Below are 57,671 nucleotides of genomic sequence, written 5' to 3' on the forward strand. Positions count from 1 at the left end.
AATTGGTGAAGACATTGTAAATCACCTTATAAGTCAGGCTTTGGTTTTACAAAGTGAAGTAGCAGCAACAGAAAATGGCACTTCTGTTTCCGAAAAAGGAAAATTAACATGAAAGACATTTCTTTTATTTATGATAAAAAACAACGCTGCTTCGATTTAAATATGCTGGGTTCCGAAATTCAATTTGAAGAGACCTTGCAAACAGGAGTTTCCCTTTCTCTCTTTACCGATGCAAAGGTTGACGAATTTGAAATTCCTGACGGAAAAGAAAACAGAGGATTTTGGGCCGATGTCTTAGATGGAGAAAATACAGGATCAAAGCTTTGGCTCATATTAAGAAGTAAAAATAAAATAGATGTTCCAAAAAGTGCGGAAGAGTACTGTAAAAAAGCATTATTTTGGCTTATTGAAGATAAATTAGTTGACAATATTGATTGCACTGCAAAAATTGAAAAAAATAATTTAATTATTAATATTATTATTCATCATAATAACATCACATCACATTTTAAATATGAGGTAAAACCATAATGGCCTATCAACGTCCTGCCCTTCTTGAAATCATTAAAAATATTGAAGCGGATATCTATGCACGATTTAATAATGATGCCAGCACCGCTCGCTTTTCCGTGAATAAAGTATTATCCCGCGTTATAGGTGGTGCTTGTCACCTTTTATACGGTAAAATTGACTATGCTATGAAACAACTTTTGCCTGACACCTGCGATGAGTATTTTTTAAAACGCTGGGCTTTAATGTACCGGGTAGAGCAAAAACCCGCAACAAAATCTTATGGAAAAGCTATATTTGAAGGGATAAATGGGGCACAAATTCCCGCTTATTCACAATGGGAAACGGCTGACAATTTTATTTTTCAAACGACAGAAAAAGGAAAAATTGAAAACGGTAAGGCTGTGGTTGCCATTTGTGCCATGAATGATGGTGCTATTGGAAATTTACCTAAGGGAATAGAATTAAAACCAGTTACTCCTATTTCTTCCATTAAAAAAGCAATTATTGATGAAAGCGGAACACACAGTGGTTCTGATGTAGAAAGCCTAGATGAGTTTAGGGAACGAGTTTTATTTCGCATTTGCAATCCTGTTTCCGCAGGAACCAAAGAAGATTATGAAAATTGGTTATTAGAAATTCCGGGCGTTACAAGAGCTTGGTGCTATCGAAATTATCCAGAAAAAGGCAGCGTTGGCTTAGCCTTTTTACGCGACAATGATGCGGAACAAATTCCTAACGCCGAACAAAACGAAGAAGTCAAAGAAAATATATTGCAAAAATGCCCTATTATCACTGAAATTGAAATGATCACTTTAAAAAAAGTTCCTATGAATTTTCATTTGTATGTCCCAAATAGTAATGTTATTTCTAAAGAATACCTTGAAAAAATATTTATTAAAGTGATTAAAGAAAATGGCTCGCCACAAACTTTATTAGAAGTATTTAAATTTGAAGAAGCTCTTAGGGCTGAAAATATTAAATTTAAATTAAAAATGGACAATGTCGACTTAAAGAAAATTAACTGCGATGTGAAAACCAACGATAAACAAATACATACCTTTGGATCACTCACCTTAACATCAAATGCTTCTTTATTTGAGGATATGAATTCGTGAAATATAATGAAATATTATTATCTTTAATTCCCAAAGGATTATTATGGGAAGGAGAAAATTTTTTAAAATTAATGAATGGTATTTCTTGTATTTTCGATCGCATTTCAAATGATATTAATGCCATTTATGACGAATGCCTTCCTATCAGTTCAAAATTATTAATTGATGAATGGGAGAAGCTTTTTAATATCAAAAATAAAAATAAAAGCATCTCAGAACGGCAGAAGTATGCTGCCGCCATTATGTGTGCCTCTGGTGGAAATACCGATGAGTTTTTTATTTCAATAGCAAAAATATTTGATAAAAATGTTCATTTGGTAAAAAACTCGGACAATATCGATTTTATTGCAAGTAAGTCAAAAGCAGGGCATTCTTTAGGAGTTGAAAAAATTCCTAAATTCACAGCCATTTTTGTATTTAATATAGAAGAAAATCAAGATTGCATTAACATTTTAGAAAAATTTAAACCCGCTCACTTGCATTTTATATATCGCTTTCGTAAAAATTAATTTCATGATATAAAAGGAGGGCGTTCACAGATTATGAACGCCCTCCTTTTTTTTTAAATTAGAAATAATTTTTCAAATCAATTTTAAAAATATGCAATATGAAATTCTATGACAGACTGGAACGCACCAACTTATTCAAAAGTTTATTTGCATTCCCCTCAGAGTTTTGAAATAATTTTTTAGAGAATTCAACCATTCCTGAACGAAACAAAAAAGCTTTTTTTAAATCTTCGTTTAAAAAATGAGAAATCCACACAATATTGCCATATTCAGGATTTATTTCGAGTGACGTCACATAAAAATCTTTTTTAATTTTTGCTTTATAAATAAGATGATTTGCTGCTACAAAACAACTGACAACCTGAGAAAATCCCATATGATGTGCATAATGAAGTATTTTATTTAAATAATCCATATAAATTCCTTGACGTCTATAATCTTTATGCACAACGGCATGCCTCATATAGTAAATATCGGCGCTTTCTTGCTCACTGCGAAAAAGCGCAATAATCTGGCCATTATCCTTCACAACTAAATTATTTTCAATCTTTAAAGAAGAATTCATTATGTTTAAATTCTTTCTTTTTTGCAGTTGTGAATTATTTAATAGTCCTTCTCGATCAAAATTAATTTCTTCAGGATATTGATTAAAAAAATCGTTATAATAAATATTCCAATATTCTTCAATATCGACTTTTTCAACAGAATATTTATTTAACAAGCCATTTTTAAAAACCTCATTAAATATACTTTCGTTCTCTTTATCCATTTCACTTTTAAAATTCATGATTTTCCTTTCCCTTAAAAAGACAGCCTGTAAAAAGCGCCTATTTCTGCTAAATTATTTCTTGATGCCAAATGATGTTCATATGATGTAAAAATCCAAAACGAATTTGTCATTTTAAAGCTCACTTTACCACCAATGCTGATATTAGTTTGAAAATTTTGTTGTGTTGAAAAATTTGCAAAAGAATAAATATATTTTAAATACAAATCCATATTCAAAAACTCATTATTTTTTTGCATCCTCATGTTTTCAATAAAATGAATATTATCAATATTTTTAAAATTTTTTTCTTTCGCATTTTTAATGGAAAGTAGGTTTTGCATATAAACACTTTCTTCAATTTTTACTGTACCATCTGGTTTTTTTAAAGTTTTTTTAATGACAATCTGATTCTTTTTAGCATTTAAATTATTTAATTCTTTTTGAATTTCATTTTTTATATGATTATGATTTAACTCTTTTTGAAATTGTATATCATGATAAGATTTTTTTGACTCGTAAAAAACACCACAAAAAAAAGAGCATATAATACCAATTATAAATAAGATATAAATATTCATAAGTCATTTATCTGAAAGAATTTTTTTCGATTTTTTACTCCATTCCAACTCACATGCACCCAACCTGCATGTAAATTATTTTTATTATAATATTCTAAAATAAGTTGGTCAAAATCAAATTTGTCTTTTATATATTCATACAATTGAAAATTATTCATCCCTGCAACTTTGATATCTGCTGCTTTCCCTTCTAAGTGCTGACTATTTGAAACACCGCCTACTTTTTTATTTAATTCGAAACTACGAAAACCTGAAAGAATTATTATTTTTTCTTGAAGCATCTCTCGCAAGGGCTCTAATAAATTTTTACAAATGAGTTTTAAATTTTCAATTTGCTCTTCATTAGGACTATTTTCAATATTAAATTTTTTTGCCATTTCGGACTTCGTAAATTCTAACAATGTAAAATGAGGACTCAAGTGCATTATCGTACTTTACTTTCTATTTTATTTAATCGTCTTTCATGATCCTTAACATCTTTTTTTACTTCTGATAAAGATTGTTTTATATCAATATTTTGTTCCTTTAATTGCAAAATAGAACCATTGCTAATTGATAATTCTTTTGTAAATTCTCCCATTTGTTTTAACATTCCTTCCCAGCGTGCCGTCATAGAATCTATGTAGATTTTTTGGCTATCATCTTCATTAAATTTAAACATTAAAAATATATTTAATGATGATAAACCTGCAATTAAAAAAATACTTAACCCCATTAATACAAAAGGAGCCGTATCTTTTTTTCCCAATCCCCTTACAATAGAACTTGTCACTCCTGCTGCCTCATTTTTAAATTCATCCATAAAAATCCTTCTCAAAAAAAATCCCAATTTAATTCATAATGGATTTTGTGGCACATCGTTTTAAAATTTGCTGAATTTAATATTTATTATTTTTTTAAACTATTTTTTTTGTTTTCCTTGTTTTCTTGAGATTTCTCTCATTTTCCCATGAAATAGGAAAACAAAATAATAAAAATTTGAATAAATTCATGGAATAAAAAATTTTTATTTTCTTCCTGTTGCGAAAATTTATCAAATTAAATTCTTACATTAAATAAATTTTGTGATTTGAATTATTTATTATATTGGATTTATTTATGAAAAAATTAACGAAGGCAAGACAAATTAGAATATCTACAGTAAATAGCGCAGTACAACGTATGGGAAAACTACCAGGATTCACCCGCATTGAAATAGATAGACTGCTTTTTTTCCCAGAATATTTTACTGAAATTGTCCGTCAAAGTGCTTATACACTTGCTCGCTATAAACATGTCAGTATAGATTACTTACAAAAAAACAAGAGCCAATATGTCTCACTTAAAGAAATATTAAATGAAGTTCTTTTTACCGTCGATAAATGCGCAGAACCTTTCCATGTCTTAATTGCTTTAAGAATGCTTTCTGCAAAAATTTATGCAAAAGTAGTTATAAATAAGACAAATCCTGAAGAAACAATTTTACCACTTATTCTTGTCAAAAAAGAACTTCCTCCGCGTCATCATCATATCCCTTCAAATAGATATTTTGCAGAATTGGATGACACTTTTAAAGAAGAAAAGGGATTTTATTTAAAACTTGAAGTTCAGGAATAAATACCATTTTATTTTGTACGATACACCATAATATCCTGATCTTCTTATTTTCAATGAAAATATTATTCATATGTCACTTCTTGAATATTTATGGGGAGAAGAAGTTCCCACTGTTTTGCTTTTTTTATTAAAGTTCCTTGGCAAACAATAGGAGCTTTTTTGTCATGAGCCGCCACAAATTTAGAATAATCATCATTTTCAGCACGAATAATGAGTGACGATAGTTTTCCATCAATTTGTGTTTTTACAGTGACTTTCCCTTCAGTTTGATTTGGTTCTCTATGGAGTTTCACGATAAGCCCAAATATTTTTTCATCTGGCCTTGGCTCTTGAATAGAAAATCGTTTTGCTGCTTCTTCAAGAATGCCACTCCAACGACCATAAAAATATTGTCTATAAATTGGTTTATTGATTGGCCTTGAATTTGCCCAAGTAACGCTTAATTCAATTTTTTCAGACATCTTTGTGAGGTTTGAGAGAGCTTGACAGATATTTGCATTAATTCCATTTGCTATCCCTGATGAAAAGACTTCAAAATCTTGAGATGTTTCACAAATTGTAAGTGCTTTGTGGGTTGCTTCTAGAGCTTCGCAAAGTTTTAATGTCACGTTTCTTTCAAAAGGCTCATCTTCTGGAAAATTTTCAAGTGCACTATTTTTTAATAACGAAGGGCTTACCGGAGAAAGTAAAGTAAATATAAAACTTCCTCTTTCAGTATGACCAAGACGTAGCTTAGAAACATAATGAGTAACCTGCTCAGGTTTTTTCCCAAGATAAGCGGATCTTGGATCTAATACAGAACATGCTGCTGCATTTGTAAGTTCAAAGATACTTTTAATTGCATCTACACCATATATCGCAGGAATTCCTTCTGTCGCATTATTTCCTATAATACGCAAACGTACGACATCTGCCTCAGATTTTTTTAAAGCAGAAATAATTTCAAGTTCTAAATTTAATAAAATATAAACCTTTTTCACTAGACAAATTATTTACTCACAAAAACCCAAACCACAATTGACTATAATATAAATGACATTTGCAAAAACAATAGAAAGAGCAATGCCAAATGTCACTTTATTAAAAATATTTAAATGAATTTTTTCAGTTTTTTGATATTTTTTAGGATCATAAAGAAACAATAAAAATGCAACACCTATGATAATGACTGTAAAAGTAATTAGCGCCCATGTGTATAAACTTAATCCCATGATAGGACTTCCAAAAGGTGTTGAACCTGGAGCAATATGAAGTAATATTTGCCGAATAGAAACTGCGGCTCCACTTAATGAACCCAATAAAGCAATGCCATAAAATTTGGGTTTTATACCAAATTTAACATTCATCATACCAGCACAAATTACGGAAAGCATGCCTAAGCGTTGTAAAAAGCACAGAGGGCAAGGAGCTTCTTTATATACTATTTGAAAAGCAAAAGCGCCTAATAAAATGCCGCAAATTGCTAAAATAAAAATACAGTTTAAATTTTTTTCAAGTTCTTTCATTTTACATAGCCTTTCAAATTTTCAAAATACGAGTGTTAAAGAATCTGATGCTAAATGTTTTAATAAAATAAAAATCAATATTATACATAAAAAAGTCAGATAAATTGATAATTTTTCTTTGTTATATAAAATTAAAATCATGGCGATAAAAATAACCATAAAACTTAAGGCAAGCATTATAAATTCTCCTTCGACATTAAAATATAAATAATTGAGTTGAGAAAATAATAAAATTTAAATTTCAAATAAGCAATTAAAAAAATTTTATTTTATTTTGTTTTTTTTACTAATAATTTATATTTTTATAAATGAGGATGGAATTTTAATTTTTATAAGCAATACTTCTGATTAAAATTTTCATCTGTCATTGTTAAATAAATAATACCTTCAATAAAACTTATTATTGCTGGTATTAAAGTCCAGAAAAAAATAAAATAGAGAATTCCCATACCTGTTTTGCCTAGATAAAACTTATGTCCCCCAAAACCTCCCAAAAGCAATGCAAACACTCCTGCAACAACTTTATTTTTATTGCAAGAAACATTGACAGATTTTCTGCAACCACAGTGAGGGCAAATTTCTGCCTTTAATTTTATAATTTGCCCACAATCAGAGCAAAAATTCTCATCAGCATTTTTATATTTTAGACTCATTTAGTATTACTCCTTCTAAAAAATTTAATAAAGAATATATAATTTTCCCGAAATATCAATAGAAAAATTTAATTATGTAATAAATTTTTTGAGGAATTAACTAACCAAAAAAATGGGATTCATTTTCAACTTTAAAAAGAGATTAAACGATTTGAATTATTTTAAAGATTGAATATCTATAACAAATCGAAATTTCACATCCCCTTTTACAACGCGCTCGTAAGCTTCATTAATTTTTTCGGCGGGGATAAGTTCTATGTCAGATGAGATGTGATGTTTTCCACAAAAATCGAGCATTTCCTGTGTTTCTTGAATACCACCAATTAAAGAACCACCGAGCCTTCTTCTACGACCAATTAAAGAAATCATGCTTACGGTATTGGGGCGATCGGGAACCCCTACTTGCACCATAGTGGCATCGAGTTTTAATAAATTAAGGAAGGGGCTTAAATCGAGTTCGGCGGAGACGGTATTCAAAATAAAATCAAATTGATTCGCATTTTTAGTAAATGCTTCAGGCTCGGAGGTATTAATATAGTGCCTTGCTCCCAAGCGTATGGAATCGGCTTTTTTCTTTTCAGAACGACTGATGACAGTGACTTCAGCACCCATGGCGACTGCAATTTTCACTGCCATATGACCCAGACCACCTAACCCAACGACAGCAACTCTGTCACCATGTTTGACGTTCCATTGGCGTAATGGGGAATAAGTTGTTATTCCCGCACATAGCAAAGGTGCTGCTTTATCGAGGGGTAAATTAGCAGGAATTTTTAAGACAAAATCTTCATCAGCTACAATTTGAGTGGAATATCCACCATAGGTAGGTTCATCGGTACCGCGTCTTTTGCTACCATATGTAAACGTGGCGCCATTATCACAATATTGTTCAATTCCTTTTTTACATGAATTGCAATTGCGACAAGAGTCAACCATGCACCCCACGCCAACATGATCACCCACTTTAAAGCGCGTGACTCCCGCTCCTACTTTTGTTACTTTACCAGCAATTTCATGACCAGGTACCAAAGGAAACATTCCGGGGCCCCATTCTTCTCGTGCCATGTGAATGTCGGAATGACAAATTCCACTGTACATAATTTCAATTTGAACATCCTTATTCCCCGTTTCACGATTTTTAAATTGAAAACGACGTAAAGGTTCTTTGGGTTTCATGGCAGCATAAGCTTCTACAAGACTCATAAAGTTCTCTCCTTTATTAATGACATAAGTTCACACCAAATTAAAAAGTAAAGACATAAGTTACAGTTTCATATAAAAATTCAACAGTTCCTTTTTTTTCTTCTTTTTTAAAAAGATTTTCAATTTCACTTCTAAATTTTTTGTATTTTGGGTGGTTTTCCGGGGGAGCGTAAGATGCCGACTGCATGCGACCAAAGAGACCTTCTAAATTCAAAATTTGCTTTGATGCAATCGAAAAAGATTGATATTTTTCAGTAAATAAACTGGATAAAATTTCGTCGTCAGGTATATTTTCTAACTTAACAGACAAAAAATCGATGCAGTCTTCAATAAATATTTTGTGAATTCCTTTCATAAAGGAAGATTTTTCATAATCCTTTTTATTCCAAACAATAACAACTTTGCCATGAGGCTTTAATATTCTGCTCATTTCCTTTGCCGTTTTTTCATTGGCAAACCAATGTAAAGACTGTGCACAAAAAATAAAATCGACAGACTGACTTTTTAATGTTGTGTTTTCTGAATTTCCATTTACACTTATAAAACTTTTAAATTTTCCCAAACTTTTTTCTGCCGCAAGACGCATTTCAGCATTTGGTTCTACAGCAAAAACAGTATTGTTATTTTGAATTAATAATTCACAAAATTTTCCGGTGCCAGAGCCAATTTCAGCACAAATTTTACTTTCCAGTAAGTTATGTTCTTGTTTTAAATATTGGAATATTTCTAAAGGATAACTCGGCCTAAATTTTTTATAATCTTCTGTTTTTCCCAAAAAACGATCGGAAGTTTCACCTGACATGAAGACTCTCCTTAATTAAGGATAACAAGAGCAGTCCCATTTTAAGTAGAAATTGAAAAAAATCAATGTGATCTTATAAAAAGAAGATTATTTCCCAATACAAAATGTGGAAAATATTTTTTCGAGGACATTATCCAAATGAATTTCACCCACAATTTCTTGAAGAGATTGTCTTGATTGATTTATTATGGAAGAAATTTTTTCGGGGTAATCTTTTTGTTCTACAAGTTCAATTGCTTCATTTAAACATTTGATAGCAATTTCAACTTTATCTTTTTGTCTCGTGGAGATAAGCGCAGGATTTTCCTTTTTTGCCAATTGACCTGTCATTTCATTATGTAAATTGACCAACTCTTGAGATAAGCTTTCATTATCATCAATTGAAGTAAAAATAAATTTTTGAATGAGGCAATTCATATTAAATTTTTTATCGATATTTAATATTGAGTTTTCGTCCAACCATTGCAAAGAATGAATATCTTTTTTAAGCAATAAGTCTTTTTTGCTAATAACAACAAGAATTTTTTGATTTGAATGAATATTCACTTCATGAATAAACTGATTTAATTCCGATAAAATATAATTATTTATATTTTCTTGTTGAATATTTTCAATATTAATAACTAAACAAATAATATCGGCAATGGCTACTGTTTTTAGACTGCGTTCCACTCCCATTTTTTCAACGGTATCTGAAGTATGCCGAATTCCTGCCGTGTCAATTAAGACAAAATCTTTATTTTGAATAACAAGGCGATCTTCTAGCACATCTCGGGTTGTCCCCGGAATATTTGTTACGATAGCTCTATCGTATCGTAACAAGGAATTATATAAGCTTGATTTTCCCGCATTGGGTTTTCCAACCAACGCCACTTTAATTCCTTCACGAAGCTTTAATCCACTAGAATAAGTACCCAATAATATTTCTAATCTTTTAATTGCATTTTTCATTTGTGGTAGCAGTGATACGGGATCGTAATCCCCTACTTCATCGGGAGCAAAATCGATGTGTGCTTCCAAATAAGATAAAATACCAATCAATTGTTCGCGAATATCCTCTGTTTCCTTAGAGAGAACACCATCAACTGTATTTCTTGCAAGATGAATTCCTCCCAAGGTTTCGGTATGAATCAATTGATTAATACCTTCTGCCTGAGCTAAATCCAATTTTCCATTTAACACAGCGCGTTGGGTAAATTCACCTGGCTCGGCATCTCGCATTCCTATGTTACGTAATAAACTGTGTAACTTTGCAGAAATTAATGGATTTCCATGTACCGAAATTTCAATGACATCTTCGCCCGTATAACTTTTTGGTGCGGGAAAATAGGTTAAAATAACATCGTCAATCATTTCTCCATTTTGATCTTTAATCAAAACATAACGTGACAAAGGTTTGTCCTGCGGCATATCAGAAAAATAATTTAATTTATAAATATTTTTTCCATTTGGTGAAAAAATATAAGGCGAAATTATTTTTATTAAATTTCGCCCTGAAATACGATGAAGATGAATAGCACTTCTCACAGAAGGGGAAGCTAATGCAAAAATAGAATCAAAACTTGAACTCAATCCCGTATTCCTTGTTTTAAATGACAAAGTTTGTAACCTTGCCTTTAAAAACTTTTGAGGCAAGGGGTATCATTAATCTTCTTTAGCGAGTGACGACGACCTTTTTTTTGTCCCTGTTGCTTTCAAATCTTCTTCATCAACGTTGTGGGAACTTGAAACCGCCCCTTTTCTTTCTGAATTTTGTTTTGCAGCTGCATTATGGGGCATTCTTTTTTTATGTACTTTCTTTTTAAATTTAGAAGAAGCACCTAAATTCTTTCCATTCAAATTGCCTTTTTCTTTTGGCGATTGAGCAGGATGGGAAGAGTTTTGATTTTGCCTGGAACTGTTTCTTTTTTCAGTAGAATAAATAACTAAGCGACGTTTGTCTCCCGTACCCACACTGCGCGTTGCCACACCCACAAAGCCATCAAGAGCTAAGTGAATAACACGCCTTTCTTGGCTACTTTTAGATGAAAGAATAACACTTTTTCCTGTCTTTTTCACTTTTTCTGCCAAAGATCGCGCCATTCCAATTAATCGTTCCTCACGTTTTTCCGCAGATTCTCCGGCATCGATACTAATGCGTGTGGAAATATCACCCAATTTTTTTTGTGCAATACGTTTAAAAACATGCTCATAGGCAAGTGAAAGTTTATCGCTTTTACTTAAATAATTCTCAATTCCTTCATCAGCAATTCGAACAACAACTTCATTTTCTTGCTTAACAATATTGACATTTTCAAGAGTAACATCAAAGGCAGAGAAAAATAATTTATTATAATTTTCAAATAATTCTTGAACACCTTCACTTTGCATTGTCAACACTGTTCTGGAGACATGGCCTTCCGATGGAAGCACATGTTTACGTGGATATAGTGTAGAGTGTTGATCATCTTTTTTATTATGAATTAAATTTTCTTTGCGCGGTGTACTTTCCTTATAATCTTTTTTTAAGGTTTGTGATAATGGGGACAGATTTGATTTAGAAACCGTTTTCTTACCAAGGGTTTGTCTCACAACTTCTCTTGCTGCTGCTTGTAGATCTTCTTTTACCGTTTCAACCCATGCTTCAATTTTGACAGATCGTGAAAATAACCTTGAAAATAAGCCCCCTTGTGATTGTTGAATGACATTGTAGCAAAGCAAATCTTTATCCGTTGCGAAAGCCCGAGCGGCTTCTGAAACAGCCTCCTCCAGGGTTTTTCCCGTAAATTGCCTTTTGTCCATGAAAACTCCATATTTTGGATTATGTTACAACTTCAAAAACACAAATTGGTTTTGAAGTTGCGATGAGCCCCAAATACAAGGCTCCTTGTTAAGTTTACTTTATTTTTATGTGGCTTTCTTGTACCGACGTGTCAGGAACACCTGTCTGATCATAGAAATGACTGTATTTGTGATCACGTAGAGAGCCAAGCCTGAGGGATAGAAAACCATAAATACAGAAAAAAGAATAGGAAGAAATTTCATCATCTTAGCTTGCGTTGGATCCATTGAAGGCATAGGAATCATTTTTTGGTAACCAATCATTAAGAACGCCATTAAAATTGGCAAAACAAAATAAGGGTCATGTTGCGTGAGATCTTTAATCCAAAAGAAAAAGGGAGATTGGCGCAAATCAAAAGTATGTCTTAAACAAGAATCGAGAGCAAAGAAGACAGGAATTTGAGGTAACAAAGGCAAGCAACCACTTAAAGGATTGACACCGCTTTTTGCCATAAGTGCCATGGTTTCTCTTTGTAGAGCTTGTTTATCATCCTTGAATTTTTCTTGTAGAGCTTTAATTTGTGGTTGAATAACCTGCATTTTTTGCGCTGATGCATAGCCTTTAATTTGTAAAGGTAACAATATAATATTAATTAAAATTGTTAATAAAATAATGGCAATGCCCCAGTTGTTTACTAAACCATGAACAAAATACAACACATGGTACATAGGACGCGCAATAATTTTAAAGAAACCATAATCAATCGTTTCATTTAAATAGTACTGATCAAAGTTTTTCAAAATAGTTTCATCTTTAGGACCAATATAAACCTTATAATTAAATACGATGGATTGACCTTGTGATAAATTAACAGGTTGTTTGACCCATGCTTCGTACATTGTTTGATCGACATCGGAAGTGACTGATTTACGCAAATTAAATCCGGTGCGCACCAATTGAAAAAGAAGAGGAGTTTGTGTTTGTGGCATAACCGCATTCATCCAGTACAAGGAATCCGCGGTGATCCAAGTGAAAAAACTTCCTGATTGATCGATTAAAACTTTTTGGCCCCCATCAGATTCAAAAGGAGTAGATTCCCTTTTAATGGAGCCATCGGGCAAGCGTACCGCTGCCGCATGATATTGAGGCGCATAAGAAGAAAAGAGACCACCATGATTTTTATTGTCTGAAGTGGCTCCCAATTCGAAGTCCACAGTGGTATTTTGTGGACTTTGTGAAATATTTTTTACCAGAATTTGCAGGTCAGCAGTGAAGTTTTTATCTGTAAAGTTAAAAATTCTTGTGATTTCTAAACCATCCGCACGTTGCACAATTTGCAAAGCACCTTCAGGAGTTTTTGAAATACCTGCGGGTTGATTCCGTAAATCGAGATTGCCAATACGAAAACCATAGGCTTTACACTCATTATGGCTTTGAAAAGCAGCCACGGGAGTGGGATCGTCATAAGCCATTTTTTCGCCATTGAGCGTATTCGCACCAATACATCCACCAAGGGGCGTAAATTCAAAAGTAGCATAGGAACGTTGCACTACGAGATCGGCAGGATTGGCAACCGTTAACGGAACAAGCGCTGTTTCAGAAGGGGGAGCCGCTTGCACTGTAGCAACGACAGCAGAAGGTGTTGTTGGCACAGGTACTTGAGAAGCAGGTGCTTCATGACTTTTAGGAATATTAGCAGCCTGTTGATTTTTTTGCTGCTCCTCCCATTCAAGTTGTTGTTTTTGAACATAATGATGATTAACTGCAAAATAACCACCAAATAATATTAATAACCCTAACATAAAACCAATTGTTTCTTTTTTCACTTCAAAATCCCGTTCATTACTTTGTTAAAACGTTAAGGGAGATCAACTCCACCCCTGTGAAAAGGATGGCATTTACAAATTCTGACAGCCATTTTGCCAAAACCTTTTGCAGCACCATACTTTTGGAAAACTTCCAAACTATATTGTGAACAGCTCGGATAAAAGCGACAACGAGGGCCGAGAGCTGGAGAAATACACTGCTTATAAACCTTGATCAAGAAAACGGCCAAAAGGACGACGTATTTGTTAAGTTTTTTTAAGATCATAATTTCACTTCCAAAGTTGTCGTGCACTGAGCCCGCACCGTTTGCATGGCAATGTGGACTGTACCCAAAAGCTTTTCCCACGGCGCATCTAGTACAGACCTATTTGCCATAAATAGCACCTGAATTTCAACTCCAGGAGGAAAAGTCGCTGTTTTTAGATAATTGAGAAAAGCGTTTTTAAGCCTGCGTCGTGCCCGATTTCGTTTTACAGCTCTCTTATGTACCCCTTTTTTTGAGGTCACAACAGCAAATTTTAATGTCGATTCACAGCCTGAATTTTTTTTACATACAATATATGTCAAAAAATGATGAGTTTTAAACCTTGTTGCACTTGAATAAAATTCAGAAAAATTTGTAATTTTAGAGAGAGTTTGGAGTGGTTGATTTATCATCTTTAAGTGTTGTCCTTTTTGGCACTCATTTCACATTCTAAGCAAGAATCTCGGTATGCTTCAAATAGAGACAGGGAAGAGATTCCGAGGAAAAAAATGGTTGTAACTGTATGTGAAACCAGCCACAAATACACGTTCTACAAACGACTAAGACTTATCTTAGCGTCCCTTTGTTTGGCAACATTTGTTTTACACCTTTCCGCTTTTGCACAAAGCTCAGAAGGCATCGCCACTCTTTCCAACATCATTGGCAAAGTGGATGTGGTACGCTCGGGCAAAACCATAACAGCAGAAAAGGGATTTGTCCTACTCGAAACAGATGAACTGATCACCTATGACAAAACGGCTGCTAAAATTGTTTTTAATGACGGAAGCAACCTCATGGCATTTCAAAACGCGCGGGTTAAAGTCGTAGAGTATAAAATTAAAGCAAAAAGTGAAAATACCAATGATGTCAAATCGGCAATTGATGTCATCAAAGGAAAAGTTAGATTTTTTGTTAAGCCTCAGGATGACAGCGATGCTGAAGCAGGAAAAACCGATGCAAAATTTAAAACATCAAACTCCGTCATGGGCATTCGCGGAACCAGCGGGTTTATTGATGCCTCCGTCCCAAATAACACTCAAATAATCGTAACATCAGGATTGGTGCAAGTAACAAGCATTGATGACCCGAGCAAGTCGGTTCTTGTCCCTGCAAATAAATTTACAGAAGTGGTGGGGCGCAGACCTCCTACTTTGCCTAAAGCGGTGCCGCCTATTATTTTAAATAAATTAAATTCAGATGCATCGACGGTTGATCCCAACTTTAAAAATAACGAAAAATCGGGAAAAAACGAGAATACTCCGAATAAAAACAATCAAAATAACCAGAGCCCATCCAAACAAGGTAACGAATCGGGTTCCACAACTCCAAGCGGTGCGCCAGGAGGATTAGCAGGAACAACAAATAATTCTCAAGATGAAATCACCTCAGCTGTTATTGATCAAAGAAAAACTGTCTTTAATCCCGATGGAACCAGTGGTGTAATAAGTACAAATTCAAGTTTAAATGCTCTATTGGAAAGCCAAGGAAATACGACGGTAAGACCCACAAGTACAGGAGATTTTGACCCCATTAAAAAATCACTAGATCAAGTCAATACAACTACAACACAAATTAATAGACAAATTAGTTCCATAATTCAAACGGTGGCAACACCACAAGTGCAAAAATCAATAACAATAATTATTAATAACCCCAATTTACCATAACAGGTTTACTATTATGATTGATACGATTTTTAAAGAAACTCACAAACATTTAAAAATAGTTGAAAAAAGTTACAAAATAATTGAAATATTACAAGCATCCATAGATTTAACGGCACATCAAGATATCATGTCACCGTTACAAAAACATTATTTGATTATTGAATTTACATATTCTTATAAGCATTTTGGATTTAGTATTTTTGCAAAAACAAGTGTTGAAATGCTCATAAAAGAACTGAGTCGTATAAGCGGAACAAACCCGACATTTTTAAGAAATTGGCTTGCCATATCTTCAGATCTGATATTACAAGAAATAAGTATTGAAAAAAAAGAATCATTAACTGAATCAAATATTTTAGAAGAAATTTTTTCTCACGAATTTGTGAAAAGAATATTTTGTTCAGAACAAGATGAAGATTTTCTTACAGGAATGGGAGTTTATCCAAAAGATTTAATTGAAAATATCAGAGCCATCTCGAGAAGTAAAATTGCAAAAATCACTACAAAACATAACACCCATTTTGATGACTCTATTTTAGATTCAAATGAATATTTTTTAGATGAATATCCAAATATTAAAAATTCGATATTTAATTTTTTAAATCAATTACACTCCGACCCTCTTTCACTCTTATCATGGCGCTTAGAATCTTTTGTTAGTTTTATAGAAAAAGAAGATGGTTTTGTTTTTATTTTAAGAGAAAATAAAGATATAAATAAAATTGATTCTAAAAAAATTATGGCAGTTGTTTCTTTACTCATTCCACATAGCGACGAGGTTGGAAATTTATTATTACCACACTCTCCCATATCTGTTTCTCAAATCGCAAAATTATTCTCCCCTGATTTTAAATCAGAAAAGTTTCAAATTGATATTTTAAAAAACTGGATGAGTCCGTCAAGCTCATCAGATGGACTTAAAAAAGAAATCGAATCTCTCTTGGAAACAGGGGTCGAGTTTGGTTTATTTTTTAAAGTTCCCAATGGAAATAAAGGATTTTCCTATGGTTTGAGCGATAATGGCTTAAAAATCATACGGCCTTTTCATAATGTATTAACAGATACTATTTTAAAAAATCAGGTTGACGTTATGTAAAGAGAGCTCTATCTTCCTGCTTTAAAGAAGGGTCTTATAACCCTTTCTACAAAGAGGATCCTATGCCACGTCCCGTCATTGATACACAAGAAACAAATGAATATTATACAATTAAAGTAACTAAGCCCAGCTTGCGTTATATTGACTTTTTTTTAAAATTAAATTGTGCTACTGAACTTGTCAGTACTGGTTTTTATCCGAATGGAAAAGAAATTTCAGAAACACAGGGCGCTTTTGAAGCAGTTCGACACAAACTTAAACTCGATTATAAAAATGAATCCATCGCCATCGTTGTAGTAGGAGACGGCTATAATCCGCGAACAGGATATTATATTTCCTGTATGACAAGATGGAAAATATTCTCCGTAGATCCTGCTATGGAAAGAGATCTTCCCGAATTAATAGAAAAAATAAAGCACCGCAAAAATATCCAAATATTTCCTCAAAAAATTGAAGAATGTTCCTTTAACTTAACAGATTTTGAGACCGTTGTTCTTCTTTTTGTGCATTCTCATGCCAGCCTCAAAGCAAGCGTAGAAAGCTTAATCATAAATCCTAGGGCACAATTACATGCCGTTTCCATGCCCTGCTGCTTTGACGATGATTTAGGCATACCCTATGACTTAAAGTTTGATGATCCTTTTGTCATTTCAGTACATCGTTCTTTATTCATTTATAAAGATATTATGAAGTATTTTCAGAATGAGTGAACTTCTCTCTCTAAAGGAGCTAGAATATACCCTTGTATTATTTAGTCATTAAAAGCTTTTGAAATGGCGTCAATGACTTTTTGTCTGTCAATTTCTTTTTTATTAGAAATATCTTCTTCTTCGTCACCCGGAACCATTTTTAATTCTTTTTGAAGCACTAAAAATAGAGTGGAAGATTTAGAGACTTGAATAGATAAGATCATGAACCATATGATACCAAAAGCAATAAATAAAAATAAATATTTAAAAATTGTAATCATACGCTCCACTCTCCCTCATCATTATCTTAACAACTATTTTAAAAATGGGAGTCAATTTTTTGTTACTTTTTAATGATGAAAAAATTAAAAAATGACTTTTATTTATGATCTACAATATAGAGATCGAAGCTATTCGTATGATCCAAAGGATTCTTTCCAGTGTACCCCCCCACATATTCTTTCACCAAATGAGTTGTTACAGCAGAGTATAGCGGAATAATAGGATAATCATTTAAAGCAAGTGCATTTGCTTGTTCAAGAATTTTTTGCCTTTTTTTCAAGTTTAATTCAGTAGATGCTTTCATTAAAAGTTCATCAAATTTTGTGTTTTTATACTTTGCATTGTTCATGGCACTGTCAGAACGCATTAAATCGGAAAAGGAATTCACATCATTATAATCTGCAATCCACCGATCCCAAGCAATTTGATATTCACCTTGTTGTCTTGATTTTAAAAATACTTTCCATTCTTGATTTTCAACTAAGACATTCACTCCCAATGCTTTTTTCCACATTGATGCGATTGTCAGAACAAGTTTTTTACTATTTTCATTTGTATTATATAATATTGTTACATTTAAAGGTTTTGAAGTAGAATAACCTGCTTCTTCATATAATTTCTTTGCTTTATTTACCTTTTCTTCATATTTTTTATCTGCCCAATCATATTTAAAAGGACGATAATTTTTTGCACCATAAGCAACAATATCATAGGAGCTTATTTCTCCTCTACGTGTCACTTGTTTCGTTATGATATCGCGATCAATAACCATGGATAGAGCTTGACGTAATTTAGGGTTATCTTTAAAGGGTTCTTTTTGCATATTTATACTAAAAAAATAACTTGAAAGATAAGGATTACTTCGAACTTCCGATCCTAATTTATTTTTTAATTTTTCAAATTGATCCATTGCTATTTCATAAGTCATATCTAGCTGACCTGCTTGATACATTTGTTCTTCCGAATTTAGATTTTGTGTGGGATAATAGTTTACTTCTTCAATAACAGTTTTAGCCGCATCCCAATAATTTGGATTTTTAAGAAGTGTTATTTTATCACCGACTTTCCATGATTTCACAAGATAAGGACCATTTGTGACAATATTCCCTGGTTGATAAGATTTATCTCCAAATTTTTCTATTGCTTGTTTATTTGCGGGAGCCGCATTTCTCATAGCAAGAGTTTCTAAAATATAAGGAGTGGGCTTATTTAGCTTTACTTGTAATGTATAATTATCAAGCGCATTCACTCCTAAAGAAGTAACAGGCTGCTTTCCTTGATTCACAAGATCGGCATTTAAAATATCGCTTGCAATAAAGGCATAAGTGGAAGCTGTTTTGGGATCGACAAGACGTTGCAGGCCATAGACATAGTCATGAGCCGTAACATTTTGTCCATTAGACCACTTTGCATTTTTTCTAAGATGAAAAGTATATGTTAATCCATCTTTACTGACAGACCAATGGGTCGCACCTGAAGGTACAATTTTTCCATTAATGTCATCGCGCACAAGACTTTCATAGATATCTGATGCCACACTATAACCAGGCACGTCTTCCACTTTTTGGGGATCAAGGGTGGGGACTTCGGCACCATTTCCTCTATTTAATATTTGTTTTGAAGAAAGTTTCACACCCGCAGGCACTTCTGCCGCATGAACCGATTGAGAAATAGCCACCGACAGGGGGGCGCATAGCAAATAACTTAAAGATAGCATTTTACTTAAGACACTTGACATGTGTAACTCCTTCAATATCATTGTGGGACAAATCATTTTTAGGAATAACACCAAATAAACTGGCCGTCTAGTTAAATTTATTTAATAAAAAAATCACTCCTTATGTAAAACGGAGTGATTTGATTCATCAATATGTTTCTATATTAATTTGCTCTTTTTCCCCTTTCAAGATCTTCTTGATGGCGCAATGAATAAAGAGCCCAAGGTTGAATTTGCAAACGCTTAAACCCAATAGGATCGCCTGTGCCTTCACACAATCCATAAGTTCCATCATTGGCATCAATTTTTCTTAAGGCTTTTTCAATAAGAGCAATTTTGGCTCTATCTGCTTCCGCGAGTTTCATATTCACTTCTTGATCTGTTTCCACGGATGCTAAATCTGTTTCATCAGATATATCATCACGGCTGATTTCGTAAGCTCCCTCTGTTTTACGTGCAACTTCCTTTGCATAAAGCTCATCACGTAATTTTGAAAGCAAAGCTTTGAGTTGACTAATTTCCGCACGAGTCAGCTCTTGTGGTTGAGAAGGTATTTTAGGCGGCATCGTATTTTATTCTCCTACACAACACTAATACCAAAATAACGTTGGTATGACTTTATGGGATGCAAATTAAAACATCAAATGTCTGAATTCGCCTTTTTCTGAGCAGGTGTGATTTACCACACCGGAAAATTGACATACACTATATTCTCACCAATAGTCTAGGGATAGTCTGCATACTCTTTTTGAATCATAAAGCCAAGGCCAAAGGATAAACATTTATGTCCTACTTAAGCTCAAGCGAAAAGATAATAGAATGCTTTAATTTTATTGGAGGAAAATGGACTTCTCCCGATGAAAAGATGGGTTCCGTACTTTGTCCTTTTACAGGAAAAGCTATTGCAAACACATATAGAAGTTATCCAAAAACAATTGAAAACGCTGTAAAAATAGCGAAACAAGCACAACTCGACTGGGGACAGCAAAGCCTACGCGAACGCGCACAAATCATGGCAAAATTTCAAAAATGGCTTCAGGACAACAGCAATTCACTTTCCCAAACCATAAGCAACGAATGTGGCAAGCTCCCCCAAGAAGCCCGCGACGGCCTCATGAAAGGCATTGAAATTTTAGAATTTGCCGCGAGCATGCAAAATCACGACACTATGACAAAAATGCTTGTATCAAAAGGAATTCATTGTGAATTTCGCAGAGAGCCCCTCGGTGTTGTAGCAGGAATTACGCCGAGTAATTTCCCCGCTATGGTTCCCCTTTGGATGCTCCCCATCGCATTGATGGTCGGAAATAGTTTTATTTGGAAACCCTCGGAAAAAACGCCGATGACCTCACTTTTAATCTGCAATGGATTTAAAGAATGCGGTCTTCCTGATGGCATTTTAAATGTAATTCAAGGTGACAAGATCACGGTTGAAAGTATTTGTGATCACCCTGACATTCAAGCCGTAGCCTTTGTAGGTTCGACACCAGCAGCGAAATCTGTATACACCCGTGCGACAGCACAAGGAAAACGCGCCTTAACTTTAGGAGGTGCTAAAAATCATATTATTTTAATGCCCGATGCTCAATTAGAATTAGCGTCCGATGGCATATTAGCATCTTTTTCAGGATGCGCGGGACAACGTTGCATGGCCGCAAGTGTCTTATTGGCTGTGGGAGATTGCGATCATATTATTGAAGACATCGTAACAAAAGCACAAAAATTTCAAGCTGGAAAAGATATTGGTGCTGTTATAACGAAACAATCCTTAGAAAGACTTCAAAGTGCCATTGAAAAATCGGTTCATGAAGGTGCAAAATTATCTGTAGATGGTCGTTACGTTAAAGTTCCCGATGAATTGTCCCAAGGAAATTGGCTTAACCCAACAATTTTAGATAATGTAAATGAAAATAGTTTTGCAGCTACCGAAGAGCTTTTTGGACCCATTTTATCAATTGTCCGTTGCAAAAATTTAGATCATGCTATGAAAATTGAAAATGAAAATCCTTATGGCAATGCGGCATCTGTTTTTACTACACGCGGAGATGTGGCCGAATATGTTACTTTAAAAGCAAAATCAGGAATGATTGGCATTAATGTTGGTATTCCCGTACCCAGAGAGCCCTTTTCATTTGGGGGTATTAATCAGTCTAAATTTGGTCACGGTGACATCACAGGAAATGGCGGGATTGAATTTTGGAGTAATCGTAAAAAAGTAACAACAAAATGGACGCAAATCACAAATCAAAATTGGATGTCTTAAACAAGTAGGGGAATAACATGGCAAACACAAGTCACGTCTTATTAACTTCACATCCTGCCAGTATTTTTAAATATGCCGCTCCCTTAAATTGGGGAGAATCCGATCCTTTGCTAAGAGGTCCTGTTGTGGCTTCATTAACAACAAGAGAGCACCGCAATGCCATTGGCACACACAGCGGAAGTTATACGGTTTATCGCGCGTTAGCAAACGCTTCAGGCGCCTTAACAATGGAACATAAACCCGATTTAACCAACACATCTCCCGTAGTAAATATTGGACCCTACCCCTCTTGGGAAGACCCCGAAAAAATTGTCAGTCTCGATCCCTGGGGCGCAAAGGTTGGGGAAGTATTTCAAAGTTTTTATGAAAAAGGTTATGATATCAGACCGACCATAGCGATTACAGCAGCACACATAAAAATGCCCGAAATATTAGAAGCTATTGAGCTAGGGCGACTGCATATTGATGAAAAAGTTATCACAAAAAATAGAGACGTTGTCGTCACCAAAGCGGCTATCGATCCCGTTTGGTATTTGCCTGGCATTGCCGCACGCTTTCAGGTTTCTGAAGGAGATTTAAGAAGAGTTTTATTTGATCAAACGGGAGGCATGTTTCCAGAATTAATTACCCGGCGCGATTTAAAATTGTTACTTCCTCCCATTGGCAGCACCACCGTTTATATTTTTGGAGATGTGCAAAACATTGCCGACACCTCAAAAAAACTCACCGTACGCATTCACGACGAATGCAACGGATCCGATGTATTTGGCTCAGACATTTGCACTTGTCGTCCTTATTTAACCCACGGCATTGAAGAGTCTATCCGTACTGCTCAAGAAGGGGGTTCAGGAGTCATTGTTTATTTCAGAAAAGAAGGCCGCGCTCTAGGTGAAGTCACAAAGTTTTTAGTTTATAATGCACGCAAAAGACAAGAAGGCGGTGATAGCGCCGCAACCTATTTTCATAGAACGGAATGTGTAGCCGGTGTGCAAGACATGCGCTTCCAGCAACTTATGCCCGATGTGTTACATTGGCTTGGCGTGCAACGTATTGATAATCTCGTCTCCATGAGCGACATGAAATACAACGCCATTGTACAAAGCGGAATTGAAGTGGTGAGAAGAGTTTCCATTCCCGATGAATTGATTCCACCGGATGCCCAAGTTGAAATGGAAGCAAAAAAAGCAGCTGGTTACTTTACCGAAGGAAAAACGAAAAATGTGTCTGAACTCAAAAAAGTGAAAGGGCGCAAACTCGATGAGTGAATTTACAAATAATTTTAGTGGTGACATTCACGACGTTGAACATATATTTTCACCTCTCACAATAAGAAAAAAAGCTCTTGAAATTTATAATTTAGCTCTATCTGGAGAAACGCATTTCATTATTCATCCCGACAAATTAGATGAGGTTTCGAAATTTGTCTGTTCTGTTACCTTAGAAAACTATCCCAATTTAAATATTCCTTTTCATTCCCGATGGAATCACTTTAATGTTGGAAATTTTGATAGACTCAGTGAGCTCAAAGCTGTTCTTACAAGATTTACAGTCAATCAAAGAACAAAGTCAAAATTAGATTTAGTTGTTTTAAGCGTTTTACTCGATGCAGGAGCAGGAAATCTCTGGCATTACCTTGAAAAAAATACGGGCAAAGAATATTCACGATCTGAAGGCTTAGCTATTGCAAGTTTAAGAATGTTTTTATCAGGATTATTTTCGTCAGAAAAAGAGAATCCTTACCAAGTCCATGCTGAAAAATTAAAATCATTGACTCTCGATGAATTAGCAGAAGGATTACAACTTTCAGATAAAAATATTTTAATTGGACTTGAAGGTCGACTAAAACTGTTACAAAGCTTAGGAGGAACATTATTAAAAAATAGTGACATATTTGGAGTTGAAAATCCAAGAATTGGAAATATGCTCGACTATCTTTTAGAAAAATATCCTATGGGTAATATTACGGCAACACAAATTTTGCGGACCATTCAAGAAGGATTGGGCTCCATTTGGCCTGGCCGATCCGCAATTAATCAAATTAATTTAGGAGATGTTTGGTCTTATCAAGCATTTGGAGAAGGAATTGACTCATTAGTTCCTTTTCACAAACTTTCACAGTGGCTTTCTTATTCTCTATTTGAACCACTCATGGAAGCAGGATTTACTATTTCACAAATTGATAAATTAACAGGATTAGCAGAATATCGAAATGGTGGTCTCATGCTGGATACAGAGCTCATTACCTTAAAAAATAAAAGTGAATTAGAGAAATTCCACTTACCAGGATCTCCTTTAGTTGTGGAGTGGAGAGCATTAACAATTGCATTACTTGATGAAATTGGCAAAAAAGTTACAGAGCTATTAGGCAAAAAAACCAGTGAATTTCCACTTGCACGCGTCTTAGAAGGAGGAACTTGGTGGGCAGGAAGAAGAATTGCTACCATGCTCCGTAAAGACGGTAGCCCCCCTTTAAAAATAGAAAGCGATGGCACCGTATTTTAATTCATTTCAAAAAAATTATTCATATTTTTTAATTATATTTTCATAAACTTTATCTTTTATAGAAGAATTTATTATCTTATTTAAATGTTCTAAATCTTCCTTTGAAAAATCATCTGATAAGACCAAATGAATGGGAACTGGTTTTATTACATTTGAAAAATCAAAAAAGACATAGTCATTTTTATTTAAATTATGTTCTTTTATTAAAAATTTAACTCTCGTATGAAATTCAATAAAACAAGCTTCATCACGATATTTAGCATGAATCATATTTAATGCTTGCAGTCCTGAATTAACAGAAACAGCATGAATTTTTTGATTATTAATATAATCATTAAGCTCTGGATATTGAAATCCTTTAATAAGAACAATTGATTTTCCATAGAGACTCGAAATGTCATTATAATGCGTAAATTTTTTTGCACTACAAACCAAGGCATATTTCATTTTAAATAAGGGTTTTGAATAATAGAAGGGCTTGTCTTTTGATTGCCATACGGGAGAGCTGTACATAACAAAGGAACGGATAGCGTCGCTTTTATTTTGTTGATATTTTTCAGTTTCATAAATCAATCTTATTTGTGGAATTGAAATATAATTAATTTGATACCCTAATTCTTTAAAAGATTTATCGACAATTTCAGTTATAATTCCTCTCTCCTTATCATTTTTTATAGAAAATGGTTTATTTGTTTCATCGGGCATAATATAGTTTATAACTTTTTCAATTGCAAAAGCATTTATACTTGTTAATAAAAAAATGCTGAGTATGAAAAATTCTTTTAATTGAAAAATCATGACCACCTAAGCCTTTCTTAAAATGTATGCTCGAATCAACATCTTTCAATACGAATTATAGCACTATTTAAAAGTGATTATGATAGCAAATTTAAAATAGAATTCACACAAAAATATTTGACACTCGAAGTTATGATAATAAGTCTTATCGCTTTCTATAAAATTATTCATATTTTAAAATGGCTCAAGTTATTATTTTTTTAATACTAAAAAAAAATGGAGAAAATATGGACATTATTTCTGACCCTAAAATGAAAAATTTCTGGTACCCGATTGCCCCATTTCACAAACTTTCACAACAACCCCTTCCCTTTACCGTAGCTTCCCCTGTTTTTGAGAAACATGGAATACCTCAAGTATCCGCGTTGTTGAAAATAAACTTGATATATTTCTTACCCTAGTGGACTGGAATATATTGTTATAAATAACCTAACACATATTGATAAAAATCGCGTTCAAGTTGTACAATTTTGTTTTAGAAATGACACCGAACAAGAAGCATCAATAGAAGATATTTTAAGAGATGAAAATAATAAAGGAAAAGAAACGACATATATAAATCATAATGAATCTTTTGCTAACGATTTAAATACGTCTTTTGCTTCTAAAGATTCATAATTTTATAAATATATTAAAAATCTATACTCTGTTTTCAAACTTTTTTATGAATAAGTGAGGCATTTAGTTTTTTAATCCCAAATAAATATCAATAATAGAGTTTTTAGGATCCCTTGCACTTTCTCCATACACTTCGAAATCTGTTTTAAAAGCTCTTTGTCCCCCTAAATCATCAGGGGTCATATTCCAAATTTTATACCAAGCGGCAATTATAATGTCGGGCATACTTCCTTGTGAAGTTGAAACCACAGCATATTTTCCAAGTTGTAATTTTTTAAAAATAAGATTTTCAAAATGGTCTTCGGGTTTTGATTCAGGAACTTCATACCCTAAGAAAAAGTTATAATTACCATTGTGATCACTTTCATAATCAGAGTATATGGCATATATATTTTCTGATAATTTATTATTTATTTTTTCAGAAAGATTGTCTTTAAAAAATTTTTCCCAAACTTTTAGTATATTTCCATTTTCTGACGCTTCAATTTTATTATTTGTCCGCATTTCAATACCAATAAAAAATTTTTGAGTATTAATATCAACTAATTTCATAATATACCCCAACAAAGAATAAGAAATTTATAAATCGAAGGAGCATATTGAAAAAAGAAAAAGAAATCTATTTTGATATTGATATTTTATGAGGAACGGATTTTATGCCATATTTTTTTGCAATCTCTGAATTTTTATCTAAAATACACAAACCGTCTATGCCGAAATCAGCCAAAACCTTATTCGCAGATTTGAAATCAGAATTAAAAGTACTGACTATAATATAGTTCTTATTTAATGACTCATCTTTTTTCGTAGCCTTTAAACTTTCTATGCAGTCCGAACACCAAGTTGAAAAGAAAATTAAAGTGACAGGACTTTTTTCTTCAACTAATTTTTCGAACTCCTGCAGATTTACGATTTTACAATCTGCATAAACAGAAAAAGGGTAAAGAATAAACAAAAGAAACAATATTTTGTTTATAATTTTTATAAGCACATTTATCATAATTAAAAGAATGTTCTTTCATATGAAACAGCTGCTGTGTCTGATGTGGTCTGCTTTGAATTTGTAAAAGCACCTAAATTTCCATCATAAGCACCGCCTAGAGTATAGGAAAAACGAAGAGTGTCTTGATCTGTTACATTAAATTTAGCATTCGCAAACACAGAATTAGACTGAGCTGGGCCTAATATTTTTTCACTGGTTTCATCGGTATTTACATTTTTTAAGTATATTTTTTCTTTGCTAATGTGATCTAAAATCACACCTGCTTGTAAAGAAAATCTTAAATCTTTAAAAGCATGACCTACTGTTAATATCGTCGTATATTGCAAATCACGAGTTCTTTTATATTGAACTTCGTCAGGTGCAAAATTATTATTTGGAGTTCTATCAAAAGAATAGGTGATCATTTGAGCTACGCCGAATTGAATAGCAGGCATGCCCCACCAAAAATCAACACCACTTGTGACTTGGTGAAAACCATTTCCTACCGTATCTACAGCACCACCGTCTTTATCAACCATATTTTTTGCAACACTCGGTTTATAACTTCCTAATAATTGAATTTGTGGACGATAAATATTATCCATCCCCATATTTAATAAATTGTATCTTCCCGCAAGAATGGGATCGCCATACAAATATTTTACTTTAGTTCCTTCTGCAGGAGTGCTGAGATCAGCTGGTCCTTGATTTTGTAAAAAGGTACCAGTTAAAGTAACAAATGAATTTTCTGTAGTACGATATCCTGCGGCTAAAATAAATGATCTTCGCGATGTGATCATTTTATTGACGTGTCGTGTTGTCTTTGAGCCCCCTGGAATTCCATAATTCATATAATTTGAATTTTGTGATAAACCAAAATACATTTTAAAATTTTCATTGGGATTTAATACAAGTGGAGAAGTGGCGCTAGATCCACAAGAAGAGCAGGCATAACTATAATTAGCTGAAATTCCAAAAGAAATAAGAGCTGCTGTTTTTATAATATTATTTATTTTCACTTTATAATTTTCCTATACAATAAATGAAATAATTCATACGTTTATTTTATTTAATAAACATAGTAATTTCTTGAATAGGAATTTTGAAAAGTGAATACAAGAAAATAAGGTGAAACAAATTGTTGCAGCAATTTAAAAAGTAATTATTTTAATAAGTTATATATTTTATTAAGATTTTTTATCATCAGGAAAAGAACTGCTAAATGTATAACTATTTACTGTATCATTGTTATTAAAACGAATAGTTAAATCTTTCGTCTGACTTTCCGAAAAAACAGAATATTTGTAATAACCATAAGAGTATGTTTTTAATCCAGAATCATAGCCCATTCTAAAAGGTGGTCCAAAGGCTTTTTCAACCTCAACTCTTGTAGTAGTGTCCGTTTTTATCCAGCTCACTGAGCTGGGAAACTGAGAACCCACCGTTAAACATGAGGTTGCCGAAAATGACGCAAAAATAAACACTGAAAAACATACGATTTTTTTCAACATGAAAATAAACTCCCTTTGCCAAAAAAGAATTATTTAATATAAATACACATAATAAAGGTAGATCACTTTTGAAACAATTTAAACTCTTTTGTTTATTTATTTATCTGTTCTCTTCACAAGCGTTTGCACAACGAGGTGGAAGTTCCGTAGAACAATCAACACCACCTTCGACACCACTCAGTTTTTTTGCAGGATATTTTGATACCGGTATGTTACCTGAAAATCGCATTACCTTAGATATTCCTTTACTAGGTCTTGACTATGGAGTGACAGATAATTTTACCATTGGCACAAATGCAGCAAGTTCCTTATTGACTTCTGTCACATTCCAACCCTATCTCTTTTTAAAAGCAAGATATCGATTTTTTTCTAATAAGAAAATAAGCTCTGTTATTACAGGATATGGTGGTTACTTTAATCTTTCTTCGCACAATAACAATCCATAAATATCGGTTTGGCTTTTGAATTTGACAACCAACACTTCTTATTTTTTTAATGATAAAAATATCTTAACATTTCATACCACCGCATTAAAATTTAATTGGCAAACAGGAGATCCCACTGATATCAAATATTATAAAATTGCACTTGATACCTTTGCTTTAGGTTTAGGATACCAAATTTTTTTCACGGATGATTTTGGAATTGAGGCACAAGGTCTATATTCACCTTATTTCAATCTCATCTTTGATAATCCCACTCAACAGATTTCATTAAATTTGAATTCAACTGAAAATTCAATTCCTTATTTCTTTAGAATTCTTGTAAATTATAAAACTGGAAATGAATCTAATTTAAGCGCGGGAATTTGGAATTTTAATGACATTGTTTCTGGCCCATGGCTGGGATGGCAAGTGTTATTTTAAATATAAAAGTTTTTAATTTGAAGGAGAATACGATTTTGTATATTAAGAAAGATTTTTTTAAAATAACGTTTTTTATTTTCGTATTTATTTTGCTTGAAGGATGTTCAAAAAAAGTAACAGCCCCAGGTCCCCCATATTCAGCACATGTTATACAAATGAATAGTATGCAGCCATCACAAAATTACTCAGATGCTCCGACATATAATTTCCAAACTGGAACTTTCACATGGTTACAAAATTTGGACCAACTGGATGGAAATTATTTTAAATTTATTTTTGGTGGTGTGTTAACCGCAAATTATGTTTCTGGCTCTCTTGTATCTGCAAAAAGTTTTTCACAATCAAAAAGTTTAAATTTAAGATATAAAGTAATAAATGGAGTCGTGGTTCCCAAAGATTATTCCACTATGGCAATGCTTTTCTCATATTACCAGCTTGATACCATAGCAAATAATATTCAAACAATGACAGGATATAGCATGGATACAATCAAACAGAAATATGGTAAAATTAACATTTTTTTTGAACCTAAAATTGAACTTGTTAACGATGGTAGCACCATTGAAGCTTCCACTAAATTAAATGCCGCTTATGCTCCTGGTGCCCATCAATTTATTATGTATCAACGCTCTACCCTTGAAAATGTTCCTTTAGCAGCTAATTTACAAGTTGTTGCCCATGAATTTGGCCATTCCATTTGGGAACTGGCATTTGATGGAGGGCAAGCTCCAGACTGCGACCGCCTTAATCTTGAATACGCCATCCGGGGGCTCAATGAAGGCTTTGCCGACATGCACAGCTATACTTTAACAGGCAGCACCAATGTCTTACAAAACAGCATCAATATTGAAAACATCCCTAGCCAAAGAAACTTTTCAGCAATTACATTTAAATACGACGACATTTCCGGTGGAAAAGCCGATGCCGATTCCAACAGTGGCAACCCTTGCACCCAAAGCTTTTATTGTATTGGGACGTTATTTGCTAATGCCTTATTTAATGCTCAAGCCAACAACACGAGCCCTACTTATGTTCAAAACTCTTTAACGGGAACCACAGGACGGGGTGCATTCATGACAATGATCACCACGGCTTTGCAAGCAACCAAAGCAGGAATGTTAAATTCAGGCAATTTGCCCGACCCTTCTACCATTAAATTTACGGATTTTTGTAGACCCAGCCCAGGGGATAGCAACAACTCAACCTATAACGGCAGAATATTAGGAACTTTTTTTAATTCTTTTCTGAAACAAATTCCATTAGGAGCCACTCGAACACAAATTTGTAAACAACTAGAGGATAACTTTGGTACTACAGGTTTCCAACTGACTTAAGAGTAGCGGGTTGCCCATGAAAAAAATCAAACTCATTTTCCTCATTTTCTTTTGTTTTATCCTGCAAAATCATAAATCTGCTTTTTCAGATGATAAACATTTTCATGTTGCTGTGGGAGGCGGAATGGCCTTCTATAGTGTGCAATCTTATGGTGAATCCACATTTACACAAATGGCACCAGAAATTGTCGCCTACGGATACTACAATTTATTTCAGAGTTTTTGGTTAAGACCAGGAATACGTATGAATTACTCTTGGTTACAGCCCGACATGCCCCAAGCCATTCGGATAGAAGAGAGAGATTTCAGATACTTAGCTGAAGTGGGTGTTGTGTTTGACTGGATTGTAGTGCCCAGTCTCAGCTACGGTTTTGGATACGATTACCGCACCACAAATTTTAAAGTGAATGCGCCCATTGTCTCGTATGTTGATGATATTTCAGGCTCAGAATTCATCCCCTTTTCCCAATTTCAATTAGGCCTAGGATTTCCGATATTTAAAGGTCTGATTTTAATTGAACCCTATGGCCGATACACAATAGTCCAAAATGACTCAAGATATGGCTGGGGCTACGGCTTCGAAGTCACTTTTCAGGTCTATTAAGTAATTATTTACACTGAATTTTTCCTGGGCAACATTTTTCTCTTGCAAGTAGACACGTTCCATGAAACACTGAAAGTTGAGAATACTCCGTGAGTTTTGAAAGTTTCAATGTCACCGATGTCTCAAAGTTTTACTGTTCGATACAACGCGTGGCATGGGGCTTTTGTGTTTGATCGGCACGTGTACAATTCAACTGGAGATCCTGTGGGTACCAAGTTATACGTAGGCAATTTGCCTTTTTCAGCAACAGAGAATGATATCGCAAGCCTTTTTGAAAAAGCTGGCAAAGTAGCTTCTGTTCGCGCTGTAATGGATCGCGAAACTGGCCGTTTTAAAGGTTTTTGTTTTGTCGAAATGGAGTCAAAAGAAGATGCTGATAAAGCAATCGAAATGTTTAATGGAAGTGAGCTAAACAATCGTCCTATGGTTGTTAACCCTGCACGCCCTCCAGAGCCACGCAACAATCGTGGTGGATTTAACGGCGGCGGAAACCGTGGTGGCGATCGTCGTCCTCCTCGCTATTAATAATCAGCACAAAAGCCAAGTTTTTAGAGAAATCTGAGAATGAAAAAAGCCTTGTTACAAAATAACAAGGCTTTTTTTTATTTCTCAGATTATGAATCTAAAACCTGTAAAACATAGAGAAAATTAAAATTTGCTGTATTTATAACATATCAAAATCATCCTACTTTTGACAAAGGCTTATCACTTAGCCATGATTTCCATTTCTCCACTGCCTTGATAAATTTTTTATCGTCTTGTACTTTTGCTAAATCAGCAAGCCAGCCGCCAATCATCTTATCTTCGTGCGAAGATTTCACTGCTCTTTTAACTGGTTTATATTTAATTTTATATAATTTCGTAGGCACTTCACCTTCAAAAAAAGAAGCCAAAGCAAACTCAGGAGGCACCCCAATTTCTCTTGCCAACATTGTAGAAATACAACGTAAATTCTCATATTGAGAGATTCTTTTGCCCCCTTTTGCCGTCAGCTCTTCAAATGAATAAACGACAGAATCGGCTATGTCCTGCTCTAAGTTTTCCGCATCAAAAGCCATAACCACGGGCAGAGCGTAACTTAAAAAACCTCTCCAGAGCTCCCGATCGCGGACGTAGGAAGAATCGGCATAAGCGGAAACACCGGTCAAATCGAGATCGAGCTGTTCCATATAAAGCCTCCTAGAAAATTCACTTTCCATCTTCTTTCCCTTTCGGCTCTATTCTATGCTAGCTAAGCATAGGGGATGCCCTATCGGCAAAAACTGCACAAACCAGGGAAGACAAATGGCGTTTATAGTATTTGAAGGTGGCGAAGGTGTTGGAAAAAGTACGCAATTGGAACTTCTTTGCAAAGCCTTAAAACATCAAGGCATAGCCTGCACCCTCACGCGCGAGCCTGGGGGAACACCGTTTGCAGAAGACATCCGAGCCTTATTCAAACAAGTCAACGCGCATCATGACGCTCCCTTACCGCTCACAGAACTTTTGCTCGTTTCGGCAGCTCGTGCACAACACATTAAGAAGGTCATCCAACCAGATCTTGACAAAGGCAATTTCGTTCTTTGTGATCGCTTTCTTGACAGCACCTATGTGTACCAAAGTATGTTGGGAAAAATAGATAAAAAAACAGTGGATAATATCTCACAAATTATTTTGGAGAATATTATGCCAGATTTAACATTTGTTTTTATCGCCGATCCCCAAAGAGCAATAGAACGCATTAAAAATGAAAAAAAGAGAGAAAATGACCGCCTTGATACCGCTCAAAGTAACATTCATTTCAAAATAAAAGACTGTTATCTTGAAATTTTTAACAAACAAATGCCTTATCCAAATGGCAATATTCCAAAAAGAGTTTTAATTAACGCAAACGGAACTATTGAAGAAATTTATTTAGAAATTAAAACTGCTATTTTTAATACATTAGGAATTACATTATGAATTCATTCCAAGAGTTCATCACAAAAATAAATGATTATAAACATCACGCACTTTTGCTTGTTTCTAAGCAATTTGAAAATGCGGAATTTCCCCCTGCTCAGTTTTATACCTTAATTAAAGAAATTTGTGGTATTGCGCTTTATCAAAATAATGATGTGTCTGTATTTGAAATGGCAGCACAGCATCACGATATTTTCATTGCAGACAGACATCGTAAAATTTTACGTATTGAGGATTTAGAAAAAATAAAAGACTTAGTTCTGTATCAACCCTCTGAAGCAAAACGCAGATTATTTTTTATTGAAAACTGTGAAAGAATGAATGCCAATTCGGCAAATGCTCTTCTCAAGGCCTTGGAAGAGCCCCATGCCAAATCTATTTTTATTTTAACCACACGAAATTTAAATTTGGTATTACCAACTATCGCGAGCCGATGCCAAAAAGTTTTTATACATTTTGATGAAATAAAACAAACAAGCATTTTAGATACTGTTTCTTTATCAGATTTTAACCTTATAAAAGCACAAATTGATTCTTTTCATACTTCGCTGTCATATATAAATAACTCCTTACACGAGAAACAAACCAAAACCATAAATTCACATTCATTAAAAACAGCAATTGAAATTTCAGAAAAACTTGCGAAGGAATACTCTGCACAAATACTGCAAGATTTAATTGTTTTTGCTACAAACGAGAGACTAAAAAAAGACGCTTCATTCCTCAATATTGCGAAATCTATTCTTGTAACCATATCCGATTGGAAAAATTCTGAAATGATGAATCCTTCAACACAGCTATGGTTATCTCGCATTTTTATATCATATCAATTGAACTAAGAAAGTTGCATTTCCCAAAATTACAAGTCAATATTTATTTGCAAAAAAATTAGGGGAGTAAAATGCGTACTATTCAACTTCATATTCGTTCCTCATTACCCAAAAATTTAGAACCCTTGTGGGATCTTGCACGCAATGTCTGGTGGTCTTGGAATAGCAATGCCATTAATTTATTCCGAAGAATCAATCCACAAGAATATGAAGCAAGTGGTCCATGCCCACTCAAGTTATTGAATACATTACCTTCTTCAACTTGGGATTACTTAAAAGAAGATAATGGATTTCTAGAACACTTAAATGAAGTCAACTTAGAATTTAAAAATTATCTTGAAAATGGAATTACTAAAGTACCAGAATATAAATCTGAAAATACTATTGCCTATTTTTCCATGGAATTTGGACTACACGAAAGTATTTTACTTTATTCTGGTGGTCTAGGAATATTATCAGGCGATCATTTAAAAACAGCCAGCGACCTTGGTTTGCCACTTGTAGGTGTCGGATTATTTTATTTTGAAGGCTATTTCAGGCAAAGTTTAACTCGAGATGGATGGCAAAATGAAAATTATGATTTAAACGACCCCTTTTATCTTCCGATGCAACTTGTAACTGATAAATTAACAAATAAACCTGTACTTATTGATGTTAATATTTGTGATAAAAAAGTATTTTCACAAATATGGAAATTAAATGTAGGAAAAATTCCTCTTTATTTATTAGATACAAATATTTCAGAAAATAGCCCTGAATTCCAAAGAATCACTTCCAGACTTTATTCTGGAGGACAAGAACAACGTATTCAACAAGAAATTATTTTAGGAATAGGCGGCATTAAAGCATTACAAAAACTTGGAATTTCCCCCGCTGTTTATCATTTAAATGAAGGACATTCCGCTTTTTTAACATTAGAAAGAATGAGTCAATTCGTCAAAAAAGGGCTGTATTGGCAAGAAGCTTTAATAGCCACTAAGGGAACACAAGTTTTTACCGTTCACACACCTGTTCCTGCAGGAAATGATGCCTTTCCTATTCAAATGCTTTCAAAATTTTTAGGTAACATCGAATATATTTATGGAATTCCAGAAAATGAATTTTACAATTTAGGACGCTCCCCTGATAATCATTCCGAATTTTCTATGCCCGTTTTTGCTTTAAGAACCAGCGGGCATCGCAATGGTGTTAGCCAACTGCATAAAAAAGTTTCTAAAAAAATATGGCAACCTCTGTGGCCGCGCCTCCTCGAAAATGAAATTCCAATAAAAGGGATTACCAATGGCGTCCACACACGGACATGGCTTTGCAACGAGCTTGTTGAGTTATTTGATTTTTATTTAGGTAAAGGATGGGACGCCAAATTAAATGATCCTCATATTTGGAAAAGGGTCGAAAATATTCCTAATTCTGAGTTATGGAATGCTCATATTACACGTAAAAGTCGATTGATATCTTCCATTCCTAAATCTAATTTAGATGCAGAATATTTAACAATAGGTTTTGCCAGAAGATTTGCAAGCTACAAACGAGGACATTTGATTTTCAAAAATATAGAACGCTTAAAAAAAATCATGCTTAATTCAGAACGTCCTGTGCAACTCATTATTTCTGGTAAAGCGCATCCCGCAGATAATTTAGGTAAAGAAATTATTCAAAAAGTTGTGCAATCTATTCAATCTGAAAATTTAAATAGCCGCATTGTTTTTCTTGAAAATTACGACATGCACATTGCTCAAAAACTGGTGCGTGGCATAGATGTCTGGCTCAATACGCCTATTCGTCCTTTAGAAGCATCAGGAACAAGTGGCATGAAGGTTGCCCTTAATGGCGGATTAAATTTTTCCATACTTGATGGCTGGTGGGATGAAGGATATTCCCCAGATTTAGGTTGGTCCATTGGGGGACGTGAAAATATCTATGATGAAAATATCCGCGATGAGCGCGATGCCAATAGCCTCTATGACATTTTAGAACATGAAATTATTCCACTTTATTATAGCGCGAAAACCCCAAATGAATGGATTGATAAAATGAAGAAATCCATTTCCGTATTAACTCCAAAGTTTAGCGCACACCGCATGCTGCATGATTATATTTTACAAACATATTTACCCGCTGCTGAATTCCATGAAAACTGGTCTATTCATTCGGAAGGCCAAATTGAATCACTAAAAAATCATATTAAAAATGTTCAATTATTGCGTGAACAATGGAAAGAAGTAGAAATTACACGCGTAGAACTGAAACCTTCGGATACCGTTATAATAGGAGAAATTGTTACTTTACAATTAGAATTACGTTCTCCTTTTCCAGAAAATTGGCTTGAAATATCTCTTGTTCTTGAAAGTACAGATAATAACAGAGGTCAATATGAAAGAAAGGATGTACTTTTAACATGTGTTGAAAAAGATCCCGTATATAAATATTACATTTACGCCGTTGAATTAGAAACAGAAAACCCCGAAATTCGAACTTATTCCATGCGCGTTTGTCCAAATCCAATTCTTTTTCCTGAACATCTTGATTTAGATTTAGTAGCAAGATAAAAATGTTTTAATCACGTAATAATGTGAATGATTGATAACAAAACGGTGGAATTCATGAAAATACTTATGCTAGGATGGGAATATCCCCCCATGATTTCTGGAGGATTAGGAACAGCCACAGAAGGATTAATAAACGGATTAATTGCTATTGGACATAAAGTGACACTCGTTCTACCCTATTTTCCTCATAAAATAAATATTCCAGGATTAAAAATTGTCAGTCCTGAAAATCCCTATTCATGTGATGAAGAAAATAATGCTACAGAACAAATATATGCTGAATCTGAAAACGAAACATTAAATATAGTAACTCAAACATACAATGAAATAGAAAAATCAGTCATTCAAAATGAGTCTAAAAATGGAATTTCACATTATAACTATAAATTAAATAATACCGAGATAAATACAGAAGTTAAATTAAATTTATCCCAAAATTTAAAAAAATATCATGAATATATTTTAAATAAAAAAAATACCTCTCAAAATTTTTTCAAAGAAGTTAATTCTCCAGAATTTTTATTTCTGAATAATTTGGGAGTTTCTGAAAAAGCTTATATATTAGGACTACTCGCCCTTGATGTCTTAGAAAAAGATGCTGCCCATCAAGTTGTTCATGCCAATGACTGGATGAGTTTTACAGCGGTCAAAATGATTAAAGAAGCAACTTCAATTCCCATCGTGGCGCATATTCATTCTACGGAAATAGATCGTTCCGGCGAAATTAATTATAATCAAAATATTTTAACTATCGAAAAAATGGGTGTTCATTTAGCAGATATTGTTATTGCTGTTTCAGAGTATACAAGAAATTTATTAGTGGAAAAATTTAATTTACCCTTTGAAAAAGTAAAAGTAGTTTATAATGCAAATAATGCGCAACATAAAAAACTTTTAAATCATAGCAATAAACAAGAACCTGCAAAAAAAATCAAACCCATTGTCACATTTGTAGGACGCATTACCTTTCAAAAAGGCCCTTCCTACTTTGTCTTTGCTGCAGAAAGAGTTCTTAAAACAAATCCCGATGTTATTTTTAAGGTTGTGGGCACTGGAGATCTCCTTCCTGCAATGAAACAACTCACATGGGAATTAGGTATTGATAAAAGCTTTAAATTCGAAGGCTTTTTAAATGCCGAGGGAGTGCAAAAAGTACTGCAAAGTTCCGACATGTTTGTCATGCCTAGTGTTTCTGAACCATTTGGTATTGTAGCACTTGAGGCTATTGCACAGAATATTCCCATTATTATTTCAAAACAATCTGGTGTCTCTGAAGTGCTTAATCACGCGATGAAAGTCGATTTTTGGGATGTTGATCTCATGGCTGATCGTATTTTAAGTATTTTAAAATATACTTCTTTTCGCGATGAAATGGTAGATAATTCCTTGCTTGATTTAACTAACCGTACATGGCGAAAATCAGCTCAAACTCTCATCAATGCCTATTCCGAAATCCATTGAAAGGATAAAAAATGGTTGCGTTATGCTTATATTTTGAAGTTCATCAACCGTTTAGAATCAGTCATTATCGCATAAAAGATATAAGTAAACACAAGGACTATTTTAATGACATTTCAAATCAATCTATATTCGAAAAAGTGGCAAGAAAGTGCTATTGGCCCGCCGGATTACTCATTGCTTCTCTCTTAAAAAGACACCCCAATGATTTTAAAGTCACATTCTCCATGTCAGGAACATTTTTACAACAATGTGAACTCTATGATTTAAAATTATTGGAACTTTATCAGGATATTTTATCGCTTCCTAATGCCGAAATTATTTGTGAAACATCACACCACAGTCTTGCTTCTCTTTTTGATGAAGAAGAATTTTACAAACAAATTGAAATTCAAAAAAGCACTTTAAAAAAATTATTTAACAGAGAACCTAAAGCTTTTCGAAATACAGAATTAATTTATTCTAATAAAATAGGTGAATTGGTAAAAAAAGCGGGATTTGATGTCTGTTTACTTGAAGGTTGGGATCCTTTTATTCCAGAAAATTGGAGTCCTCATCATATTTTTCATCACCCCTATATTCACGATCTCAAATTGTTACCTAAAAGCTACAAATTATCCGACGATTTGGCATTTCGTTTTTCAAATAGATCATGGGAATCATGGCCTTTGACCGCTGAAAAATATCATACTTGGTTAGAAAAATTACTTGATGGCAACCATGAATTTGTCGGTCTTTTTATGGATTATGAAACCTTTGGAGAACATCAGTGGGCCGATACAGGAATTTTTGAATTTTTAGATCGCTTTGTAACAAATATTGTCTACGATAAACGTTTTGAATTTCTTACTGTAAGTGAAACGGCAAATAAATTTTCTCCGCGGGCTGTTATGAATGTTGATCGTCCCTTGAGTTGGGCCGATACAGAACGTGATATTTCAGCCTGGTTAGGTAACAGAATTCAAGAAGATGCACTGGAACGTGCCTATAAATTAAAAAATGATATTTTATTATTAGACGATAACGAAACAACAGAAGAATGGAGAAAGCTTTTAACCAGTGACCATTTTTATTATATGTGCATCAAATGGTCTAGCGATGGCGATGTGCACAAATATTTCAGCCCCTTTGACAGCCCTTACGAAGCCTACCTCGACTATGTCAATATATTAGAAGACCTTGAAATAAAATGTGCGGAAAAAATCCGTCTGAAAGAGTTGGCAAATAGCCATGTGCAAGGAATTTCTAATGAAAATATAGGAGAGAGAGAAGAATGCGAGAAAACTACTCAAGCATCACGGCCTCTGAAAAAATCCTCGCATGCCTCGGGGAAGATGGCCAATTAAAAGGTCTTTTTTGGCCACATAAAGACAGCCGGCATTCTCACCTTGAATTCTCAATTTGCGGTTTTTCAGTTGATGGTGAAAGCATTTGGCTCGATCCCATTCGCGATCGTATTCAAATCTCTTTTGTACCTCATGAACAATTTATCACCGTGAAATGGGAATTAAACCATCCTAAATTCATGGGTGCTATCGTAACAAAAAAATGTTTGGCAATTCATTCTTCCGTTATTGAAAAATGGGAAATTCTAGTTCCAAAAGAATATGCGACAAAAAAAATTAATTTATGGCTTCTATCCCATTGGAATATGCGTTCTGAAACGAGATTTCAATCAGTTTATTCTGAAACGGGAGAAGATCTAATATTTGCCTTTTCTGAAAATTTTTGGGTAGGAATTGGAGCCTGTAATGGTTCCTGCTATTCTCATTTTCAAGCTGTGCGCGCCATTCAAGGAAATTCTTTTGCCACTTTAGGTGAAATTGTAAATCAATTTTTACTAGAACCCAATAAATTTCGTCGCATTGAAATGGGACAAGTTTATGCCGCGGCATGCACACAGCCTTTTGCTCTTTTAAAATCGAAAGAACACCAAGATTATTACGAAGGTGAAGTCTCTATATTTTACGGATTTGGACACAATCAAGAGGAATTAGAAAATAAATTATCTTTATATTTCGACAATACTGCTCTGGAAAAAGAAGTCAATGAAACCATTCGCACGCTTAAACATAATTTAATTCACAACTTAAAAGATTTATCCTTAGAGCAAAAAAGAATATTTTTAAAAAATTCATCCTTATTTGTTCTCAATTCTTTAATAGATAAAAATGGTGGAATTATTGCGGCTCCTGAATGTGATTTAGAATTTAAACACAGCGGTGGTTACGGATTTATATGGCCAAGAGATGCGGCATTTTGTGCTTTAGGATTAATGAGATGTGAACAATATCAGCAAGCAAAATCTATTTTAATTTTTTTAACCCAAGTGCAAAGTCATCATGGTGATTATTTTCAAAGATTCGATTGCCAAGGTAACAAAGCACCAAGTTGGTGCGAATTACAAGCCGATCAACTGGGGCTTGTTCTTATAGCTATGACAGAATATTTAAAACATGAAAAAAATGAACTTATATTATCCTCAGTTAAAAAGGGAATTCAAAAATTAATTCACGATTTCTCAGAAAAAGGATCTTTGCAAAATAGTTTTGATCTTTGGGAGGAAGTCTACGGATTGAACTTTTATTCTCATGTTTGTGCTTATGGAGCATTAAATCGATCTTTGCCTTTTTGTGGCGAATGGGAAGAACAAATTCATTCTGCAATGAAAACATGTCATCATTTTTGTCTCCATCATTTATATATAAGTAAACAACGTCGTTTTGCACGCACCCTTGACCCACACAATAACCGCGATCTTCAAGCCGACATTTCCTTATTATCTTGTTTATTTCCTGTTTCTGAATTTCCACTTGAAGACGCTGTAAAGTTATCTATTTTTGAGCATTGTTATGATAAATTAACAACTCCATCTGGTACTTTAAGGTATGAAAAAGATCACTATAGAGGAGGAAACAGTTGGGTGCTTGCTGGATTCTGGATGGCACAAGCGGCAAAAGAACTTTCAAAATCATATGAGCAATATCATGATATCTCATTTGAAATATTTAAAAAAACGTTGCATTTATGCAATGATGCCGGCTTTTTTTCAGAACAGGTCGACTCCTCAACCGGAAAACCCGTCTGGATTATGCCCTTGGCTTGGAGTCATGCCTTTTATTTGTGGGCAAATGAAGATTTTTCTTAAATTATTTTTCAAAGAAAGACGTGCTATGAAATTGAATCAAATGAAAGTTATCGATCTCAGTCATACCATTCATTCGGATATCCCTTCGTGGGAAGGAGGATGCGCCTGCATTTTAAAAAACTTAAGCGACTACGATGACAGCAATGCAAAAGTAAAATTTCGCATTCAAGATATTTCTCTACCATTGGGACTCGGAACCCACATGGACACACCTGCACATTGCTTTAAGGATAAAAAAACAGCAAGTGAAATCGATATCACAAATCCTATTTATGAATGCGTGGTAATCGATGTCTCCGAAAAATCCAATGCAAATTATTTAATTAGCAAATCCGATATCAAAGAATTTGAAAAACAATTTGGTTTTATAAATGAAAATTCCATTGTTTTATTTCGCACAGGTTGGGCTAAATATTGGCACAATCAACATAAGTACAGAAATAATTTGCAATTTCCAAGCATTTCAGAGGAATCTGCTCTTTATTTAAATGAAAAAAATATTGCAGGCATTGGCATTGATACTTTATCCCCTGACACCATTAATAGTGAATTTGAAGTCCATCAAATTATGCTGGGAAATAACCGCTTTATTATTGAAAATGTGGCAAATCTTGAATTGTTACCTTCGACTGGTACTTATCTCATGGTATTGCCTTTAAAAATACAAAATGCCACAGAATCCCCGCTGAGACTTGTGGCTTTAATGGGAGGGCAAGCCTAAAAAAATCTAGCAATTCAAACCCAAGTAAATAAACTAATTTCAATTTTTACTTCACTTTATTCACATCAATACAAGCATAAAAAGCTTCAGGGCTATCTGATCTTTGCCAAATATTATAAATGACATGTCTGCCTGTTTTGCCCTTAGGATAGGGACATGACATTTTAATTTTTTTGTTAATTTCTTCGTAATCTTTAACAGTACAAAAAGGTTTCTCTTCCAAGTCAGACCATTTTAATGGTAATTTCGGATCATAACTATCTTTTGTAATATAAAATTCAAAATACTTTGTCGCATGAGGAGTTGTTGCGTAATAAATAAACTGCATTTTATTTTCTATATTAGGAGAAATATCAGTCATAACCCAATCAGAACGTGGTAAATCTAACCCACTAAACATAGCATTATTAGCACCGCATAAAGTACCATCGGGAATAACTTCTCTGTGCTTACCGTCCACATTTCCCTGATTAACACCATTCCAATCGTAAAGGGGCTGGGTCGTAAAAGGAGTTTTTACCAGAGCTTTACACGCATCAGATTTTGGATTTTCAGGATCCTCTAAGAAGCAATTGTAGACACGACTTACAGGATACTCCATTGATCCATGAGCATGAGCGTCTAAAGAAACAGCGTGGGGTAAAAGAATAAATAGTATTTGGTATGCATTTTTTCTTAAAAAACGAACCTTCATAAAATCTCCTAATGATTTGATAAATATAAAATAAATTTAAATTTTTATAAAAAACAAGAACAATGAATTTATAACGATATCTACCAAATATAAATTTAAAAATCAAACCTATTAACTTATGTCAAATATTTTTTATAATAATTTTTATCTTTTTATGTTATAATTTATTAAAATTTTTAATGAAAGGAATTTTATGATTATTTCAAGATTTTGTCTTAAGATTTTTGTTTTAATAATATCAATTCTTATTTCTCCATTTTTGTATGCAGCAAAAAACTTTAAAATCGTAACAGAAAATTATCCTCCGTTTAATATGGAAGAAAATGGCAAAATCGTCGGCATATCCACTGATGTAATGAAAGAGCTCATGAAGCGTGAAAAAACAGAATACACTCTTGAACTCTATCCTTGGGCAAGAGCGTTTAAAATGGGAATGGAAGAACCCAATACCGTTGTTTATTCAACTACAAGAACTCCTGAGAGAGAAGCTTTATTTAAATGGGTTGGACCACTGGTTTCTAATGACTGGGTCTTTTTTGCTAAAAAAGGCTCAAAAATTAAAATTAAAAGTTTAGATGACGCTAAAAAATACTCAGTAGGAGGTTATAACGGAGATGCTACTTCCGAATTCTTGCTTAAAGAAAACTTTGTCAAAGGAAAAAATATTCAGTTAGCCACAAATGACAAACAAAATGCCTTGAAATTGGAAGCGGGAAGAATTGATCTTTGGGCTACGGGGTCTCAAATTGGAAAGTGGATTGCGAAAACGGAAAAAACAGGGTCTATAGAACCTCTTTTTACATTCAAAAAAGTGGAATTATATGCTGCCTTTAATAAAAATACAGATGATGCTGTCATTAAAAAACTTAACGAAACACTAGATAAAATGAAAAAAGACGGTAGCGTAACAAAAATATTTGATAGATATAAGTAACAATTCCTCACCCTCCTTGTTTTTCTGCGACTTCACTTTTGAATAACCCTTGTCCCCCAAAACAATTGCAGGTAATAGTCACAAGGAACGGTGTCCTTTAAAAAACTTCAGGATACTTATTTTTCTTTGTAATTACAGGGGTTTATATGCGATCATTAAACTATGATGTTGTTGTTGTGGGAGGCGGACACGCGGGCTGCGAAGCCGCATTGGCTTCAGCACGTATGAAAAAGAAGACACTTCTCATCACGATGAGTATCGATCGCATAGGCCAAATGTCGTGCAACCCTGCTATTGGGGGCACAGCAAAAGGACATCTTGTCAAAGAAATCGACGCTTTAGGCGGAGAGATGGGTGCTGCCATCGATAAAACTGGGATTCAATTCCGCGTCCTCAATAAAAGCAAAGGCCCCGCTATTTGGTCTAGCCGTGCGCAAGCCGACATGGATCTTTACCGTTCCTATATGCGCAAAACTCTTGAAGATACTGAACATTTAGACATCTTACAAGACACCGTTGCGTCGCTCATTCTTGAGGATAACAGCGTTAAAGGCGTAAAAACCAATCTCGATCAAATCATAAACTCATCATGTGTCATTTTAACCACAGGAACTTTTTTAAATGGTCTTATCCATATTGGGGAACGTCGCATTACCGCAGGTCGTGCCGGCGAACCGGCCAGTGTGGAATTGGCACAAGCTTTAAAAGATTATGGTTTTCAAGTGGGTCGCATGAAAACGGGGACAACCCCTCGTCTCGATGCCCGCTCCATCGATTTTTCAAAATTAGAGCGCCAAGACAGCGATCCCGATTTTGTTCCTTTCAGCATGCGTACAAAAGAATTGTCGCAAAAACTGGTACCTTGTTACATTACGCATACAAATGAAAAAACCCATGAAGTGATTCGCAGTCACATGCATTTGTCACCATTATATAGCGGTATTATTACAGGAATTGGCCCACGTTATTGCCCAAGTATAGAAGACAAAGTAGTTAAATTTCCAGAGCGCATAAGCCATCAAATATTTATTGAACCTGAAGGATATGACACCCACGAAATTTATCCCAATGGAATTAGCACCAGTCTTCCTATTCATGTGCAAGAAGCTTTTTTAAAGACAATTGCTGGTTTTGAAAATGTGATCATTATGAAGCCAGGATATGCTATTGAATACGATTATGTGCAACCTACAGAACTTCATCCTACATTAGAAACGAAAAAAATTGCGAATTTATATTTTGCGGGTCAATTAAATGGAACAACAGGATATGAAGAGGCTGCGGCTCAAGGCCTCATAGCCGGAATAAATGCGGCACTAAAAGCTGATAAAAAAGCGCCATTTATATTAAGTCGCTCAGAAAGCTACATTGGCGTTTTAATAGATGATTTAACCACATTGGGGACCAATGAACCTTATCGTATGTTTACAAGTCGCGCTGAAAATCGCTTAAAACTACGCGAAGATAATGCCGATGCACGACTCAGTGAGTATGGCAGAAAATTAGGTTTAATAAGCGATGAAATTTATAATGATTTTGAAGATCGCATGACAAAAATGTCATTAGAAAAAGCAAGATTAAAAAGCATTTGGTTAAATCCGACTCCCGAATTAAATGCAAAACTTGCGGCACACAATCTTCCTGAAGTAACAAACAATGTTACCTTAGATGCTTATTTAAAAAGACCAGAAACGAATATTCGTAATTTAAAAGAAGCTCAATTAACTTCCGATTACGATTTGAGAGTTCTACGCTGCGTTGAAATTGAGGTAAAATATGAAGGCTATATCAGGCGTGAAGAAAGCTTGAGCGATAAATTAAAGACATTCGATCATGTTTGGATTCCCAAAGATTTCGTATATGCAAACGTAAGCGGTCTTTCCCGTGAAGTTGTTGAAAAGCTCAAACGTCATAACCCAAGCACATTAGGCCAAGCTTCACGCATCAGTGGAATCACCCCCGCTGCTGTTACTTTACTTCATACCATGATTGAAAGAGATCGTGTCGTTAGAAAAAATTCCTCATCAATCCAACACGCCACCCATTAAATTTGCAGGGACTGCTTCTTTAATTTTCTTGGGTGGTGGTAAATTCCACGATTTAATTTCTCTTTCAAAATCTTCAAAATTTTTTAGTTTTAGCATTTTGTTATTTATTTTTTCTTCTTGAACCGTAGAAACAAAACGATTGTTATAATCATGTCCAGGATAAATTAAAACATCCGAATTTAAATTCGCTATTCTATTAATCGATTCATACATATCTTTATTATTACCAAATTGAAAATCGGTTCTCCCGCACGATCCAATAAATAAACAATCTCCCGTGAGTAAACGGGAGCCATCAATAAATATGGATATGCAATCATTTGTATGACCGGGAGTTTCAAAGATTTGAAATTGATGCTGTCCAATTAATTTTATTTCTTTATCCTTGACGCGAGTGACTTTATATTTTGCCTCTGAATTTTTTGATAATAGCACTTCAGAAAAAGGATAATGTTTTTTTAAATTCATAATAGCAGTCACATGATCAGCATGCGTATGAGTTTCAATTAAGTATTTTAAATTCCAATCATGACTTTTCAATAGCGACAAATATATTTCTACATTTTCTAAAACAGAATCGACAATAGCAACTTCACTGGTTTTTGAATCACCAAAAATATAAGTATATGTTGAAGAGAGTTCATCTTTGAGCTGTTTAAATATAAAACCCATATTTACTCCTTAATTTAAATTTTAAAGTGACAAACCGATCCTATTCCGTGTCCTAATTTAAATTGAGACCCGAATGCAATAGCTTGAGATATATATTGCTTAGATAATTGAAAAGATTCTTCAATATCATATCCCTTTGCTAAATTTGCCGCCAAAGCTGCAGAAAAAGTACAACCCGTTCCATGGGTATTGCATGTGAGAATTTTTTTTGAGTCTAACCATTTTATTTTTTTGTAATGCCTCTCTCCATAAATCAAACAGTCGGAACATTTATGATGGTCTAACAAATGTCCTCCTTTTATAATTACAGCATCTGATCCCCAATTCCACATCTCCAAGGCAGCATTTTCCATTTCATGTAATGTTGAAATTTTTCTAGAAAGTAACAATTCTGCTTCTGGCAAATTTGGTGTTATCATTTTTGCTAGAGGAAATAAATGGTCTCTTAAACAAGTTAATGCATCATCTTTTAAAAGTTTATAATTATTTTTTGACAAAATAACCGGATCTAATACAATATTTTTGCACTCATATTTTTTTAATTTTTCACAAACAAGAAGAATAATATCAACAGAAAATAACATTCCTATTTTAATGGCATTAAAACGAATATCACTCAATACACAATCTAATTGGGAAGCTATAGATTGCACAGGAATCTCATGGATATCAAAAACTCCCAGAGTATTTTGGGCCGTGACAGCTGTGATGACAGAGGCACCGTAACATTGATGCTCATGAAATGTTTTTAAATCAGCTTGTACCCCTGCTCCCCCTCCCGAATCCGATCCTGCAATTGTTAAAACACAAGAATAATTTTTTGTTACGGCGTTCCCCGTCATGGTAGACATCCTTATTTTTTAAAGTTATAGGTTGAAGCGATCACCGGAGGTGCCCTATTTTGGGCTGAGATGACTTGTCATGAGTTAAACTCTTGGAACCTGATCTGGATTATACCAGCGTAGGAAGAGTGGTAATTATATTGAATAATAATTTAATTCCAAAACCGCATATTGTTTTTATTCATAAAACAAACTTTAAAAACAAACGCTCTGTTTCTTTTAATCACATTTGCATCACTCTTTCCAATTTTTTAATCCAAAATTTAATTTATTTTTATCAAAGGAAAATATTGTGAGTTTATAATTAATTTATAATCTTATTTTAAAATTAAATAAAAGAAAAAGGATTTATAAGTGAATATTGCTATTATGGGTGCCGGAGTCTTAGGAAGACTTCTAGCCATAGAACTTCATGAAAGAAAACATAAAGTCACAATTTTTGAAAAAAATGATGAATATTCTTCCCTTTCCTGTTCTGCTACAGCCGCCGGAATGCTCGCCCCGTGGTCTGAAGCCCAAGAATCATCAGAAATTGTTTTTGAATTAGGTGTTTCTTCATTAAAACTATGGCCACATATTTTAAAAAAAATAAATGCAGAAAATATAATAGACCGCTGGGGAACAGCACACCTAGCAACATTAGGTGAAAAACATAAATTAATTCACTTTTTAGAATGCTTAAAATCAAAAGGAATCCATCCTGAAGTTATAGAAATAAATCAGAAAAATAATAAACGATTTGTAGGTAATTTTTATTCACCATACTCTTTTGGTTATTATTTTCCTGATGAAGCGTCATTAAAACCAAGATATTTTATTGAAAAAAGTAATCAATTTTTTAAAGAAAAAAGTATAAATTTTTATTTTAATCAAAAAATAATTGAAAGCGAACAAAATAAAATCAAAACGGAAGAAAATACGTTTTATTTTGATCTCATTTGTAACACAACGGGCATGGCAGCAAAAAGTATATTTGCAGAAACAACACAATTATTAAGAGGAGTACGCGGTTCGCTTATATTAATGTACGCCCCCCTTGTTCATTTAAATTCTGTTATACGCATAAGACACTCAAGAAACCCCATTTATATTGTTCCTCGTGGCCATCATCAATATATTATTGGCGCAACAACTCACGAAACCGAATGTCTCAAACCGATTACTGCAGAAGCCTTCCTAGAACTTTTAAATGTCGCTGTTCATTTCGACAAAGGATTTTTAGAAGCACATATTATGGAACAAAGAATAAATTTACGACCCACATTGACAAGCGGATCTCCTCAATTTTTAAAAAAAGATGAAATTTATTACATAAATGGCCTCTATCGCAATGGCATCACAATTTCTCCCGCATTGGTAAATATATTCTGCAATTACATAGAAAATAAAAATACATTAATAAACAATAAAAAATTTGAGGATTTATGGATCAACTAAATATAAAAATTAATGGTATAGAAAAAACATATAATCGAAATAATTTAACACTGGAAAATATCATTAAAATAGAAGGGATGAATACTCAAGGCAGTGCTTTAGCAGTAAATTATGTTTTTATTCCAAAACAAAATCACAAAACATTTCTTCTCAAAAATAAAGATGAAATAGAAATCGTCATTCCCTTTCAAGGAGGCTAAATGTTAAATTTATATGGAAAGAAATTCAACTCGAGGTTTCTTTTAGGAACAGCAAAATATCCTTCTTTAAATATCTTAAAAGAAGCTCTCATCGCATCGCAGACAGAAATCATCACCGTTTCTTTAAGAAGGCTTTCTCCTCAAAAAAATGAAAAAAATATATTCTGGGAAGTTATCAAATCGTTAAATTTAACTATCTTACCGAATACAGCAGGTTGTTATCATGCGAAAGATGCCATTCAAACTGCCTTAATGGCTCAGGATATCTTTGAAACAAATTGGATTAAACTTGAGGTCATTGGAGAAAGCTTATTATTACAACCTCATCCCTATGAATTATTAAAAGCGGCGGAAGAACTTGCTAAAAGAAATTTTTGTATTTTTCCCTATATGACTGATGATATTATTGTCGCACAAGAACTTGTTCAATTAGGTTGCCAGGTGCTCATGCCCTGGGCTGCTCCTATTGGCTCGGGGAAAGGAATTCGCAATCCCCATTCTCTAAAAATTTTAAGAGAGCATTTCCCCTCTGTCACTTTAATTGTTGATGCGGGCATTGGTGCCCCTAGCCATGCCAGCCGCGCGATGGAATTAGGCTGTGATGCGGTTTTATTAAATACAGCCGTAGCCGACTCCCACAATCCCGTTTTCATGGCAAGAGCCTTTGCAAAAGCTATTGAAGCAGGACATGAGGCCTTTTGTAGTGGACTTATTCCCCAATATGAATTTGCGCTCTCCAGCACTCCTGTCGTAGGAATTCCTTTTCAATAAATAATTTAAAATTAGGGCATAAAAGGCGATGAATAAGTTAACAGATCTTGAAATAAAAAAAATGCGATTTTACCCGATTGTGGATAGTTTTGAATGGGTTGAAAAACTCGTATCGTGGGGGGTAAAAACAATTCAATTAAGAATCAAGTTGGAGAAAAATAAAAGTCATTTTAAAAATATTGAAAATGAAATTAAATGTTCCATTGATTATTGCAAAAAATTTAACTGTCAACTTTTTATAAATGACTATTGGGAAATTGCAATTCAGTATGATGCCTTTGGTATTCATTTAGGGTATGAAGATTCACAAAAAGCAGATATCGAAAAAATATTTAAATCAAATTTAAAATTAGGTCTAAGTACGCACGATGAAGTGGAATTAAAACACGCACTGCAATTGAATGTCTCCTACATTGCTTTGGGTCCTATTTTTCCAACACAAACAAAAATTATGCGCTTTGCCCCCCAAGGAATTTCAAAAATTCTAATTTGGAAAGAAAAAATTCCATCGTCTCTTCCTTTAGTGGCTATTGGGGGGATTTCGTTAGAACACAGCCCTTCCCTTTATGAAGCAGGAGCTGATAGCGTTGCGGTCATCAGCGATTTTAAATTTTCTGAAAATCCTCATGCGCGCATAGCTTCGTGGCTAAAAATGATAAATTAAATATAAAATTATTTAAGGTGTGACTGTGAATCTTAATAAATATTCAAGACAAATTCCATTATCTTTTGTTGGATTAACGGGACAAAAAAGAATAAATGAGACAAAAATAGCTATTATTGGCGCGGGCGCCTTGGCCCACAGCTGCTCTATATACTTAGCTGCAGGAGGCGTAGGAGAGTTTACTTTTTTTGATCAAGACATTGTGGAAGAATCAAATCTTTCAAGACAAATATTTTTTTCAGAGCAAGATATAGGTAAATCCAAAGTAAAATGTTTGATAAAATATCTTGAAAAAATACATGATAAAACAAAATTCAATTCTATTGAAAAATTCTTTTGTAAAAATGATGAATCACTGATTCCCTCTGATTATCATTTGATAATTAATGCCAGCGACAATTATTTAACTAGAAAATCCATTAATTTAGTGAGTCTTAAAAAAAATATTCCTTGGTTAGATATGGGTATTTTAAAAATGCAGGGACATTTTTGTATTTATAATCCAGGATGTGGATGCTACGAGTGTTTATTTCAAAATATTCCCGAAAGCACTAGAAACTGTTCTTTTTCAGGAATATTATCACCCGTATGTGGTGTCATTGGTTCTTATGGAGCCAACGAAGTTCTAAAATATATCCTCAATAAAAACCAAAATTTTATAAATGAGTATATTCAATTTGATTTGGATAAAAATATATTCAAAAAATTTTTTTGGAAAAAAAATAAAAATTGTATTTTATGCCAAAATATTCAATCAGTATAGGAAGCTAATAACTTTTTAAACTGCTCTATTTCTTCAGAAGTATTATAAACATGCGGCGATACTCTAATTCCATAATTTTCCTTTCTATCGACATAGACATTTTTTTTAAGCAAAAAATCTAATAAATTTTGATCATCATTTGATTTTATGACAAGAGTTCCTCCTCGTTGGTTTTTATCCATTGGGGATAAAATACTCAAACTTTTAAAATCAGATATAAAATTTATTAATGAATCTATATATTTTTGATTTATATTATAGATGAAGTCAACCCCTATTCTTTTAATTTTATGAATACTTACTGTTGCCAACATCATAGGTAACACACTAGGAGTTCCATCTAAAAATTGAGATGCTGATTTTATCATTTTAAAATCCATTATGTCTTCTGTAAATATATTTTCTAAGGAAAACCAACCACACAATCTATTCTGTAAATTTTCAATCATTTTTTCATTTATCCAAATAAAACCAGCCCCTAAACCACCGCAAACCCATTTTATACAAGAGCCCATTACAAAATCACAATTTAAATCCTGAAGATCAATGGGAATAACTCCCACAGATTGTGCGATATCAATTAAACAAAAGACATCATGATCTCTACATTTATTTGCTATTTGATGAATTGAATTTTTATAAGATGTTGCATAAGTTGAATGTGATATAATTGCAATTTGTGTATTTATATCTAATTCTTTTTCCCATTCATCAAAGGGAACCATCCCATTTTTACTTTTTATAATTTTAATTTCGTATTCATTTTGTAAAAATTTCTTTAAAATTAGAATAATTGAAGGAAACTCTAAATCGCTAATAAGAATTTTTTTTCTTTCATTTCTTCTAGGCAAAGCAGATAATATTTTAATAAAACCAGTGGAAATGTTATTTTGATAACAAAATTCATTTTCTTTTCCATTTAATAGCAATGCTAAAGCTTCATGATATTTTGAGATTGAGGGTAACCACTCATCCCAAGCAAAGCCACCTTTTTTTTTCCACAAGTTAAAATATTCATTTTTAACTAATTCTTGCTCAGCGCTAAAACACCCCACAGAATGATTTAAAAAATAAATTCCTTCCGGTTTTATGAAGTCAATTATGAGTTTATTATTCATAAATTTGATTTCCTTGCATCATTTTAATTGACTCTAGAATTTTCAGATAAGCTGTCTCTGACTATGCCATATTGACTTCCCCATTCTGAAGTCATTTTAGATCGAACATCCCACAATTCTGGAAAAAGAGATCGGGCTATTCGCGCTGTAAGATTTGTAACTACATTTCCCTTCATTGAATGGGCTTCTAAGCCAATGCTTCTTCCAATTAATTTCATATGAAAATATAAAAACTTATTATAATAATCGTCAACTTCTAAGAACGATTCTGCAATGATAAATGCATCGCAATGCTTATATTCGGTATTATAAATTTTATGAAGATTTTCTGTATTGTCGTCCAAATATTCAGCTTTGTAAGATCGCCATAAACATGGTGCAATTTTTAAAAAAGATTTAAATCCGGGAGAATCCTGCCCACTCCCATTCCCTAATTTGAGACGAATGTCTTGATATTCTCTAGGAGACATGGGGTATAATAATTCTATTGTACTTAATAAACTCGCTTGAGCTTTATGAGCCCTCTTAAAACTACTTAAAATGCGGTTTGTATTTTTCTCTAACATATATTTATTTACTTCTAATAAAGAATGATTTAACGATTTAAAAAAAAGCTCTTCCGCTTGATGGACTAATTGAAAATGCAATTCATCAATATTACAGAGATCAGAATAATTTGTTTGCAATGACAAAAGCTCTTTTGTCTTTAAATATAATTCATAATCACTTTTTCCATCACCTACCATAATATTTACAATATCATCATAAACAATTTCATTTTTTTTCATATTATTTCCTTTAATAAGTTTTAATATATATTATAATACATAAATATAAAATTAAATACACTAAATTCTGTATAAAATTTAAACCATTTTTGATAAAATGGAAATAAAAAAATTCTCAAATATTATGAAATTAATTTAATACAATTTTTACAATAAATTCAATATTTTAAAAAATTATTTATTAAACTTTTTTAATTAAATAAAAGAAAGAAAATATACCACACTTTTAAAATTACAAAATTTATTTAAAAAAGCTGAGAATCGTCTTAATCAAATTTTCTTCATTAAATTTATGGATGAACAACCCCAATCCTTCTTCTTGTAAATCTTTAGAAAACTCAGGATTTGAAATTGAAGAATGAAATAAAATAGGCGTCGTATTTACTTTTTTAATAGATTTAAATTCTTTGATCATTTGAATACCATTCATATTGGGCATTTCAATATCAGAAATCACGAAATCATAGTTTTCAGCATTTGCTAAAAGCATTTCAAGACCTTGTTTTCCATCTTTTGCTAATTCCATATGCATTTCATATTTTTCAAAAAATTGCTTGGCCAGAGCTTGATAGACTCTTGAATCTTCCACAACCAATCCCGTTTTGCCTTTTAAAACCTTAATATTATCAGAATTTGATTTAAAATCTTGAGCGACGTTTCCAATACTTATGCCAATACTGGCAATATACTTTTCAATATCAAATATGTATCTGTACTTTTCTTTTTCATTGATCATAGCACTGACAAAAAAATGCTTGTCATTTTCCCATATGTCTGGAGGAGGTAAAAGTTCTTTATTTGAAATAGTTTTTATTTTTTTAGTTATATCGACAACAATACCAATATAAATTGTCAGTACGTGACAGATAATAATTCTTTTTTTTACATACTTTATTTTATCACAGTTTTTCAACTGATAATTATTCAATTCGTTTAAATTATTTAATTGATTTATTTCAATAACAGGTACGGGAATTCCTTGAATTTTAATCATATACAAAAAGGGAGCCGAAACACCTGGCAAAAGAGAGTAATCACCCACCTCAACAACTGATGCTACTTTTTGGACATTTAATCCTAAATGTAATTCGCAATTACTATGAATAAGTGAAAAAGGTAATATTACGACATTCTTTTCATCAATTGATTTTAAAATTTGTTGCGATTCCATCATAGACTATCCTTAAAATAAATTTCAAATAGATTTTCATCCAGATAGAATGCGGGTGTTTTGTTTAAATTAATTGTTTGACCGGGTAGTAAAAATTTTTCTTTATATAAAATTTTTTGAATCTTGTTACTTTTAAGTGCGTATAATTTTCCCATGGTAAATTCTAAAATTATGACCTTATATTTTTCATTTTTTTTAAAATTATAGTCCTTTTCAAATTGAACTAAGGGAATAATTTCTCCACGCACATTAATAATACCAATATGATTTGAAATAATCTCTGGATAGGGCGTAAACTCAATAAACTCAATTATTTCATGCACATTAATAATATCAACGGCAAATGTTTTTTCACCCACATTAAACTTTACCAAAGTAAAATAATTTGTCTGATCTTCTTCATCTTTTAAAAGTTCTGATTGCTTTAATTTAATTTTCTCAAAATCTATCATTAAGCATCTCCAAATTTTAAATTTGGCATTTTTGCAATGCTTTCACAGTATTTATTTAGCGATATTACAAATGTAGGCTCACCCGTTGCTAAAATAGAGATACCAGAAACGTATTGAAATTTTGGGGCATTTGCAGGATACTCTTTAATTACGATTTCTGCATTTTCAACAAATTCACCAATTTGAATAGCAATTAATTTCCCAGATTGTCCAATAATACAAATAGAAAGTTTTTCTTTTTTATCTGTAATATATGAAACATTTTTTAGATAGGAAAATAAGCTATTTTCAATATTAAAACAAGGAATAAATTCATGACCTCGTTTATAATAATTCTCATCCCCATTTTTAACAATTTCAGATGGCGAAATTTTTTTTAATTCCAATACTTCACTATTCAAAATAGCAAACTTATGCTCATTTGATTTTGCAATAATTACAGGAACCACAGACATACCTAAGGGAAGCCTTAATATAAATTGAGTTCCTTTATGTATCTCTGTTTTAATTGATATACTTCCACCAATACTTTCTACATAGGTTTTTACAGCTTCCATGCCAATGCCACGACCAGAAACATCGCTGACTATTTCGACTGTGCTAAACCCAGGTAAAAAAATTAAATTAATCATTTCTTCTTTTGTTGTAACATTTGAAACATTTAAGCCTTTTTTAATTGCTGATTGCATAACTTTATTTTCATCTATGCCACGTCCGTCATCACTCACAATAAGTATTGCTTCGTTTGCTATAATACTTATTGAAAATTTAATAACAGCTTGAGGATTTTTTCCTAAAATTTTTCTCTCTTCAATAGATTCAATACCATGATCCATGGCATTACGGGTTAAATGAATGAGAGGCTCCGCTAAAGAGTCAATAATTTTTTTATCAATTTCTACATCCTCTCCCTCAATATTAACAATTATACTTTTATCAGTATTCACATCTAGATAGCTACGCACTGTCTTTTCCATACGACGCAGTAAACTTTTTATTGGTGTCATACGCATCGACATAACAATACTCTCAAGTTCACCAATTCCTTTACGTAACGAATTATCTAATATTTCCCAATCTTGAAAAAACACATCAGAATTTAAATTGTCGTTATATTTTTTTTCTACAAGATATCTCATTTGATTTCTAATCAAAAATATTTCGGAAATAATATCGAAATTTTTTTGAATTTTTTCAGTTGGAACTCTAATAAAATCTGAAGAAGATTTTTCAATTTTACTTTCTTTTTTATCCTTAATTTCATTTGATTTATTAGAATTATCATTTGAATTCATTATTTGAGAAGGTGATAATACGGGAGTGGACTCAGTAGAATCAGAGGAGTCATTTTTATCAAAAAATCCGAATTCAGCGTGGGATATTTCAGTTTCAATTTGTGGAGTTTCTTGAATTTCTCCATTAACTAAACTTTCTACGTGGTCAAAAAACTTATTTAAACGATCTGTGACATTACTTCCAATTAATTCTTCATGATTTTTAAATTCCAGAAGCGACGTTTCCAAATCATGTGCATATTTTTTGAGTTCATTATAACCAATTGTGCCCGCATTTCCCTTTATAGTATGAATAACTCTTAATATATCTTGAAAATATTCGACCTTATTTTGAGAAGTAAAAAAATTTTCTAACTTATCTCTGCTTCTTTCAATTAAGTCAGCACTTTCTTCTTTAAATATTTGTAATAATTCTTCATTAAATTCCATGCTCTTACCAAATTTAAAAATTTCATAAAATTATTTGTTTTTATCAACAACATCTTTAATTAATTCTTTAGATTTTAAAAAAAACTCTTTAAAATTTTCAAATCCATCTTTGAATGAATCCACTGCCGTTTCAATTTCAGAAATAGAATCTTGTGTTTTTTCAGCTAAGCGAGCCACTTCATCAGCAACCACGGCAAATCCTTTGCCCGATTGCCCTGCGCGAACAGCTTCTATAGATGCATTGAGCGATAGAAGATCTGTTTTCGTAGAGATATCCCTGACTGTAAAAATCATTTTTTCAATTTTAGCCAATGAAGATGAAAGTTCATCAACATTTTTTTCTGAGGTTACAAAATGCGAAAGAATAGATTCTAAATTATTCTCTAGGATTTTTGCATTTGCATCATTCATAATCTTATCCTTAATTTATCTTGCTTTCCCAACATCTAAATCTTCAATCCAATCTAAAAAGTTTTTTACATTTTCCCCTGTAAAAATGGAGCCATGTTGAGGACATAACATAGTTGGATTCAACCTTCTCACGCGATTGACCCAGCGATTTTTGGCTTCATTCGATGGCATCCATCTTTGATGAAACTTCTCCATATATCGAACATGTTCTTTAAAATCTTCAACCACTGTTGGATAATCGACGGGGACAAGAGCTGCACCCATGTCACCTGTAAAGAAAATACGTGATTGCGGATCAAAAAAATGAAAGTTTCCTGACGAATGACAATAATGAGCAGGAATAAATTCAAATCTTTTTTGATTAAATTCGATGGATTGACCTTCATCCTCTAAAAGAACAAAGTTTTTTACATATTCACCGCCAAAATGTGCAATAAATCCGCTCCAAAGCCATGACATATAAACTTTTGCCTGCGGTGTTAAACCTAACCATAAAGGCAAAGAAGACATTATGTCGGGATCCTGATGACTACACAAATAAATTTTAATACTTTTAATATCAATTATTTCAGACATTGACGTAAGAACTGCTGGAAAAACCTCTATTCCTCCAGGATCAAGCAATATAGCTTCATTATTGACAATAATAGCATATTCATTGGTATCAATAACACTTGATTTTTTTTGAGGATCACGGCCAAACATAACCCATTTACAGTTATTTTCATCGTATAATGTCTTTATGAGCATATTTTTCTTATTCCTTATTTACACGAATTACTTTAGCCGCGCGTAATATTTTTTTCAGCAAAGAAAACAACTTATCAATGCAGTAAATCGTTATTTCTGATGAACTGTGCAGACTTTCACTCAATGTCTTAATTGCTGAAAAGGATGAACCCTCAAGTTGAATTGCCTCAATTACTAAACAATTATGTATTCCAAATAATTTATACTGCAACTGCAATATTGATTTTAAAAATGTTTTTGAATGATAAATATGAGAAATCAACTCTTTGATAATAAGCTTTTCAGATAAATTAATATCACTAATTTTTTCATTTATTAAGTTTTTATTTTCAATTATAATATTATCATTTCCAACCATTATAAATTTAGAACTAAGCATATTATTTGATAGAATTTTCAAAGTTAAATTTAATATTAAATTAACTTCATTTCTATTTTTATCTATCAAATTTTTCATTTTTTTTGAAGAACCCGCAATTTGATTAGATATTTCTGTATAAATCCTAAGTGACTTACCCGTTTGTCCCGCAGTAACAGCTGCATTCATTGCAATTTCATTTAATTTTTCTGCTTCAACATTT

64 protein-coding genes and 1 riboswitch (2 of these 65 cut by a window edge) are annotated in these 57,671 nt (G+C 33.3%); of the genes, 30 read left to right on the plus strand and 34 right to left on the minus strand.

The annotated features are described in order from the left end of the window. The 4 genes in view from AXG55_RS08460 to AXG55_RS08475 are tightly spaced (each overlapping or abutting the next) and all read left to right on the plus strand, a layout consistent with a single transcriptional unit that may run on beyond the window. On the plus strand, window positions 1-112 hold the final stretch of the coding sequence (locus AXG55_RS08460; RefSeq protein WP_148697689.1) for a hypothetical protein. 233 nt of this gene lie to the left of the window's left edge; the window shows 112 of its 345 coding nt (coding positions 234-345); its start codon lies beyond the left edge, outside the window; the stop codon is at window positions 110-112. Beyond that, window positions 109-531, plus strand: coding sequence for a phage GP46 family protein (locus AXG55_RS08465; RefSeq protein ID WP_148697690.1), 423 nt, complete (start codon window positions 109-111; stop codon window positions 529-531). The genes AXG55_RS08460 and AXG55_RS08465 overlap by 4 nt, the downstream gene beginning before the upstream one ends. Beyond that, on the plus strand, window positions 531-1,628 hold the full coding sequence (locus tag AXG55_RS08470) for a baseplate J/gp47 family protein (RefSeq protein WP_148697691.1): 1,098 nt from the start codon (window positions 531-533) through the stop codon (window positions 1,626-1,628). The genes AXG55_RS08465 and AXG55_RS08470 overlap by 1 nt, the downstream gene beginning before the upstream one ends. After that, on the plus strand, window positions 1,625-2,137 hold the full coding sequence (locus AXG55_RS08475) for a putative phage tail protein (protein WP_148697692.1): 513 nt from the start codon (window positions 1,625-1,627) through the stop codon (window positions 2,135-2,137). The genes AXG55_RS08470 and AXG55_RS08475 overlap by 4 nt, the downstream gene beginning before the upstream one ends. A 106-nt stretch (window positions 2,138-2,243) precedes the next feature. Here the strand turns inward: AXG55_RS08475 and AXG55_RS08480 are convergent, their stop codons facing one another. Genes AXG55_RS08480 through AXG55_RS08495 form a run of 4 tightly spaced genes read right to left on the minus strand, consistent with a single transcriptional unit; the run spans window position 2,244 to window position 4,286 of the window. After that, complete coding sequence (locus AXG55_RS08480) at window positions 2,244-2,924, minus strand: GNAT family N-acetyltransferase (protein WP_148697693.1); 681 nt, start codon at window positions 2,922-2,924, stop codon at window positions 2,244-2,246. A 14-nt stretch (window positions 2,925-2,938) separates the two neighbouring features. Beyond that, window positions 2,939-3,484, minus strand: a complete 546-nt coding sequence (locus AXG55_RS08485) for a hypothetical protein (RefSeq protein WP_148697694.1) — start codon at window positions 3,482-3,484, stop codon at window positions 2,939-2,941. Further along, window positions 3,481-3,909: a D-Ala-D-Ala carboxypeptidase family metallohydrolase gene (locus tag AXG55_RS08490; RefSeq protein ID WP_148697695.1), complete on the minus strand. Its 429-nt coding sequence runs from the start codon at window positions 3,907-3,909 to the stop codon at window positions 3,481-3,483. The genes AXG55_RS08485 and AXG55_RS08490 overlap by 4 nt, the downstream gene beginning before the upstream one ends. Continuing rightward, a complete protein-coding gene (locus AXG55_RS08495; protein ID WP_148697696.1) occupies window positions 3,909-4,286 on the minus strand; it encodes a hypothetical protein in 378 nt (125 codons plus the stop codon). The genes AXG55_RS08490 and AXG55_RS08495 overlap by 1 nt, the downstream gene beginning before the upstream one ends. 296 nt (window positions 4,287-4,582) lie before the next feature. On the opposite strand from AXG55_RS08495, the gene AXG55_RS08500 reads away from it, so the two are divergent. Next, a complete protein-coding gene (locus tag AXG55_RS08500; protein WP_148697697.1) occupies window positions 4,583-5,080 on the plus strand; it encodes a hypothetical protein in 498 nt (165 codons plus the stop codon). Between the two features lie 62 nt (window positions 5,081-5,142). Here AXG55_RS08500 and AXG55_RS08505 read toward each other — a convergent pair whose 3' ends face one another. From AXG55_RS08505 to AXG55_RS08550, 10 genes are all read right to left on the minus strand, one after another. Further along, entirely contained in the window at window positions 5,143-6,060 is a 918-nt protein-coding gene (locus AXG55_RS08505) for a hypothetical protein (protein WP_148697698.1), read from the minus strand. Between the two features lie 12 nt (window positions 6,061-6,072). Continuing rightward, window positions 6,073-6,585: a disulfide bond formation protein B gene (locus AXG55_RS08510; protein WP_148697699.1), complete on the minus strand. Its 513-nt coding sequence runs from the start codon at window positions 6,583-6,585 to the stop codon at window positions 6,073-6,075. Between the two features lie 329 nt (window positions 6,586-6,914). Then, window positions 6,915-7,238 carry a TM2 domain-containing protein gene (locus AXG55_RS08515; protein ID WP_148697700.1) on the minus strand — a complete coding sequence of 108 codons (324 nt, stop codon included), beginning with the start codon at window positions 7,236-7,238 and terminating at the stop codon, window positions 6,915-6,917. A 156-nt stretch (window positions 7,239-7,394) separates the two neighbouring features. Continuing rightward, the gene (locus AXG55_RS08520) at window positions 7,395-8,441 is read right to left on the minus strand and encodes an NAD(P)-dependent alcohol dehydrogenase (protein WP_148697701.1); all 1,047 of its coding nucleotides are present in this window, start codon (window positions 8,439-8,441) and stop codon (window positions 7,395-7,397) included. Between the two features lie 40 nt (window positions 8,442-8,481). Further along, complete coding sequence (locus tag AXG55_RS08525) at window positions 8,482-9,243, minus strand: class I SAM-dependent methyltransferase (protein ID WP_148697702.1); 762 nt, start codon at window positions 9,241-9,243, stop codon at window positions 8,482-8,484. Between the two features lie 87 nt (window positions 9,244-9,330). Next, window positions 9,331-10,815: a tRNA uridine-5-carboxymethylaminomethyl(34) synthesis GTPase MnmE gene (mnmE, locus tag AXG55_RS08530; RefSeq protein WP_233231093.1), complete on the minus strand. Its 1,485-nt coding sequence runs from the start codon at window positions 10,813-10,815 to the stop codon at window positions 9,331-9,333. 72 nt (window positions 10,816-10,887) lie between these two features. Beyond that, the gene (locus AXG55_RS08535; RefSeq protein ID WP_148697704.1) at window positions 10,888-12,024 is read right to left on the minus strand and encodes a Jag family protein; all 1,137 of its coding nucleotides are present in this window, start codon (window positions 12,022-12,024) and stop codon (window positions 10,888-10,890) included. A 105-nt stretch (window positions 12,025-12,129) separates the two neighbouring features. Then, window positions 12,130-13,830 carry a membrane protein insertase YidC gene (yidC, locus tag AXG55_RS08540; RefSeq protein ID WP_148697705.1) on the minus strand — a complete coding sequence of 567 codons (1,701 nt, stop codon included), beginning with the start codon at window positions 13,828-13,830 and terminating at the stop codon, window positions 12,130-12,132. Between the two features lie 32 nt (window positions 13,831-13,862). Beyond that, window positions 13,863-14,096 carry a membrane protein insertion efficiency factor YidD gene (gene yidD / locus AXG55_RS08545; RefSeq protein WP_148698836.1) on the minus strand — a complete coding sequence of 78 codons (234 nt, stop codon included), beginning with the start codon at window positions 14,094-14,096 and terminating at the stop codon, window positions 13,863-13,865. Further along, window positions 14,093-14,488, minus strand: coding sequence for a ribonuclease P protein component (locus tag AXG55_RS08550; protein ID WP_148697706.1), 396 nt, complete (start codon window positions 14,486-14,488; stop codon window positions 14,093-14,095). Before AXG55_RS08550 ends, yidD begins: the two co-directional genes overlap by 4 nt. Window positions 14,489-14,584: 96 nt before the next feature. On the opposite strand from AXG55_RS08550, the gene AXG55_RS08555 reads away from it, so the two are divergent. The 3 genes from AXG55_RS08555 to AXG55_RS08565 all read left to right on the plus strand — a co-directional run bounded on the left by AXG55_RS08555 (window position 14,585) and on the right by AXG55_RS08565 (window position 17,548). Further along, a complete protein-coding gene (locus AXG55_RS08555) occupies window positions 14,585-15,742 on the plus strand; it encodes a FecR family protein (RefSeq protein WP_148697707.1) in 1,158 nt (385 codons plus the stop codon). A 13-nt stretch (window positions 15,743-15,755) separates the two neighbouring features. Next, window positions 15,756-16,838 (plus strand): hypothetical protein, encoded by a 1,083-nt coding sequence (locus tag AXG55_RS08560; RefSeq protein WP_148697708.1) that lies wholly within the window; start codon window positions 15,756-15,758, stop codon window positions 16,836-16,838. 62 nt (window positions 16,839-16,900) lie between these two features. Beyond that, window positions 16,901-17,548, plus strand: a complete 648-nt coding sequence (locus AXG55_RS08565) for a hypothetical protein (RefSeq protein ID WP_148697709.1) — start codon at window positions 16,901-16,903, stop codon at window positions 17,546-17,548. A gap of 41 nt (window positions 17,549-17,589) precedes the next feature. On the opposite strand, the gene AXG55_RS08570 is transcribed toward AXG55_RS08565, so the two are convergent. From AXG55_RS08570 to AXG55_RS08580, 3 genes are all read right to left on the minus strand, one after another. Continuing rightward, entirely contained in the window at window positions 17,590-17,808 is a 219-nt protein-coding gene (locus tag AXG55_RS08570) for a hypothetical protein (RefSeq protein ID WP_148697710.1), read from the minus strand. A gap of 98 nt (window positions 17,809-17,906) precedes the next feature. After that, the gene (locus AXG55_RS08575; RefSeq protein WP_233231094.1) at window positions 17,907-19,547 is read right to left on the minus strand and encodes a peptide ABC transporter substrate-binding protein; all 1,641 of its coding nucleotides are present in this window, start codon (window positions 19,545-19,547) and stop codon (window positions 17,907-17,909) included. Between the two features lie 143 nt (window positions 19,548-19,690). Further along, window positions 19,691-20,092 (minus strand): TraR/DksA family transcriptional regulator, encoded by a 402-nt coding sequence (locus tag AXG55_RS08580; RefSeq protein ID WP_148697712.1) that lies wholly within the window; start codon window positions 20,090-20,092, stop codon window positions 19,691-19,693. 218 nt (window positions 20,093-20,310) lie between these two features. On the opposite strand from AXG55_RS08580, the gene mmsA reads away from it, so the two are divergent. From mmsA to AXG55_RS08595, 3 genes are read left to right on the plus strand one after another with little or no spacing between them, the layout of a single operon-like run. Then, entirely contained in the window at window positions 20,311-21,789 is a 1,479-nt protein-coding gene (gene mmsA, locus AXG55_RS08585; protein ID WP_148697713.1) for a CoA-acylating methylmalonate-semialdehyde dehydrogenase, read from the plus strand. A 17-nt stretch (window positions 21,790-21,806) separates the two neighbouring features. Beyond that, a complete protein-coding gene (locus AXG55_RS08590; RefSeq protein WP_148697714.1) occupies window positions 21,807-23,054 on the plus strand; it encodes a GTP cyclohydrolase II in 1,248 nt (415 codons plus the stop codon). Next, complete coding sequence (locus tag AXG55_RS08595) at window positions 23,047-24,291, plus strand: DUF1688 family protein (protein WP_148697715.1); 1,245 nt, start codon at window positions 23,047-23,049, stop codon at window positions 24,289-24,291. Before AXG55_RS08590 ends, AXG55_RS08595 begins: the two co-directional genes overlap by 8 nt. Window positions 24,292-24,306: 15 nt before the next feature. Here AXG55_RS08595 and AXG55_RS08600 read toward each other — a convergent pair whose 3' ends face one another. The 5 genes from AXG55_RS08600 to AXG55_RS08620 form a co-directional block, all read right to left on the minus strand. Then, complete coding sequence (locus AXG55_RS08600; protein ID WP_148697716.1) at window positions 24,307-25,089, minus strand: substrate-binding periplasmic protein; 783 nt, start codon at window positions 25,087-25,089, stop codon at window positions 24,307-24,309. 681 nt (window positions 25,090-25,770) lie between these two features. Continuing rightward, window positions 25,771-26,259 carry a GyrI-like domain-containing protein gene (locus tag AXG55_RS08605; RefSeq protein WP_148697717.1) on the minus strand — a complete coding sequence of 163 codons (489 nt, stop codon included), beginning with the start codon at window positions 26,257-26,259 and terminating at the stop codon, window positions 25,771-25,773. 67 nt (window positions 26,260-26,326) lie between these two features. Further along, entirely contained in the window at window positions 26,327-26,707 is a 381-nt protein-coding gene (locus AXG55_RS08610) for a TlpA family protein disulfide reductase (RefSeq protein ID WP_148697718.1), read from the minus strand. Window positions 26,708-26,709: 2 nt separating this feature from the next. Continuing rightward, window positions 26,710-27,708, minus strand: coding sequence for a hypothetical protein (locus tag AXG55_RS08615; protein ID WP_148697719.1), 999 nt, complete (start codon window positions 27,706-27,708; stop codon window positions 26,710-26,712). A 168-nt stretch (window positions 27,709-27,876) separates the two neighbouring features. After that, window positions 27,877-28,200 (minus strand): hypothetical protein, encoded by a 324-nt coding sequence (locus AXG55_RS08620; protein ID WP_148697720.1) that lies wholly within the window; start codon window positions 28,198-28,200, stop codon window positions 27,877-27,879. A gap of 68 nt (window positions 28,201-28,268) precedes the next feature. Between AXG55_RS08620 and AXG55_RS08625 the strand changes: the two genes are divergently transcribed. From AXG55_RS08625 to AXG55_RS08645, 5 genes are all read left to right on the plus strand, one after another. Next, on the plus strand, window positions 28,269-28,646 hold the full coding sequence (locus tag AXG55_RS08625) for a hypothetical protein (RefSeq protein WP_148697721.1): 378 nt from the start codon (window positions 28,269-28,271) through the stop codon (window positions 28,644-28,646). Window positions 28,647-28,661: 15 nt separating this feature from the next. Next, window positions 28,662-29,066 carry a hypothetical protein gene (locus AXG55_RS08630; RefSeq protein WP_148697722.1) on the plus strand — a complete coding sequence of 135 codons (405 nt, stop codon included), beginning with the start codon at window positions 28,662-28,664 and terminating at the stop codon, window positions 29,064-29,066. A gap of 35 nt (window positions 29,067-29,101) precedes the next feature. After that, window positions 29,102-30,400, plus strand: coding sequence for a hypothetical protein (locus tag AXG55_RS08635; protein ID WP_148697723.1), 1,299 nt, complete (start codon window positions 29,102-29,104; stop codon window positions 30,398-30,400). 16 nt (window positions 30,401-30,416) lie between these two features. After that, complete coding sequence (locus tag AXG55_RS08640; protein ID WP_148697724.1) at window positions 30,417-31,004, plus strand: hypothetical protein; 588 nt, start codon at window positions 30,417-30,419, stop codon at window positions 31,002-31,004. 165 nt (window positions 31,005-31,169) lie between these two features. Next, window positions 31,170-31,529 (plus strand): RNA recognition motif domain-containing protein, encoded by a 360-nt coding sequence (locus tag AXG55_RS08645; protein ID WP_233231095.1) that lies wholly within the window; start codon window positions 31,170-31,172, stop codon window positions 31,527-31,529. Window positions 31,530-31,684: 155 nt separating this feature from the next. Here AXG55_RS08645 and AXG55_RS08650 read toward each other — a convergent pair whose 3' ends face one another. Continuing rightward, the gene (locus tag AXG55_RS08650; RefSeq protein WP_148697725.1) at window positions 31,685-32,173 is read right to left on the minus strand and encodes a hypothetical protein; all 489 of its coding nucleotides are present in this window, start codon (window positions 32,171-32,173) and stop codon (window positions 31,685-31,687) included. Window positions 32,174-32,288: 115 nt separating this feature from the next. Here AXG55_RS08650 and tmk point away from each other — a divergent pair, with 115 nt between their 5' ends. From tmk to AXG55_RS08685, 7 genes are all read left to right on the plus strand, one after another. After that, window positions 32,289-32,945 (plus strand): dTMP kinase, encoded by a 657-nt coding sequence (tmk, locus tag AXG55_RS08655; RefSeq protein ID WP_233231096.1) that lies wholly within the window; start codon window positions 32,289-32,291, stop codon window positions 32,943-32,945. Then, window positions 32,942-33,784: a hypothetical protein gene (locus AXG55_RS08660; protein ID WP_148697727.1), complete on the plus strand. Its 843-nt coding sequence runs from the start codon at window positions 32,942-32,944 to the stop codon at window positions 33,782-33,784. The genes tmk and AXG55_RS08660 overlap by 4 nt, the downstream gene beginning before the upstream one ends. Before the next feature lie 62 nt (window positions 33,785-33,846). Continuing rightward, entirely contained in the window at window positions 33,847-36,324 is a 2,478-nt protein-coding gene (glgP, locus tag AXG55_RS08665; protein ID WP_148697728.1) for an alpha-glucan family phosphorylase, read from the plus strand. 54 nt (window positions 36,325-36,378) lie between these two features. After that, window positions 36,379-37,785, plus strand: a complete 1,407-nt coding sequence (locus AXG55_RS08670) for a glycosyltransferase (protein WP_148697729.1) — start codon at window positions 36,379-36,381, stop codon at window positions 37,783-37,785. Between the two features lie 11 nt (window positions 37,786-37,796). Continuing rightward, window positions 37,797-39,128, plus strand: coding sequence for a glycoside hydrolase family 57 protein (locus AXG55_RS08675; protein WP_148697730.1), 1,332 nt, complete (start codon window positions 37,797-37,799; stop codon window positions 39,126-39,128). Further along, window positions 39,056-40,930: a glycoside hydrolase family 15 protein gene (locus AXG55_RS08680; RefSeq protein ID WP_148697731.1), complete on the plus strand. Its 1,875-nt coding sequence runs from the start codon at window positions 39,056-39,058 to the stop codon at window positions 40,928-40,930. The genes AXG55_RS08675 and AXG55_RS08680 overlap by 73 nt, the downstream gene beginning before the upstream one ends. 25 nt (window positions 40,931-40,955) lie before the next feature. Beyond that, the gene (locus tag AXG55_RS08685) at window positions 40,956-41,651 is read left to right on the plus strand and encodes a cyclase family protein (protein ID WP_233231097.1); all 696 of its coding nucleotides are present in this window, start codon (window positions 40,956-40,958) and stop codon (window positions 41,649-41,651) included. Window positions 41,652-41,697: 46 nt separating this feature from the next. Here AXG55_RS08685 and AXG55_RS08690 read toward each other — a convergent pair whose 3' ends face one another. Continuing rightward, window positions 41,698-42,345, minus strand: a complete 648-nt coding sequence (locus AXG55_RS08690; protein WP_148697733.1) for a lytic polysaccharide monooxygenase auxiliary activity family 9 protein — start codon at window positions 42,343-42,345, stop codon at window positions 41,698-41,700. A 193-nt stretch (window positions 42,346-42,538) separates the two neighbouring features. Here AXG55_RS08690 and AXG55_RS08695 point away from each other — a divergent pair, with 193 nt between their 5' ends. Then, entirely contained in the window at window positions 42,539-43,279 is a 741-nt protein-coding gene (locus tag AXG55_RS08695) for a substrate-binding periplasmic protein (RefSeq protein WP_148697734.1), read from the plus strand. Between the two features lie 146 nt (window positions 43,280-43,425). Beyond that, entirely contained in the window at window positions 43,426-45,327 is a 1,902-nt protein-coding gene (mnmG, locus tag AXG55_RS08700) for a tRNA uridine-5-carboxymethylaminomethyl(34) synthesis enzyme MnmG (protein ID WP_148697735.1), read from the plus strand. Here mnmG and AXG55_RS08705 read toward each other — a convergent pair. Then, window positions 45,304-45,999 (minus strand): MBL fold metallo-hydrolase, encoded by a 696-nt coding sequence (locus AXG55_RS08705; protein ID WP_148697736.1) that lies wholly within the window; start codon window positions 45,997-45,999, stop codon window positions 45,304-45,306. The genes mnmG and AXG55_RS08705 overlap by 24 nt on opposite strands. A 14-nt stretch (window positions 46,000-46,013) precedes the next feature. Continuing rightward, window positions 46,014-46,841, minus strand: a complete 828-nt coding sequence (thiD, locus tag AXG55_RS08710; RefSeq protein WP_148697737.1) for a bifunctional hydroxymethylpyrimidine kinase/phosphomethylpyrimidine kinase — start codon at window positions 46,839-46,841, stop codon at window positions 46,014-46,016. A gap of 35 nt (window positions 46,842-46,876) precedes the next feature. Next, a riboswitch (TPP riboswitch) is annotated at window positions 46,877-46,985 on the plus strand. Window positions 46,986-47,195: 210 nt separating this feature from the next. Here thiD and AXG55_RS08715 point away from each other — a divergent pair. Genes AXG55_RS08715 through AXG55_RS08735 form a run of 5 tightly spaced genes read left to right on the plus strand, consistent with a single transcriptional unit; the run spans window position 47,196 to window position 50,676 of the window. Next, entirely contained in the window at window positions 47,196-48,278 is a 1,083-nt protein-coding gene (locus AXG55_RS08715; protein WP_148697738.1) for an FAD-dependent oxidoreductase, read from the plus strand. Next, window positions 48,266-48,478, plus strand: a complete 213-nt coding sequence (thiS, locus tag AXG55_RS08720) for a sulfur carrier protein ThiS (RefSeq protein ID WP_148697739.1) — start codon at window positions 48,266-48,268, stop codon at window positions 48,476-48,478. Before AXG55_RS08715 ends, thiS begins: the two co-directional genes overlap by 13 nt. Further along, window positions 48,479-49,249: a thiazole synthase gene (locus AXG55_RS08725; RefSeq protein ID WP_148697740.1), complete on the plus strand. Its 771-nt coding sequence runs from the start codon at window positions 48,479-48,481 to the stop codon at window positions 49,247-49,249. A gap of 28 nt (window positions 49,250-49,277) precedes the next feature. After that, window positions 49,278-49,913 (plus strand): thiamine phosphate synthase, encoded by a 636-nt coding sequence (gene thiE / locus AXG55_RS08730; protein ID WP_233231098.1) that lies wholly within the window; start codon window positions 49,278-49,280, stop codon window positions 49,911-49,913. 25 nt (window positions 49,914-49,938) lie between these two features. Continuing rightward, window positions 49,939-50,676: a HesA/MoeB/ThiF family protein gene (locus AXG55_RS08735; RefSeq protein WP_233231099.1), complete on the plus strand. Its 738-nt coding sequence runs from the start codon at window positions 49,939-49,941 to the stop codon at window positions 50,674-50,676. Here the strand turns inward: AXG55_RS08735 and AXG55_RS08740 are convergent. The 8 genes from AXG55_RS08740 to AXG55_RS08775 form a co-directional block, all read right to left on the minus strand. Then, window positions 50,664-51,794 (minus strand): aminotransferase class V-fold PLP-dependent enzyme, encoded by a 1,131-nt coding sequence (locus AXG55_RS08740; protein WP_148697742.1) that lies wholly within the window; start codon window positions 51,792-51,794, stop codon window positions 50,664-50,666. The two genes, AXG55_RS08735 and AXG55_RS08740, sit on opposite strands and share 13 nt — an antisense overlap. A 23-nt stretch (window positions 51,795-51,817) precedes the next feature. Beyond that, a complete protein-coding gene (locus AXG55_RS08745; RefSeq protein ID WP_148697743.1) occupies window positions 51,818-52,582 on the minus strand; it encodes a tryptophan 2,3-dioxygenase family protein in 765 nt (254 codons plus the stop codon). 241 nt (window positions 52,583-52,823) lie between these two features. Next, complete coding sequence (locus AXG55_RS08750; RefSeq protein ID WP_148697744.1) at window positions 52,824-53,756, minus strand: chemotaxis protein CheV; 933 nt, start codon at window positions 53,754-53,756, stop codon at window positions 52,824-52,826. After that, window positions 53,753-54,205 (minus strand): chemotaxis protein CheW, encoded by a 453-nt coding sequence (locus AXG55_RS08755; protein WP_148697745.1) that lies wholly within the window; start codon window positions 54,203-54,205, stop codon window positions 53,753-53,755. The genes AXG55_RS08750 and AXG55_RS08755 overlap by 4 nt, the downstream gene beginning before the upstream one ends. Next, the gene (locus tag AXG55_RS08760) at window positions 54,205-55,929 is read right to left on the minus strand and encodes a chemotaxis protein CheA (RefSeq protein WP_148697746.1); all 1,725 of its coding nucleotides are present in this window, start codon (window positions 55,927-55,929) and stop codon (window positions 54,205-54,207) included. The genes AXG55_RS08755 and AXG55_RS08760 overlap by 1 nt, the downstream gene beginning before the upstream one ends. Window positions 55,930-55,959: 30 nt before the next feature. Next, window positions 55,960-56,340, minus strand: a complete 381-nt coding sequence (locus tag AXG55_RS08765) for a methyl-accepting chemotaxis protein (RefSeq protein WP_148697747.1) — start codon at window positions 56,338-56,340, stop codon at window positions 55,960-55,962. Window positions 56,341-56,355: 15 nt separating this feature from the next. Next, window positions 56,356-57,090 (minus strand): oxygen-binding di-iron domain-containing protein, encoded by a 735-nt coding sequence (locus AXG55_RS08770; protein WP_148697748.1) that lies wholly within the window; start codon window positions 57,088-57,090, stop codon window positions 56,356-56,358. 7 nt (window positions 57,091-57,097) lie between these two features. Beyond that, window positions 57,098-57,671: the 3' portion of a hypothetical protein gene (locus AXG55_RS08775; protein WP_148697749.1), read on the minus strand. It continues 74 nt past the right edge of the window; only the last 574 of its 648 coding nucleotides appear in the window; its start codon lies off the right edge, out of view; it ends in the stop codon at window positions 57,098-57,100.

The organism is Silvanigrella aquatica (assembly GCF_001907975.1).
GTDB classification, from domain to species: domain Bacteria; phylum Bdellovibrionota_B; class Oligoflexia; order Silvanigrellales; family Silvanigrellaceae; genus Silvanigrella; species Silvanigrella aquatica.

Excerpts from the sequence above, each read along its gene's own strand:
- AXG55_RS08755 (WP_148697745.1), bottom strand. The coding sequence starts at position 54,205 with ATGATAGATTTTGAGAAAATTAAATTAAAGCAATCAGAACTTTTAAAA.
- AXG55_RS08535 (WP_148697704.1), bottom strand. The coding sequence starts at position 12,024 with ATGGACAAAAGGCAATTTACGGGAAAAACCCTGGAGGAGGCTGTTTCA.
- AXG55_RS08675 (WP_148697730.1), top strand. The coding sequence starts at position 37,797 with ATGGTTGCGTTATGCTTATATTTTGAAGTTCATCAACCGTTTAGAATC.
- AXG55_RS08470 (WP_148697691.1), top strand. The coding sequence starts at position 531 with ATGGCCTATCAACGTCCTGCCCTTCTTGAAATCATTAAAAATATTGAA.
- yidD (WP_148698836.1), bottom strand. The coding sequence starts at position 14,096 with ATGATCTTAAAAAAACTTAACAAATACGTCGTCCTTTTGGCCGTTTTC.
- AXG55_RS08745 (WP_148697743.1), bottom strand. The coding sequence starts at position 52,582 with ATGAAAAAAAATGAAATTGTTTATGATGATATTGTAAATATTATGGTA.
- AXG55_RS08640 (WP_148697724.1), top strand. The coding sequence starts at position 30,417 with ATGAAAAAAATCAAACTCATTTTCCTCATTTTCTTTTGTTTTATCCTG.
- AXG55_RS08570 (WP_148697710.1), bottom strand. The coding sequence starts at position 17,808 with ATGATTACAATTTTTAAATATTTATTTTTATTTATTGCTTTTGGTATC.
- tmk (WP_233231096.1), top strand. The coding sequence starts at position 32,289 with ATGGCGTTTATAGTATTTGAAGGTGGCGAAGGTGTTGGAAAAAGTACG.
- AXG55_RS08685 (WP_233231097.1), top strand. The coding sequence starts at position 40,956 with ATGAAATTGAATCAAATGAAAGTTATCGATCTCAGTCATACCATTCAT.
- AXG55_RS08480 (WP_148697693.1), bottom strand. The coding sequence starts at position 2,924 with ATGAATTTTAAAAGTGAAATGGATAAAGAGAACGAAAGTATATTTAAT.
- AXG55_RS08650 (WP_148697725.1), bottom strand. The coding sequence starts at position 32,173 with ATGGAACAGCTCGATCTCGATTTGACCGGTGTTTCCGCTTATGCCGAT.
- AXG55_RS08525 (WP_148697702.1), bottom strand. The coding sequence starts at position 9,243 with ATGTCAGGTGAAACTTCCGATCGTTTTTTGGGAAAAACAGAAGATTAT.
- AXG55_RS08680 (WP_148697731.1), top strand. The coding sequence starts at position 39,056 with ATGCGAGAAAACTACTCAAGCATCACGGCCTCTGAAAAAATCCTCGCA.
- AXG55_RS08600 (WP_148697716.1), bottom strand. The coding sequence starts at position 25,089 with ATGATTTTTCAATTAAAAGAATTTTTCATACTCAGCATTTTTTTATTA.
- AXG55_RS08765 (WP_148697747.1), bottom strand. The coding sequence starts at position 56,340 with ATGAATGATGCAAATGCAAAAATCCTAGAGAATAATTTAGAATCTATT.
- AXG55_RS08690 (WP_148697733.1), bottom strand. The coding sequence starts at position 42,345 with ATGAAGGTTCGTTTTTTAAGAAAAAATGCATACCAAATACTATTTATT.
- AXG55_RS08670 (WP_148697729.1), top strand. The coding sequence starts at position 36,379 with ATGAAAATACTTATGCTAGGATGGGAATATCCCCCCATGATTTCTGGA.
- AXG55_RS08515 (WP_148697700.1), bottom strand. The coding sequence starts at position 7,238 with ATGAGTCTAAAATATAAAAATGCTGATGAGAATTTTTGCTCTGATTGT.
- AXG55_RS08740 (WP_148697742.1), bottom strand. The coding sequence starts at position 51,794 with ATGAATAATAAACTCATAATTGACTTCATAAAACCGGAAGGAATTTAT.
- mnmG (WP_148697735.1), top strand. The coding sequence starts at position 43,426 with ATGCGATCATTAAACTATGATGTTGTTGTTGTGGGAGGCGGACACGCG.
- AXG55_RS08620 (WP_148697720.1), bottom strand. The coding sequence starts at position 28,200 with ATGTTGAAAAAAATCGTATGTTTTTCAGTGTTTATTTTTGCGTCATTT.
- AXG55_RS08465 (WP_148697690.1), top strand. The coding sequence starts at position 109 with ATGAAAGACATTTCTTTTATTTATGATAAAAAACAACGCTGCTTCGAT.
- AXG55_RS08485 (WP_148697694.1), bottom strand. The coding sequence starts at position 3,484 with ATGAATATTTATATCTTATTTATAATTGGTATTATATGCTCTTTTTTT.
- AXG55_RS08770 (WP_148697748.1), bottom strand. The coding sequence starts at position 57,090 with ATGCTCATAAAGACATTATACGATGAAAATAACTGTAAATGGGTTATG.
- AXG55_RS08580 (WP_148697712.1), bottom strand. The coding sequence starts at position 20,092 with ATGCCGCCTAAAATACCTTCTCAACCACAAGAGCTGACTCGTGCGGAA.
- AXG55_RS08550 (WP_148697706.1), bottom strand. The coding sequence starts at position 14,488 with ATGATAAATCAACCACTCCAAACTCTCTCTAAAATTACAAATTTTTCT.
- AXG55_RS08660 (WP_148697727.1), top strand. The coding sequence starts at position 32,942 with ATGAATTCATTCCAAGAGTTCATCACAAAAATAAATGATTATAAACAT.
- AXG55_RS08760 (WP_148697746.1), bottom strand. The coding sequence starts at position 55,929 with ATGGAATTTAATGAAGAATTATTACAAATATTTAAAGAAGAAAGTGCT.
- AXG55_RS08520 (WP_148697701.1), bottom strand. The coding sequence starts at position 8,441 with ATGAGTCTTGTAGAAGCTTATGCTGCCATGAAACCCAAAGAACCTTTA.
- AXG55_RS08495 (WP_148697696.1), bottom strand. The coding sequence starts at position 4,286 with ATGGATGAATTTAAAAATGAGGCAGCAGGAGTGACAAGTTCTATTGTA.
- AXG55_RS08500 (WP_148697697.1), top strand. The coding sequence starts at position 4,583 with ATGAAAAAATTAACGAAGGCAAGACAAATTAGAATATCTACAGTAAAT.
- AXG55_RS08555 (WP_148697707.1), top strand. The coding sequence starts at position 14,585 with ATGGTTGTAACTGTATGTGAAACCAGCCACAAATACACGTTCTACAAA.
- AXG55_RS08605 (WP_148697717.1), bottom strand. The coding sequence starts at position 26,259 with ATGAAATTAGTTGATATTAATACTCAAAAATTTTTTATTGGTATTGAA.
- AXG55_RS08565 (WP_148697709.1), top strand. The coding sequence starts at position 16,901 with ATGCCACGTCCCGTCATTGATACACAAGAAACAAATGAATATTATACA.
- AXG55_RS08590 (WP_148697714.1), top strand. The coding sequence starts at position 21,807 with ATGGCAAACACAAGTCACGTCTTATTAACTTCACATCCTGCCAGTATT.
- AXG55_RS08610 (WP_148697718.1), bottom strand. The coding sequence starts at position 26,707 with ATGATAAATGTGCTTATAAAAATTATAAACAAAATATTGTTTCTTTTG.
- AXG55_RS08490 (WP_148697695.1), bottom strand. The coding sequence starts at position 3,909 with ATGCACTTGAGTCCTCATTTTACATTGTTAGAATTTACGAAGTCCGAA.
- thiD (WP_148697737.1), bottom strand. The coding sequence starts at position 46,841 with ATGACGGGGAACGCCGTAACAAAAAATTATTCTTGTGTTTTAACAATT.
- AXG55_RS08575 (WP_233231094.1), bottom strand. The coding sequence starts at position 19,547 with ATGTCAAGTGTCTTAAGTAAAATGCTATCTTTAAGTTATTTGCTATGC.
- thiS (WP_148697739.1), top strand. The coding sequence starts at position 48,266 with ATGGATCAACTAAATATAAAAATTAATGGTATAGAAAAAACATATAAT.
- mmsA (WP_148697713.1), top strand. The coding sequence starts at position 20,311 with ATGTCCTACTTAAGCTCAAGCGAAAAGATAATAGAATGCTTTAATTTT.
- AXG55_RS08705 (WP_148697736.1), bottom strand. The coding sequence starts at position 45,999 with ATGGGTTTTATATTTAAACAGCTCAAAGATGAACTCTCTTCAACATAT.
- AXG55_RS08510 (WP_148697699.1), bottom strand. The coding sequence starts at position 6,585 with ATGAAAGAACTTGAAAAAAATTTAAACTGTATTTTTATTTTAGCAATT.
- AXG55_RS08725 (WP_148697740.1), top strand. The coding sequence starts at position 48,479 with ATGTTAAATTTATATGGAAAGAAATTCAACTCGAGGTTTCTTTTAGGA.
- AXG55_RS08750 (WP_148697744.1), bottom strand. The coding sequence starts at position 53,756 with ATGATGGAATCGCAACAAATTTTAAAATCAATTGATGAAAAGAATGTC.
- AXG55_RS08695 (WP_148697734.1), top strand. The coding sequence starts at position 42,539 with ATGATTATTTCAAGATTTTGTCTTAAGATTTTTGTTTTAATAATATCA.
- AXG55_RS08560 (WP_148697708.1), top strand. The coding sequence starts at position 15,756 with ATGATTGATACGATTTTTAAAGAAACTCACAAACATTTAAAAATAGTT.
- thiE (WP_233231098.1), top strand. The coding sequence starts at position 49,278 with ATGAATAAGTTAACAGATCTTGAAATAAAAAAAATGCGATTTTACCCG.
- glgP (WP_148697728.1), top strand. The coding sequence starts at position 33,847 with ATGCGTACTATTCAACTTCATATTCGTTCCTCATTACCCAAAAATTTA.
- AXG55_RS08595 (WP_148697715.1), top strand. The coding sequence starts at position 23,047 with ATGAGTGAATTTACAAATAATTTTAGTGGTGACATTCACGACGTTGAA.